Annotated in this window: 51 protein-coding genes; 32 read left to right on the top strand and 19 right to left on the bottom strand. The window is 37.9% G+C overall.

Annotated features, from left to right (window positions below; genetic code table 11):
* The 3 genes from R3333_RS00255 to purD all read right to left on the bottom strand — a co-directional run.
* Positions 1-1372, bottom strand: a 1372-nt coding sequence (locus R3333_RS00255) for a peptidylprolyl isomerase (protein WP_318956564.1), incomplete at its 3' end; no start/stop codon positions are given.
* 534 nt (positions 1373-1906) lie between these two features.
* Positions 1907-3163, bottom strand: coding sequence for a hemolysin family protein (locus R3333_RS00250; RefSeq protein WP_318956563.1), 1257 nt, complete (start codon positions 3161-3163; stop codon positions 1907-1909).
* A 156-nt stretch (positions 3164-3319) separates the two neighbouring features.
* The gene (purD, locus tag R3333_RS00245; RefSeq protein WP_318956562.1) at positions 3320-4594 is read right to left on the bottom strand and encodes a phosphoribosylamine--glycine ligase; all 1275 of its coding nucleotides are present in this window, start codon (positions 4592-4594) and stop codon (positions 3320-3322) included.
* Positions 4595-4860: 266 nt separating this feature from the next.
* Here purD and R3333_RS00240 point away from each other — a divergent pair, with 266 nt between their 5' ends.
* From R3333_RS00240 to R3333_RS00225, 4 genes are all read left to right on the top strand, one after another.
* On the top strand, positions 4861-6147 hold the full coding sequence (locus R3333_RS00240) for a M23 family metallopeptidase (protein ID WP_318956561.1): 1287 nt from the start codon (positions 4861-4863) through the stop codon (positions 6145-6147).
* 220 nt (positions 6148-6367) lie between these two features.
* Complete coding sequence (kynU, locus tag R3333_RS00235) at positions 6368-7642, top strand: kynureninase (RefSeq protein ID WP_318956560.1); 1275 nt, start codon at positions 6368-6370, stop codon at positions 7640-7642.
* 1 nt (position 7643) lies between these two features.
* Positions 7644-7853, top strand: coding sequence for a hypothetical protein (locus R3333_RS00230; RefSeq protein WP_318956559.1), 210 nt, complete (start codon positions 7644-7646; stop codon positions 7851-7853).
* 38 nt (positions 7854-7891) lie between these two features.
* On the top strand, positions 7892-9226 hold the full coding sequence (locus R3333_RS00225) for an NAD(P)/FAD-dependent oxidoreductase (RefSeq protein WP_318956558.1): 1335 nt from the start codon (positions 7892-7894) through the stop codon (positions 9224-9226).
* A gap of 67 nt (positions 9227-9293) precedes the next feature.
* Here the strand turns inward: R3333_RS00225 and R3333_RS00220 are convergent, their stop codons facing one another.
* On the bottom strand, positions 9294-9797 hold the full coding sequence (locus R3333_RS00220) for a hypothetical protein (protein WP_318956557.1): 504 nt from the start codon (positions 9795-9797) through the stop codon (positions 9294-9296).
* Between the two features lie 348 nt (positions 9798-10145).
* On the opposite strand from R3333_RS00220, the gene R3333_RS00215 reads away from it, so the two are divergent.
* Complete coding sequence (locus R3333_RS00215; protein WP_318956556.1) at positions 10146-11015, top strand: hypothetical protein; 870 nt, start codon at positions 10146-10148, stop codon at positions 11013-11015.
* Between the two features lie 174 nt (positions 11016-11189).
* Here R3333_RS00215 and R3333_RS00210 read toward each other — a convergent pair whose 3' ends face one another.
* Entirely contained in the window at positions 11190-11654 is a 465-nt protein-coding gene (locus tag R3333_RS00210; RefSeq protein ID WP_318956555.1) for a gliding motility lipoprotein GldH, read from the bottom strand.
* Complete coding sequence (gene ricT, locus R3333_RS00205; RefSeq protein WP_318956554.1) at positions 11644-13146, bottom strand: regulatory iron-sulfur-containing complex subunit RicT; 1503 nt, start codon at positions 13144-13146, stop codon at positions 11644-11646. The genes R3333_RS00210 and ricT overlap by 11 nt, the downstream gene beginning before the upstream one ends.
* Positions 13147-13347: 201 nt before the next feature.
* On the opposite strand from ricT, the gene R3333_RS00200 reads away from it, so the two are divergent.
* From R3333_RS00200 to R3333_RS00190, 3 genes are read left to right on the top strand one after another with little or no spacing between them, the layout of a single operon-like run.
* Entirely contained in the window at positions 13348-13821 is a 474-nt protein-coding gene (locus R3333_RS00200; protein ID WP_318956553.1) for a DUF6495 family protein, read from the top strand.
* Positions 13822-13823: 2 nt separating this feature from the next.
* Positions 13824-14435: a suppressor of fused domain protein gene (locus R3333_RS00195; protein WP_318956552.1), complete on the top strand. Its 612-nt coding sequence runs from the start codon at positions 13824-13826 to the stop codon at positions 14433-14435.
* 4 nt (positions 14436-14439) lie between these two features.
* Positions 14440-15420, top strand: a complete 981-nt coding sequence (locus R3333_RS00190; protein WP_318956551.1) for a glycosyltransferase family 9 protein — start codon at positions 14440-14442, stop codon at positions 15418-15420.
* Positions 15421-15517: 97 nt separating this feature from the next.
* Here R3333_RS00190 and R3333_RS00185 read toward each other — a convergent pair whose 3' ends face one another.
* The 3 genes from R3333_RS00185 to R3333_RS00175 all read right to left on the bottom strand — a co-directional run bounded on the left by R3333_RS00185 (position 15518) and on the right by R3333_RS00175 (position 22236).
* Entirely contained in the window at positions 15518-18313 is a 2796-nt protein-coding gene (locus tag R3333_RS00185; RefSeq protein ID WP_318956550.1) for an alpha/beta hydrolase family protein, read from the bottom strand.
* Between the two features lie 551 nt (positions 18314-18864).
* Positions 18865-21225, bottom strand: coding sequence for a ribonucleoside-diphosphate reductase subunit alpha (locus R3333_RS00180; protein WP_318956549.1), 2361 nt, complete (start codon positions 21223-21225; stop codon positions 18865-18867).
* 36 nt (positions 21226-21261) lie between these two features.
* A complete protein-coding gene (locus R3333_RS00175; protein WP_318956548.1) occupies positions 21262-22236 on the bottom strand; it encodes a ribonucleoside-diphosphate reductase small subunit in 975 nt (324 codons plus the stop codon).
* A gap of 673 nt (positions 22237-22909) precedes the next feature.
* Here R3333_RS00175 and R3333_RS00170 point away from each other — a divergent pair.
* From R3333_RS00170 to R3333_RS00150, 5 genes are all read left to right on the top strand, one after another.
* Positions 22910-23410: a ComF family protein gene (locus R3333_RS00170; protein ID WP_318956547.1), complete on the top strand. Its 501-nt coding sequence runs from the start codon at positions 22910-22912 to the stop codon at positions 23408-23410.
* Positions 23411-23472: 62 nt separating this feature from the next.
* Positions 23473-24531, top strand: coding sequence for an FAD-dependent oxidoreductase (locus R3333_RS00165; RefSeq protein WP_318956546.1), 1059 nt, complete (start codon positions 23473-23475; stop codon positions 24529-24531).
* An 89-nt stretch (positions 24532-24620) separates the two neighbouring features.
* On the top strand, positions 24621-25034 hold the full coding sequence (locus R3333_RS00160; protein WP_318956545.1) for a BrxA/BrxB family bacilliredoxin: 414 nt from the start codon (positions 24621-24623) through the stop codon (positions 25032-25034).
* A gap of 82 nt (positions 25035-25116) precedes the next feature.
* Positions 25117-25572 (top strand): hypothetical protein, encoded by a 456-nt coding sequence (locus tag R3333_RS00155; RefSeq protein ID WP_318956544.1) that lies wholly within the window; start codon positions 25117-25119, stop codon positions 25570-25572.
* 365 nt (positions 25573-25937) lie between these two features.
* Positions 25938-26390: a hypothetical protein gene (locus R3333_RS00150; protein ID WP_318956543.1), complete on the top strand. Its 453-nt coding sequence runs from the start codon at positions 25938-25940 to the stop codon at positions 26388-26390.
* A 7-nt stretch (positions 26391-26397) separates the two neighbouring features.
* Here the strand turns inward: R3333_RS00150 and R3333_RS00145 are convergent, their stop codons facing one another.
* The 4 genes from R3333_RS00145 to kdsB form a co-directional block, all read right to left on the bottom strand.
* Positions 26398-26694, bottom strand: a complete 297-nt coding sequence (locus R3333_RS00145) for a BlaI/MecI/CopY family transcriptional regulator (protein WP_318956542.1) — start codon at positions 26692-26694, stop codon at positions 26398-26400.
* Positions 26695-26851: 157 nt separating this feature from the next.
* On the bottom strand, positions 26852-28048 hold the full coding sequence (locus tag R3333_RS00140) for an aminopeptidase C (RefSeq protein ID WP_318956541.1): 1197 nt from the start codon (positions 28046-28048) through the stop codon (positions 26852-26854).
* A 48-nt stretch (positions 28049-28096) separates the two neighbouring features.
* Complete coding sequence (locus tag R3333_RS00135; RefSeq protein WP_318956565.1) at positions 28097-29245, bottom strand: SPOR domain-containing protein; 1149 nt, start codon at positions 29243-29245, stop codon at positions 28097-28099.
* Positions 29246-29306: 61 nt separating this feature from the next.
* Entirely contained in the window at positions 29307-30044 is a 738-nt protein-coding gene (kdsB, locus tag R3333_RS00130) for a 3-deoxy-manno-octulosonate cytidylyltransferase (protein WP_318956540.1), read from the bottom strand.
* 109 nt (positions 30045-30153) lie between these two features.
* On the opposite strand from kdsB, the gene R3333_RS00125 reads away from it, so the two are divergent.
* The 11 genes from R3333_RS00125 to R3333_RS00075 all read left to right on the top strand — a co-directional run bounded on the left by R3333_RS00125 (position 30154) and on the right by R3333_RS00075 (position 43908).
* Positions 30154-30489 carry a helix-hairpin-helix domain-containing protein gene (locus tag R3333_RS00125; protein WP_318956539.1) on the top strand — a complete coding sequence of 112 codons (336 nt, stop codon included), beginning with the start codon at positions 30154-30156 and terminating at the stop codon, positions 30487-30489.
* Entirely contained in the window at positions 30446-31255 is an 810-nt protein-coding gene (gene dprA / locus R3333_RS00120; protein ID WP_318956538.1) for a DNA-processing protein DprA, read from the top strand. The genes R3333_RS00125 and dprA overlap by 44 nt, the downstream gene beginning before the upstream one ends.
* 206 nt (positions 31256-31461) lie before the next feature.
* Complete coding sequence (locus R3333_RS00115) at positions 31462-33687, top strand: NADP-dependent isocitrate dehydrogenase (protein WP_318956537.1); 2226 nt, start codon at positions 31462-31464, stop codon at positions 33685-33687.
* A 345-nt stretch (positions 33688-34032) separates the two neighbouring features.
* A complete protein-coding gene (locus tag R3333_RS00110; RefSeq protein WP_318956536.1) occupies positions 34033-34554 on the top strand; it encodes a ferritin in 522 nt (173 codons plus the stop codon).
* Between the two features lie 136 nt (positions 34555-34690).
* Positions 34691-38578 (top strand): adenylate/guanylate cyclase domain-containing protein, encoded by a 3888-nt coding sequence (locus tag R3333_RS00105; RefSeq protein ID WP_318956535.1) that lies wholly within the window; start codon positions 34691-34693, stop codon positions 38576-38578.
* Between the two features lie 53 nt (positions 38579-38631).
* Complete coding sequence (locus R3333_RS00100) at positions 38632-38844, top strand: hypothetical protein (RefSeq protein WP_318956534.1); 213 nt, start codon at positions 38632-38634, stop codon at positions 38842-38844.
* Positions 38845-38855: 11 nt separating this feature from the next.
* Positions 38856-39449: a hypothetical protein gene (locus R3333_RS00095; RefSeq protein ID WP_318956533.1), complete on the top strand. Its 594-nt coding sequence runs from the start codon at positions 38856-38858 to the stop codon at positions 39447-39449.
* A 90-nt stretch (positions 39450-39539) separates the two neighbouring features.
* A complete protein-coding gene (locus R3333_RS00090; RefSeq protein WP_318956532.1) occupies positions 39540-40508 on the top strand; it encodes an OmpA family protein in 969 nt (322 codons plus the stop codon).
* Between the two features lie 133 nt (positions 40509-40641).
* On the top strand, positions 40642-41199 hold the full coding sequence (locus R3333_RS00085; protein WP_318956531.1) for an RNA polymerase sigma-70 factor: 558 nt from the start codon (positions 40642-40644) through the stop codon (positions 41197-41199).
* The gene (locus R3333_RS00080) at positions 41193-42200 is read left to right on the top strand and encodes a FecR family protein (protein ID WP_318956530.1); all 1008 of its coding nucleotides are present in this window, start codon (positions 41193-41195) and stop codon (positions 42198-42200) included. The genes R3333_RS00085 and R3333_RS00080 overlap by 7 nt, the downstream gene beginning before the upstream one ends.
* Positions 42172-43908 carry an STN and carboxypeptidase regulatory-like domain-containing protein gene (locus R3333_RS00075; protein ID WP_318956529.1) on the top strand — a complete coding sequence of 579 codons (1737 nt, stop codon included), beginning with the start codon at positions 42172-42174 and terminating at the stop codon, positions 43906-43908. Before R3333_RS00080 ends, R3333_RS00075 begins: the two co-directional genes overlap by 29 nt.
* Positions 43909-43944: 36 nt before the next feature.
* Here R3333_RS00075 and R3333_RS00070 read toward each other — a convergent pair whose 3' ends face one another.
* Positions 43945-44232 (bottom strand): helix-turn-helix transcriptional regulator, encoded by a 288-nt coding sequence (locus R3333_RS00070; protein ID WP_318956528.1) that lies wholly within the window; start codon positions 44230-44232, stop codon positions 43945-43947.
* Positions 44229-44570: a type II toxin-antitoxin system RelE/ParE family toxin gene (locus tag R3333_RS00065; protein WP_318956527.1), complete on the bottom strand. Its 342-nt coding sequence runs from the start codon at positions 44568-44570 to the stop codon at positions 44229-44231. Before R3333_RS00065 ends, R3333_RS00070 begins: the two co-directional genes overlap by 4 nt.
* 508 nt (positions 44571-45078) lie before the next feature.
* Between R3333_RS00065 and R3333_RS00060 the strand changes: the two genes are divergently transcribed.
* Entirely contained in the window at positions 45079-45792 is a 714-nt protein-coding gene (locus R3333_RS00060) for a head GIN domain-containing protein (RefSeq protein ID WP_318956526.1), read from the top strand.
* A 179-nt stretch (positions 45793-45971) separates the two neighbouring features.
* Here R3333_RS00060 and R3333_RS00055 read toward each other — a convergent pair whose 3' ends face one another.
* Positions 45972-46931 (bottom strand): isopenicillin N synthase family dioxygenase, encoded by a 960-nt coding sequence (locus R3333_RS00055; protein ID WP_318956525.1) that lies wholly within the window; start codon positions 46929-46931, stop codon positions 45972-45974.
* Positions 46932-47084: 153 nt separating this feature from the next.
* On the bottom strand, positions 47085-47567 hold the full coding sequence (locus R3333_RS00050; protein ID WP_318956524.1) for a GNAT family N-acetyltransferase: 483 nt from the start codon (positions 47565-47567) through the stop codon (positions 47085-47087).
* An 85-nt stretch (positions 47568-47652) separates the two neighbouring features.
* Between R3333_RS00050 and R3333_RS00045 the strand changes: the two genes are divergently transcribed.
* From R3333_RS00045 to R3333_RS00035, 3 genes are all read left to right on the top strand, one after another.
* The gene (locus R3333_RS00045) at positions 47653-47859 is read left to right on the top strand and encodes a YwbE family protein (protein ID WP_413468659.1); all 207 of its coding nucleotides are present in this window, start codon (positions 47653-47655) and stop codon (positions 47857-47859) included.
* Between the two features lie 327 nt (positions 47860-48186).
* The gene (locus tag R3333_RS00040) at positions 48187-49449 is read left to right on the top strand and encodes a DEAD/DEAH box helicase (protein WP_318956522.1); all 1263 of its coding nucleotides are present in this window, start codon (positions 48187-48189) and stop codon (positions 49447-49449) included.
* A 253-nt stretch (positions 49450-49702) separates the two neighbouring features.
* Positions 49703-51502 (top strand): helix-turn-helix domain-containing protein, encoded by a 1800-nt coding sequence (locus tag R3333_RS00035; RefSeq protein ID WP_318956521.1) that lies wholly within the window; start codon positions 49703-49705, stop codon positions 51500-51502.
* Between the two features lie 88 nt (positions 51503-51590).
* On the opposite strand, the gene R3333_RS00030 is transcribed toward R3333_RS00035, so the two are convergent.
* Positions 51591-52385 (bottom strand): hypothetical protein, encoded by a 795-nt coding sequence (locus tag R3333_RS00030; RefSeq protein WP_318956520.1) that lies wholly within the window; start codon positions 52383-52385, stop codon positions 51591-51593.
* Between the two features lie 250 nt (positions 52386-52635).
* Between R3333_RS00030 and R3333_RS00025 the strand changes: the two genes are divergently transcribed.
* The 4 genes from R3333_RS00025 (at position 52636) to R3333_RS00010 (ending at position 55344) form a co-directional block, all read left to right on the top strand.
* Positions 52636-53205, top strand: a complete 570-nt coding sequence (locus tag R3333_RS00025) for a hypothetical protein (RefSeq protein WP_318956519.1) — start codon at positions 52636-52638, stop codon at positions 53203-53205.
* 85 nt (positions 53206-53290) lie between these two features.
* Positions 53291-54229, top strand: coding sequence for an NAD(P)-dependent alcohol dehydrogenase (locus R3333_RS00020; protein ID WP_318956518.1), 939 nt, complete (start codon positions 53291-53293; stop codon positions 54227-54229).
* Positions 54230-54337: 108 nt separating this feature from the next.
* Positions 54338-54493, top strand: a complete 156-nt coding sequence (locus R3333_RS00015; protein WP_318956517.1) for a hypothetical protein — start codon at positions 54338-54340, stop codon at positions 54491-54493.
* Positions 54490-55344: an alpha/beta hydrolase gene (locus R3333_RS00010; RefSeq protein WP_318956516.1), complete on the top strand. Its 855-nt coding sequence runs from the start codon at positions 54490-54492 to the stop codon at positions 55342-55344. Before R3333_RS00015 ends, R3333_RS00010 begins: the two co-directional genes overlap by 4 nt.
* 62 nt (positions 55345-55406) lie before the next feature.
* Here the strand turns inward: R3333_RS00010 and R3333_RS00005 are convergent, their stop codons facing one another.
* Positions 55407-55778, bottom strand: a complete 372-nt coding sequence (locus R3333_RS00005; protein WP_318956515.1) for a hypothetical protein — start codon at positions 55776-55778, stop codon at positions 55407-55409.
* Between the last annotated feature and the right edge of the window lie 567 nt (positions 55779-56345).

The raw sequence follows: 56345 nt of genomic DNA, 5'->3' as shown, positions 1-56345 counted from the left end.
TTCTTCTACCTACAACCTCAACAACGTGGTAACCGTAAGAAGTTCCTACAACTCCAATAGTTCCAACTGGCTCGTTGAATGCAAAATCATTAAATTCAGGAACCATAACACCTTCTGGGAAGTTTTTGTAAACTCCGTGGTTCATTTTCCCTCCTGGATCCTCATTGAATTGAGCTTCCATTTCAACGTAGTTGTCTTGCTCCTTAATCACATTCATGATGCTATCCGCTTTCACTTTAGCAGCAGCATAAGCATCTTCGTCATTCTTGTTTGCAGAAATCAAGATGTGACGAACGTGCGCTTGTTTTTGCTCTTCAATCTCTTTTACCTTAGCAACACCAATAAAAGTTGAAGTACTAATTGGTCCAACAATATCTCCCACTGCTAAATTTGTCATCTCTGCAGGGTAAACTTGTTGCATTTGCTGTGGGTTCAAGTAAGAATCCTCAGGGTAGAATTTAATCGCTTCTACCGTTGGTGTTTGCATGTATTGTTGTACAAACAATGTATCGTTTTGTGCATTCTCAAAAGAGTTTTTTAACTGAACCATATTGTTCAATGCAGAAATCGTATCATCTTCAGAAGGAGTTAATGGAACTGTAAAGTAAGAAACTTTACGTGTACCTTGTTGCTCGTACTTCTTTTCGTTTTTGTGTTCTGCGTAGTATGCCTTTAACTCATCTTCTGAAACTTCAATTTCATTCGATGGAATTTCACTGAAACGCTTAAAGATGAAAGAAACATTCTTCACTGTTTTTCCAGCTTCATATTCTTCCTTCGCCTCCAAAGTTGTCGCCTTTACTCCGTAAGACAACATAGACATGTACTTTTCGTTCAAACGGTTAAATTTGATTTCATCAACCACCGCTTGGTATCTTGCAGGATCTTCCATTTGCAATTGATCCAAAATCTGCTGTGCTCTTGCCGAGTTAAACAAACCATTTGAATCTACTGCTACCTGACGAATGATAGGAGAAGGTTCAAACCCACTTCTTCCGTAAAGAATTCCATCCAATTCGTAAGGAGAAACCATCAATCCTAACTCTTCATATTGTTCAGTAGTAAGCATTTTACCTACTAACGCATTCCATGCTTGAGTTTCAGCATTTTTTAAATCTTGTTCGGTTAAACTAGCGTTAGGGTCTTGTTGCCTTTTACTATTGAACATGTTTTGAGCAATGTTGTTTTTGTATTGCTCATAAGCATTAGCATCAACTCTTTCTCCATTAACAGTACCAAATCCAAGGTTCTCACCACGACTCGCTGACCCGTTAAAAATTTGGTCCCAAGGTAAAATGAAGGCCAACATAGCCACACCTACCACTACTAATAATAACCACGATTTCTCGCGAATTTGTCCAATTAAAGCCATTTGTTCTTTTTCTATAAGGTTGCGAATATAATGATATGAATTTATAAATGAAAGCTACTCCCCCCAGTATTTTAGAGTTTTCAGTTTATAAGCTGCATTTGTTTACACCCTTTACGCTTAACTCCTCATATTGAGTGCCTAAGTAAGAAATAATATGTTTGCAGAAGAAGCTATCGGGGCTTGTACGGGCTATTCACTTTAGTCCTCAAAAGCAGTGTTATTTTGTGTATTCGTCAACAAGCTTCTTAGGTCGCTTGCCCCCAAATTACACACATAAAACAGTGCTTTTTGTGGGCTGCCGCTGCTATCCCTAAGCCAAAAAAATTAAAAAATAAAGGAATGTTTATGAGTATCCGCTTTATTGCCGACCTTTAAAAAACTTCGCATAGACACATCGAAAAAGAGCGTAGATTCCCTTCCAATACCGTTCTAATTACAAAAATTTATCAAGAAAATAGGAATTCGGAAGAAAGGCGGATATTCAGCAAAAACATAAAAAATTGGTCGTCGTAATAACCGATTAGCTCTTAAGAATTAATCTTTTATTTCTATTCTCACCACTTCAATTCTTCGATCAGATACCTCCTCGATGATGAACTTATAATTGTTCAATTCGACCTCATCTCCTTCTTCTGGTATAGATGCAATTCGATTCAAGATTAATCCTCCAAGTGTTTCATACTCTGCAGACTCTTCGAAGTCAAAATCATATTTCTCATTCAACCAATCGATATCTGTTCTTGCAGAAAATCTATACGTGTGTTCATCTATTTGCTCCTCCAATAACTCATCCGCATCGTGCTCATCTTCAATATCTCCAAAGATTTCTTCAATAACATCTTCTATGGTCACAACACCAGAAGTTCCACCGAACTCATCCACAACTACAGCAATATTTCCTTGTTGTTTTGTAAACAATTCTAAGAGTTCTTTACCCGGAACCGCCTCTGGAACAAAGCTGATAGGTATTAAGATGTCTTTGATGCGTTTTGGGTGTTTAAACAATTCAAAACTATGTGAGTATCCTATCACATTATCTATGTTGTCTCTATAGATTAGGATTTTCGACAAACCTGTTTCAACAAAAAGTTCACTCAAATGTTGAATATCATCCTCAACATCCACGGCTACAATTTCTGTACGCGGTATCATACAGTCTCTTGCCTTTACATTTCCAAAATTTAATGCATTCTGAAGAATTTGCATTTCATTACCCAATTCGTCTTCATCCTCCATTCGCTCATTCAAATCACGCACATAATGATCTAAATCAACCTTTGAAAACACATTGCTTCCGTTATCTGACTTTACTCTAAACAAGCGCAACAAACCATTGCTCAACAACATGGTAAACTGAGTTGGAATAAAGAGTATGTAATAGATAATCACAAGCGGTATAGCCGCAAATTTTAAAATTCTATTGGGGTTAATTTGAAATATAGCTTTGGGTAAAAACTCGGCGGTAACCAGTATGAGCAATGTTGAAACTATGGTTTGCACCAAAAGTACCCAAGCACTCTCTCCCATCATAGCTTCTAAGGGAGCTTCGATTAGTTTCGCCATTTGTATACCATATATTACAAGGGCAATATTATTACCCAATAACATGGCCGCGATAAAGTTGGCATCGTATTGTACAAAACGACCTAAAATTTTACCACTGATATTACCCTTGGTTCTATCTAGCTCAATTTTCAACTTATTGGCCGATACAAAAGCAATCTCCATACCTGAGAAAAAGGCAGAAGCGATAAGTGTTCCTATAATGAAAAATATGGTATATGATTCCATCTGTTAAAACCCGAATTTAATAAAATTAATGGCAGCTTAAACCCACCTTATAAATATTTAATCCACATCGGGGTGCGTAAAATATCCTCTTTTATAAAACAAAAAACGAATGGCAACAGTGCGCTACCATTCGTTTATTATCAATTATTAATCAATCTATTTTAAATCGAATCCTATGTCTTTTCTGTAGTACGACTTTTCAAATTCTATTTTTTGAATATTCTCGTACGACTTTTCAAGAGCAGATTCCATGTCTTTACCGTAACTTGTAACAGCTAAAACTCTTCCTCCAGCTGTCGTTACTGCCGGACCATCAGCTTTTGTTCCTGCGTGGAATACGATACTATCTTGAACAGCGTTCAATCCGTAAATCGCTTTTCCTTTTTCATAAGCCTCTGGATACCCTCCAGAAACCATCATCACAGTTGTAGCTGTTCTTGGATCTATTTCCACGTCTCTTTCAGATAAAGTCTGTGTTCCTACACCTTCAAATAAGTCTAGTAAGTCAGACTTCAAACGCGGTAAAACAACCTCTGTTTCAGGATCACCCATTCTACAGTTATACTCGATAACAAATGGCTCACCTTTTACATTGATCAAACCAATGAAAATGAATCCTCTGTACTCGATTCCATCCGCTTTTAACCCTTTAATTGTAGGAATAATAACTTGGTTCAATACTTTATCAGAAAATCCTGAAGCGGCAAATGGCACTGGAGAAACAGCTCCCATTCCACCTGTATTTAAACCTGTATCACCTTCACCAATTCTCTTGTAATCTTTTGCCTCTGGCAATACTTTAAACCCATCACCGTCACTCAATACAAATGTTGACATCTCAACACCTGTTAAGAACTCTTCAATAACTACACGAGAAGAAGCATCTCCGAATTTCGCATCACTCAACATGCTTTCCAATTCTTGCTGAGCTTCATCTAAAGTTTCCAAAATCAAAACACCCTTACCTGCAGCTAATCCATCTGCCTTTAATACATAAGGTGCCTTTAACGAGGCTAAAAATGCTTTCCCTTCTTCCAAAGTATCTTTTGTAAAGGTCTTGTACTTCGCTGTTGGTATATTATGACGCATCATAAACTCCTTGGCGAAATCTTTCGATCCCTCTAATTGAGCAGCCTCTTTGTTTGGTCCGATTACATAAACTCCTTTCAACGCATCATCTGCAGCAAAGAAATCTGAAATCCCTTGTACCAAAGGATCTTCAGGACCAACAACAACCATTTCTATTACGTTTTCAATCACAAAAGTTTTGATTGCTTCAAAATCAGTAACTGAAATATTCACGTTAGTTCCTAACTCTTTAGTTCCAGCATTTCCCGGTGCTATGTACAATTCATCTAAATGACTACTTTGTGCAATTTTCCAGGCAAATGCATGCTCTCTACCTCCAGATCCTAATATTAAAACTTTCATCTTTTTCTATGTAATTTATACGCGTGGGCAAAATTAAACAATTGGTAGAATTAGAGCACCATCTAAACTCTATTTTTAGCAAGAACTTCGTGAGTAAATTCCTGGAAAAACACAATCCTTCAACTTTATTAAAGTTACTTTTCACATTATTTACAAAGCTCATTGCTCTTTTAGAAAGTGTTTCAAGAAGAGTTCATTACATTTGCAAGCATTGCTTTTGAGGATTCTCCTTGGAGCAAAAACACAAAATAGTACAAGTACAGAGGATGAAAAAAATATTTGTTATAGGTATAACGGCTTTATTGGTAGCCTGTGGAGGAAAAGAAGAGAAAGCAAATAATTCAGCACAAAAAACAGCAATAAAAGATACTGTTGTTGAGCTTCCTAAAAACATGAAGTACGGCTTCGATTTAAACGAATTCGATGTATACCATGATACGGTAAAAATGAATTGGACCATGAGTCACATGCTTCTACCTTATGGAATTGACCAGTATAGCATTAACACCATTGCAGAAATGGCCGGTGACTCTGCCGTTGGTTTAGATTATGTGAATTATAATGATCCTTTCGTTGTTCTTGTTAGAAAAGGAGATACAAATAACCGCGCACAACATTTAATCTATGAAGCCAACATAGAAAGTTATTATGTATTCAATTTTGGAGATAGTCTGAGCGTTGAGAAACATTACCGAGATATTAAAGTAAATCGAGAGACGTTAACTGGAGAAATTGTTCAGAACTCTAACCTTACCTTGGCTATAGACGAACAAATAAACGATTTTGGAACTACAGCGGCATTAGCAGAAGCCTTCGAAAACATCTTTGCATGGAGCATTGACTTCTTTAAGCTTCAAGCCGGAGATCAGTTCAAAGTGGTCTACGAACAAAAAAGCATAGAAGGTGAAGCTTACGGAATAGGTGATATCATTGGAATTTGGTTTAAGCACAGTGGAGAAGGTATGTACTCTTTTAGATATACTACAGACTCTACCAACATGGAAACAGGCTATTACAATGAAGAAGGTAAGGAAATGAAACGTCCCTTCTTAATGTCGCCCGTGAAATTTGCACGTATGACTTCGGCATACAACCTAAGAAGATTTCACCCTATTTACAAACGTGTAAAAGCACATAAAGGGACAGATTATGCAGCACCTTATGGAACCCCTATTTTAAGTACAGCTGACGGTACGGTAACCAAAGCTTCTAGATCTGGAGGAAATGGGAATTACGTTAAAATTCGTCACAACGCCACTTATGAAACACAGTACTTACACATGCAAAAATTTGCCAAAGGAATTCGTCCGGGTGTACGCGTAAAACAAGGTGATGTTATCGGATACGTTGGTTCAACTGGAGCTGCAACGGGTCCACACGTATGCTACCGTTTTTGGAAAAATGGTAGACAAGTAGATCACAGAGCACAGAAATTCCCTCAGTCTGAACCTATGAAGAAAGAATTGATACCGGATTACTTAACCTTTATTGAACCCTTGAAATCTGAATTAGATAGTTTAACGATTGCCCCATCTCGCGTAGGTATGGAGTAATACTCAAATAGATGAAAATTTATTGAATCCCCTGGTTTCGGCTGGGGGATTTTTTTGTTAAAATGGCATCGACTATCCTTCCAATTCGTGAGTCTCTGCAATTCTACCGACTAAATTGGAGTATTAAGGATTTCACACCCCCATCATATTGACATATATCACTTGATAAAACCTTCTTTTTTGTTAAATTGCAAGCCATTCTTGAAGAACATAAAATACAATGACGAACTATACGAATAGCTTAGAATTTGCGAGAGAGAAAGACGCGAAAGACGAATTAAATAAATACAGAACCCAATTCTACATTCCAAACTTCCGTGAGGATGTGGTTTACTTTACTGGGAACTCTCTTGGGCTACAACCCAAAACAACCAAAGAATACATAGAAAGAGAACTTAACGATTGGGCTAAGTGGGGTGTTGAAGGTCACTTCTACGCTGAAAAGCCTTGGTTCGAATACCATGAGTTCTTAACAGAAAAAGCAGCTAAAGTAGTGGGTGCTCTTCCTAAAGAGGTCGTGATAACACACTCATTAACTACAAACCTTCACCTTTTGATGGTAAGTTTTTACCGTCCAGAAGGTAAGCGTAAGAAAATCATTTGTGAGGCAAAAGCTTTCCCATCTGACCAATACGCTTTGGAGTCTCAAGTTAAATTCCATGGATTAGATCCACAAACGGACTTGGTGGAGGTTGCACCTCGTGAAGGTGAACACTTGATCAGAGAAGAAGATATCTATGCAAAAATCGAAGAAGTTGGTGATGAGCTTGCTTTAGTTATGATTGGTGGTGTAAACTACTATACTGGACAGTTGTTCGACATGAAAACCATCACTGAAAAAGCGCATGCTGTTGGTGCCATCTGTGGTTTCGATTTAGCACACGCTGCAGGTAACATTCATTTAAAGTTACACGATTGGGGAGTAGATTTTGCCGCTTGGTGTACTTACAAATACTTAAACTCTTCTCCAGGTGGAGTTTCTGGAATTTTCGTGCATGAACGTCATGAGTACAAACCAGAATTGCCACGTTTCGCGGGATGGTGGGGATATGATAAAGAAACGCGTTTCCAAATGGAACCTGGTTTCAACCCTATGAAAGGTGCAGAAGGATGGCAGTTGAGTAATGCTCCTGTTTTAGGAATGGCTGCTCACCTTGCGTCTTTAGATATTTTCGACGAAGTAGGAATGGAGAAACTATGTGCGAAACGCGATGATTTAACAGCTTACTTAGAGTTTGTTATCGATGAGATTTCTGCACGTAACGAAAACGCTACTTTCGAAATTATTACACCTCGAGATAAAACAAAGAGAGGAGCTCAGCTTTCTATTTTAGCGCACGGACAAGGAAAAGCTTTGTTTGATGCCATGACAGAAAGAGGTGTAGTTGCCGATTGGAGAGAACCGAACGTAATTCGTGTTGCTCCAGCTCCTTTATACAACACTTACGAAGACGTATTCAACTTCGGAAGAATTTTAGAAGAAAGTATACAGTAAAATGAATATCCAAGAATTGATACAAACCCGGTTTTCTGGGGCAATTAACAATGAGGCTGAATACATAGAAATTATTGTACAGGCCATTGCTGTATTGATTTTTGGTATCGTAGTTTGGCGTGGAATGGCCGCTGTACACAACAGAAAAAAAGCAAAGCGTGCTGACAATATGTTTTCACGTGAACGCTACGAAACAAAGTGGAGAAAATAAACAATGGATGTTTGTAAAACATCTTTGACTATAGAACTATGAAAAAAATTGCAATAGTAGGAGCAGGTTTAGTGGGAAGCTTACAAGCCATCTTAATGGCAAAAAAAGGCTACCAAGTGGATGTGTTCGAACGTAGACCCGATTTGCGTAAGGCGGATGAGATTGGTGGAAGGTCTATCAATTTAGCTTTATCAGATAGAGGTTGGAGAGCTTTAGAATTAGCTGGCATTTCAGATGAAATTAAGAAAATGTCTTTACCGATGTACGGTAGAAAAATGCACGATGTTGAAGGGAATTTATCTGACCTTCCTTACGGATTAAACGGAGAAGCAATCTACTCTGTATCGCGTGGAGGTTTAAATCAGAAGCTCATGAATTTGGCGGATGATTACCCAAACATTACTTACCGTTTCAACAGAAAGTGTTTAGACATTGATTTAAAATCAAACACTATCTCTTTTCTAAATACAGAGGAGAACAAGAAAGAAGAATATACTTACGACCAAATTTTTGGAACAGATGGAGCATTCTCTGCAGTACGTTCGCGTTTGCAAAAAACTCCAATGTTCAACTATTCGCAAGAATACCTTTCTCACGGATACAAAGAATTGGTTATTCCGCCGAATGAGGATGGAACACACCGTATCGCTAACGATGCTTTACACATATGGCCAAGAGGTGAATTCATGATGATTGCACTTCCAAATATGGATGGGAGCTTCACATGTACGCTGTTCTTCCCAATGAAAGGAGAGCTTTCGTTTGATACGATCAAAACAGAGGAGCAAGTAATGGACTTCTTCCAGAAGACTTTCCCAGACGCTGTACCTCACATGCCAACCTTGGTAGAAGATTACTTCGAGAATCCAACTTCTACTTTAGTTACGGTAAGATGTAGTCCATGGAACTACGATGATAAAGTATTGATTTTAGGAGATGCTTCTCACGCTATTGTTCCTTTCTACGGACAGGGAATGAACTCTGGTTTCGAAGATTGTACTGTATTCCACAACATGTACAATGAGATGGAAGGAGATTGGGATAAATTATTCGAAACTTTCAGTACTACTCGTAAACCAGATGCTGATGCTATAGCAGATCTGGCTTTGTACAATTACATTGAAATGCGCGATTTATCTGGAGATCCAGATTTCTTATTGCGTAAGAAAATTGAAAAGAAGTTTGCTAAATTACATCCAGACAAATGGATGCCACTATACTCTGAGGTAACCTTTAGTCATATTCCTTACTCACAAGCCCTTAAAGGTGGTGAAGAGAAAAATAGAATCATGGAAAAAGTAATGCAGATGGATAACATCCACGAAAACTGGGACAAACCAGAGGTAATGGACAAAATGTTAGAATTACTGTAAATCTTACATCAAATAGTAAAAGGCTTCCCGCAACGGAAGCCTTTTTTATGAACATAACTATCGTAAACTATTTACACGCTTCTAATGCATCCCAAGAGGAAAACATCTTTTTCGTACGAGCAGATAGTCCTTTTAACTTCTGAATATTTTTAACAATCTTCTTTATCTGTCCTGCAGATTTCACCTCTAAACTTAAGGTCCCAAAGGAATTACAGACACGTAACTTGTGTACATTCGGTTTTCGATCTTTCTTCTTGTCTTTCTCCTCTCTAAAATAATTACTGAGTACTTCTATGTCTGATCTACAAATTCCCTGATAGTAGGCAAACGAGGAGCTAAAATCCTTTTCATAACAGCGAAAAGACTTGGCCAAGTAAGAACTTGTTAAGGCACTGTTGGAATAATATAAAACAGAATCCATCAACACCAAACCTTCCGCTCTCGGAGCAACACTATCATTTAGGGGTATAACAAGCTCTACATAGAGAGCTTTCGGAAAATGTTTCTTTGTAGAGAAACTAGTAGTAAGTAATATAATTAGCAGTAGAAATATACAGTGGTATAATTTCATACCGAAAAAATAAAAGATTCATTGCGATCCCACAAATTTATTTTATTTCTAACTCTCCTTTTCTGGGTGTAGGGTAAGGGACAGCAACGGCAACCCGCAGCGCAACACCTATATCAAAAGTACACGTGCACAAAGCGACCCAAGAAGCTTAGTGCGCGCCCTACTTTTACAGGTGTTGTGGGAGGATTATAGTGTATGGCCCGGTGGGCTGTATTGCAAAGGAAGCACATACCCCCAAAGCTTATCAAATAATAAGTGTCTATAAGTTTTTCTAGTTCACCTTCTGCTGCTCTAACATCTATCCTTACCTTTGTGTGTAACCCATTCGTTATCATGAATTATTCTAGTATGAGAGTTCTTGTTTTTGTATTAATGTCTTTGCTGGCCTTCAATGGTTCAGCCCAAATGTATAAGCAAAAGAAAAAGCGTAAACAGCATTTTGGAAATCAGCGTTTACACAAGCCGCTTTACCGTTGGGTAACTGGAGATTATCTGCGTCATGGTATACAAATCGCGGTAGGCCCTACTTATTTGTTAACCAATTTAGAGGTGCCGCAGCGAGAAACAACGCTAGGAGGACGACCTGCTTTATATCAGTTTGATCCTGCAGGAAAACTTGGTGTTTACGGAGAAATCGGGATGGTACACATTACCAAACGTCCCCGCAAATTTATACAGTATTACGATTGGTCTTTGGGCTACAAATATTTTGGTGGTAAAGAGGAATTACAAATAGATTTACTCGACAATTCTGGGGATGTTGTAACTTCAGAATTTGGATCGGGCGACTTTAACTTAGGTTATGCTTTTGCGCGTTTCGGCGTTCACAATGTTTTCCAAATTAACCCGCGCAACTTTATTGATCACGCCTTAGGGGTTAACCTAGATTTTCGCGTAAGTGGTGGAAATATGGACTATGTTGGGAGCAGTTTACCGCAAACTCAATTCTTCCAAAATGATTTGGTATCACAGTTAAACTACGAAATTGGCTACGGTTTTAAAATAAATGGTGGATTTTTCATTATTCCTGGAGTACGAATGCCCATCATGGAAATTTACGAATGGAGAACAGGAAACCCTTCATTAGAGTGGTATTCGAGTACTTATCAGCCGCTACTTATTAAATTAAAATTCGTTTGGTTATTCAAAAAAGACCCGAATCGTTGTCCGCCTGTTGAGGTAAACTCGAAAGACAGGGAATTGATGAAAAACTTGTAAATAATCTTTAGGCTGCCTACCCCAAGTAACTTGGGTACCCGCTTTCCGCTAAAGTTACCCTATCCAACATCAAGTAGCAGGATACAAAAAAAGGCACTTCCTGTGGTCGTACCTTTTCTTGTAATGCTTCTAAATGTTTGCTAGGGCAAGCTACCGCTGCAATCTGGGGCAGTTTTACTTTTCCTTCGCTATAATGCGTATTCCTACATCAACAATTTCTTTTATTTCTTGCTGATTTGTGGCTTGTTCTATTTCAAATGAATAGTTTCCTTTCAATGGAAATTGTTGGGCACTAAAACGCATAGCGCTACTTACCAACGATCCAGATTTTGTACCTATCCATTTGCCTTTGTCATCTGCAATATTCACTTTCACCGCCTGTTTAGATGTTGTACTGTCTGGTGCTGTAATATTCACCATTACCCACAAATTACTAAAAGCATAATCTGTGGTTGTACGCAATTGCACATCGAAATAATAAGGCGTTAAAGTATCTGTAACATCTACGTGGAACACTGCTTTTTCTTGCTGGTTCCAGGCTCTATTTTCAAAAGAATAACTGTTATCAAACATAGGACGCTCCCCGCAAGATGCGAGGAGAATTCCTAAGCCTAATATCATCACAATTTTATTCACCATCTTTCTTGGCTTGTGGTTTATTTCCGCCCTGCGGACGTGGTTTTCTCTTCTTGAAATTCTTCTTTGGAGCAGCTTTTGGTTGACCTTCAGCTTTAGGTCCTTTAACTGGTTTTTTCTCCGTTTTTGCCTTTTGCTCTGGCTTTGGCCCTTTCGGTTTTGGCTTATTCCCACCCTTCACCTCTTTTGGGTTCTGGGTGTTTTTTGCTGCATTCTGAGGCTTCGGCTTACGCGGCTTACCTTTCGCATTTTGCGGACGAGGTTTACGCGTTGGCTTTGGCTTATTTCCTTCAGCTTTTGCTTCTTGCTTGGCTGCTGGTTTGTTGCTTGTTTTCTGTGCTTCTGCCTTCTTAGCTGCCGGTCTTCCTCCTGGTTTTTTACGCTTTTTCTTTCTGCGCTTAAACACGTGCTCAAACCTGTCTAAATCATCTTGTCCAACCACATTAGAGTAATCTGGCTCCACCTTGATTTGTTCTTCAAAGTCTTTTAAATCTGCCGGTTTCTCTCTTTTCTTGTTGAGTTCAACGATTTCTTCAACACGCTCAGGCGATAAAGGAATTAATCCTGATCCTACACCTGCCTCACCTTCATAAGCATACCACATCAAACGTTTAAACACATCTGTTTTTACGTGTATGGCAGAACCTTTTTCGGTGTACAAACGCGTATCTGGTTTAGGAAACTTTTTAATGCTGTCTAAGTACATGTCTAACTCGTAGTTTAAACAACATTTTAGTTTACCACATTGTCCAGCCAACTTTTGCGGGTTCAATGATAATTGTTGGTAACGCGCCGCACTAGTAGATACAGATCTAAAATCTGTTAACCACGTAGAACAACACAATTCTCTACCACAAGAACCTATTCCACCTAATCGAGCTGCTTCCTGACGAGCTCCAATCTGACGCATTTCAATTCTAATTTTGAATGCCTCCGCCATATCTTTTATCAACTGTCTAAAATCGACACGTTGATCTGCTGTGTAATAAAAAGTGGCTTTTGTTAAGTCCCCTTGATATTCCACATCTGAGATTTTCATCTCTAAATTTAGGTTAATCGCCAATTCTCGGGCTTGGTGCATCACCTCTTTCTCAAGGTTTCTTGCTTCCATCCACTTGTCGATATCTTCCTGATTCGCAATGCGATAAATCTTCTTTGCTTCGTGCGCCTTCATATTTGGCGCTTTCTTTTGAACTTGTATCCTGGTAAGTTCACCCACTATCGACACCACTCCAATGTCAAAACCTGGGCTACCTTCTACAACAACTACATCGCCAACTTGTAACGATAAGTCCTTTACATTTCTATAAAAACCTTTACGGCTATTTTTGAATCTTACTTCAATTATATCATATTGGCTCTGACCAGCAGGCAATTGCATATTTGCCAACCAGTTAAAAACGCCAAGTTTATTGCATCCACCAGAACTACAAGTTCCATTGTTTTGACAGCCTCTCGGAGTACCTCCTCCGCTGCTACAACTGGAACATCCCATAGTTACTAATTATTTTGAATTCAAAAATAACAATTATTTAGGCGATTCAAACCATAAAGCGCATCGAGGCAAAGCTTATTTGTCAGATTTCAACACGAAGATGACCGAAGGAAAACAAAAACCTATTGACATTTTGCCGTATAGATGAACTATTTACGTATAAAAGCAAGGAACATCACCTGCATTTCTTAACTTCGCAGCATGAAATTTCGTTTATTAAACCAGGAAGAAAGAGCAGCTTTTGACGAGGATTTTAAGCACTTCTTGATTGCCAATGGAGTAAGCAATGAAGAGTGGCTTGAGATGAATGAAAAAAACAGTGCAAAAGCAGAAGAGTTAGTGGCCATATTTTCTGATACCGTTTTTCAGAAAGTAATGGAAAAGATGAAGTTTTTAGAAATGCGTGCTAAAGACAGCCTACTCGTGTTTAAATGCACTAAAGAAGAAATAGAATTAATTGGAATTAATCCAAAATCTCCAGAAGCTGAAGTAGACCTTTCAACTCCGGAGTCTATTCATGAAAGTTTAAGTACGAAGGCACAACAATTACAATTCTTTAAGCATAAAAAAGCCTACAGCAAAGAAAGAGAAATTGAAGTTTTCGAAATGATAGAAAACGGATGTGTTCCTTCCCATGAGGCATTTTGGATGGCTTTGGATAAATCAATACAATAAGCATGACGATTGTAGAACAAGAAATGATCAATCGCTTCGGTGAAGGAAGAGTAATTCCTTACGAAGCTAAAACTGAAGACGAAGTTTCTTTGCTCATGCTAGAGCTGGAGTTACAGACTCCCGTTACGGTAATAATGACCAATGGATTGGCGCAAAAAGATATGCCCGTTCCGGAAAAATACAAGGACAGAAAACACTGCGAACTCTACTTCTGTTTACCCAGTTACTGGGAATGGGAAGACATAGAGAACCCAAACATGAATTGGGTTTTCCCCGCCATACAACGCTTGGCCAAACATTTGAGAGATAATGACACCTACTACAACGCGGGGCATACTTTCAAAGCGAATAGAGAAGGAAATCCTATCTCTGCTACTATGAAGCAAAATCATTTCATTTTAACAGATCCTATCTTGTTAGAACAACAATTGGCTCCTATAGAAAATGAGGATATCTATTTCTTTGCCATTGTGCCTATCTTCGAAGATGAGTTTGACTGGAAAAATGCAAAAGGTCACTTTAAATTTATGAGACGATTTACAGGAAAAAACAACTCTGAAAAATTAGATGACTTTAGAGAGTCTATCCGTAAAAGTCGCTTAAAATTGTTCTAGATTCATGAAGGTACTTGTAGTTCGTTTTAGTTCTATTGGAGATATTGTTTTAACCTCTCCCATTGTTCGTTGTTTGAAAGAACAATTGGGTGAACAAAGCGAAATACACTTTTTAAGCAAAGTTCAATTTACGGACCTTTTAATAGATAGTCCCTACATTGATAAGCTTTATACAATTAAAAAAGACATCAACGAGGTGCTTCCTCATTTAAGGAGTGAAGGTTATACCCATATTGTTGACTTACATAAAAACCTCCGTTCAAAGCGGTTAATTTCCAAATTAAAAGTAAAAAGCTCGAGCTTTCCTAAGCTCAACATAGAGAAATGGTTATTGACCAATTTTAAGATCAACAAAATGCCTCAGCTCCACATCGTTGATCGTTACTTTGAGGCTGTTTTAGAACTAGGAGTTAAAAACGACCAAAAGGGCCTAGATTTTTTCATTCGACCTGAAAACGAAATTAAGATAAAAGATGCTTACGCTTTAGAAAGCTTTAAAGCCATTGCTATTGGAGCCCAATTTGCTACCAAACGATTACCTTTTGAACAGTTGAAGCAAATCATTGCGCAACTTAATGGTCCTATTGTGCTTTTAGGGGGTCCTACAGACACAAAACTAGGTGAACAACTCGTGCAAGCCCTCCCAGAGAAAGACCTTCGCAATCTATGTGGTCAATTAAACCTACAAGAAAGTGCTAGCGTTTTAAAACAAGCCAGTGTGCTTCTTACCCACGACACAGGCTTAATGCACATCGCATCTGCTTTTAACATGCCCATAGTTTCAGTTTGGGGAAATACAGTTCCCGATCTTGGGATGTATGCATACATGCCGGCAAACCCCGGTTTAGTAAGCATACATGAGGTGAAGGATTTGAACTGTAGACCTTGTTCAAAAATAGGGTATAAAGGATGTCCAAAAAAACACTTTAAATGCATGATTGAACAGGATGTAGAGGGGATAGTTGAGGATGTAAACGGGTATTAAAAAGGTCCCAAAAACTACAACTTTCGTCTGATTATCCACAAAAAAAAGGTCCCTTCTCAGAAACCCTTTTTCAGTATGTATTTTTTAGATTAAACTCTTATTCTTCTTCCAATCCTAATTTGTAATCTTCTCCTTTATCCACAGCAGGAATTCCTTCTATTAACCATTCAGGAGCCGGAGCATCCAAGAGATAATAGTCAAAGAATTGACGCATACGAATACTTAAATCTACACGGTTCGCATTGATCATAAGGTTATGTCCATCCCCGTTGTAATTCAACATCCAAACTGGTTTACCCAGTCTTTTCAGTCCAACAAACATTTCAATTCCTTGGTACCATGGAACTGCTCCATCATTATCATTATGCATAATCAACACGGGAGTTTCTACGTTTGGTAAGTGAAAGATAGGCGAGTTTTCCACATATAATTCTGGTGCTTCCCAAATCGTTTTCCCTATTCTCGATTGAGTTTTCTCGTACTGGAACTGACGGTTTAAACCACTACCCCAACGAATTCCTCCATAGGCAGAGAACATATTAGAAACCGGTGCTCCTGCCATAGCTGCAGCATATCTATTGGTCATCGTAATCAGCTGAGCTGTTTGATATCCTCCCCAACTTTGTCCTTGGAGTCCCATACGCGTAGAGTCTATATTTGGATACAACTCCAAAATTTTATCTGTTCCACTCATAATGCAGTCGTATGCACTTTGTGCTGGGTGACCTTCCTCGTACCTTACATCTGGGAAAAATACCATGTATCCTGCAGATGCATATTCTGTAGCAAAAATGATAGAAGCTGTTGGACGAGGAGCATAATGGTTGTGCAATTCATCCGAATACAATTCATAATAATACACCAATAATGGGTAGTTTTTAGTTGAATCGTAGTTCTCTGGTTTGTACAACAATCCATTCAAACTATCTCCAGCATAACTCGTCCAATTTACTTGCTCTACCGTAGCCCAGTTGTACTCATCTTGTTGTGGGTTTGCCACAGAAACTCGAGTGGTCGTTTTAAAATTATCACGCGTTACTTTAATATCTGGATAGTCTTTGATTGACATCTCTCTGTACACGATAGCATCTCCTTCTTCCGCTTTGTGTAAATAAACAATAGCGTGATCTGTAAAGTACTGTTCCTTCACCTGTGCATCTTCTTCAAAAGAATTTAGCGTGAATACTCCTTCTGCTTTACTTACTTTATCAAAAGCTTTGATGTACGAATTTTCTGGAGTTAAATAAGTACTATCTCTTTCCCATTCGTTCAAACGGTATTGAATATTATTTTCCTTTCCTTCTGTAATTCTTCTTAAATCATGGGCTGCAATATCATAGTGCCATACATCGAATTCTGAATTCAATATGATAGCTTTTTCACCCTCCGTATATCCTGTTATTCCAAGAGGTCCCGCCATTGCCGGCATTCCGTTCATATCTTGCAACCAATTTACACCAGGTGCCATGCAGGTAATACATTTTTCTGTTCCCGCCTTAACGTCCTTAATTACAATACCCGTTGTATCGAAATACAAAAAGTAATTTCCCTTAGGCGACAAACCAGATGCGTAACCAATCTTTTTCCCTAATAGTTTCGTGTTACCCGTGTTAACATCCACAGCATAATAATCCGAAGGCCACGGGTATTCCCAATTATACGTTCCAGCATAACTTTCGTTAGACATTCCCAAAGCAATGTCACTATTTCCATGGTCCATTAAACGTACATCAAGTGTATCATTACTTAATACTGTAAAAGTCTTGGCATTTACTCTGTGGTAAACTACCATAAATGTTTTTCTCTCTTCCCAAGATTTGTACAACAACTGCTGCGGTTGTAATTGCTTATCCTTATAATGCCATAAATCAAGAGTCGCTTTCTCTGATGCTAACAATGTATCCTCTGATTCTTGCTCAGGAATATCTGCAATACCAAAGTATAATTTGCTTCCATCTCTAGAATATCTCGGTGCAGAAAAATTAGAGGCAGTTTTACCCTCCAATAATACATTGTTTGTATCCAAAATTTTGGTCAAAACATCCTGTTGTAAATTCCACTCGTATAAATCGAATAGCTTGTTTTCTTCTACTGTATCTCTACTTGCTAAGAAGGCAATAAACTCACCTTCATAATCGAAGGTAAATTGACCCAAAGCTGTAAAAGGCATTGACTGTGCAAACTCCTCACCTTTGTTCAAGTCAAATACAAAAAGGTAGCTGCTGTCTTTTTCATTCTTTTTAATTGCCTTAGTGTAGACTAAGTATTTTCCATTTCTACCAAAACGGTAATCACTTACATCTCCTATAATATGCTCTTCTCCTGTAACAGGGTTGTACACATTTAATTGTTTCCCTTCGCTGGTAAACTCAGGTTCTTCTTTTATCTTTTTACCAAAAATCCAAAACCTTCTTTTCTCCTTCAATTCACGTTCTACATTTTCTGTACGCATGAAGGCCATCCAATCGTTACGCTCGTTTAATTGATACGAAGAAACATTGTCGAATTTGCGAATTGAATCTGACTCCAACCAAACCACAACCATACTATCTTTTACCCATTCTGGTCTTTTTACCTCTTCCAATTCTAAGGTTCTTAGGGTATCAAAACCTGGGTTAATTCCAGCAACTAAGTATGAGTTATTGCTATTAAATTGAGGGTTCTCTCCACGGAGTAATGAATTTTGCGTTCCACTCACAGTGTTATACCAATACAATGTACCGTCTCCTCTGTGCGGTGTTATCTGATAGGCAATCCAGTTACCATCTTTAGAAGTTTCCGTGTTTCGGACGGACTTCCAATCGTTGTATACGGAATGATCTAGTGTTTTCTTTTGTCCTACAGCACTACCAACAGCTGCAAGCAAACAGGTTACTAATAGTTTTAATCTCATTTGGTTCTGATTTTCCTCAAAAATACTAAAACAAAAGCACTATTCTCAACGAATTTATACGTTCTAAAAGCCTAAGGTTGTTTCTCTTTTAAAATATTTCATGTGGTCCATATCAAACAGTGACAGCAATGGCAGCGCCCTGAAAGTTTGCCTTAGTAAGCACAAGTAAAAAGCCACGACCAGCGGAAGTGGTTTTGCGGTTTTGTGCGACTTAGGGAAAAGGAAGGGACTAAAATGGATGGCACGGCAGTTTGCCAAAAAAAGTTTAGCGAAGGAGGAGGGAGTATAGAAGATGAATTAATGGAACAAAAAAACGCCCCAAAAATATGGGGCGTTTGCATTGCGTGGTTTATAAAAACGGCACAATTATTAACCTATACGCAGTATTGTTCAAATGACTGGGTCTCACAAGTTTGAGTTATGCCGCTCATTCTCATGATAGCGACCCTATCATTTTCCTCAGATATCATCTTAAACGCAAGTGTTCTCGACGCTAACGTATCATCCTAAACACAAGTGGCTTCGCCGAATGCGTCCTGGATGCTAACGTATCATCCTGAACACATTTCGCAGTTATCCGGATCATCTAAAGAACATGCGATTTCTGCTTGTCTTTCTTCTTCCGTTTTAGCTACTACTTTGTCAGCTGTTATTGTTTTGTCTACTGTAAACTTAATTGCATCCGTAGCTGCTTTCGTTCTCAAGTAGTACATTCCTGTTTTCAATCCTTGTTTCCATCCGAAGAAGTGCATAGAAGTTAACTTACCGAAGTTAGCGTTCTCCATAAATACATTCAACGATTGAGATTGACAGATGTAAGCTCCTCTATCTGCAGCTTGCTCGATGATCTCTTTTTGAGACAATTCCCAAGCTGTTTTGTAAAGGTCTTTCAACTCTTGTGGAATCTCAGAAATGTTTTGAACAGATCCATTAGACGCCATCAATTTCTGACGCATTTCGTTGTTCCAGATACCTTCTTTTACCAAGTCTCTTAACAAGTGCTTGTTTACGATAATAAACTCACCTGATAATACTCTTCTTGTGTAAATGTTAGAAGTATATGGCTCAAAACATTCGTTGTTTCCTAAGATTTGTGCAGTTGAAGCTGTTGGCATTGGTGCTAACAACAATGAGTTACGTACACCGTGCTCTTTTACTTCTTCTTTCAACACATCCCATTCCCATCTGTCTGATGGAGTAACACCCCACATATCGAATTGGAAAATTCCTTTTGAAACTGGAGAACCTTCGATTGTTTGGTAAGGTCCTTCTACTTTCGCCAAGTCCTTAGAAGCAGTCATTGCCGCGTAGTAAATCGTTTCAAAAATCTCCTTGTTCAATTGTTTTGCTTCTGGAGAATCGAATGGGTAACGCATTAAAATGTACGTATCTGCCAAACCTTGAACACCTAAACCAATTGGTCTGTGACGTAAGTTAGAATTCTCAGCTTCTGGTACTGGGTAGTAATTTCCGTCGATAATTCTATTTAAGTTCACTGCTGCTTGGTAAGTCACCTCGAATAATTTATCGTGGTTAAATTTCCCATCCTCAACATACTTCGGCAATGCCAAAGAAGCCAAGTTACATACAGCAACCTCATCCGGTGCAGTGTATTCTATAATTTCAGTACACAAGTTAGACGACTTAATCGTACCTAAATTCTGTTGGTTAGACTTCTTGTTCGCAGCATCTTTGTACAACATGTAAGGTGTACCTGTTTCAATTTGCGATTCTAAAATCTTAAACCAAAGATCTTGTGCTTTGATTGTTTTTCTTCCTTTTCCTTCTGATTCGTACTTTGTGTAAAGTGCTTCGAACTCATCACCGTAAGTTTCAGAAAGACCTGGACATTCGTGAGGACACATTAAGGTCCATTGTCCGTTTTCTTCTACACGTTTCATGAACAAGTCTGGAATCCAAAGTGCGTAGAATAAATCTCTTGCTCTTTGCTCTTCCTTACCGTGGTTTTTCTTCAAGTCTAAGAAGTCAAACACATCTGCGTGCCATGGTTCCAAGTACATTGCGAAAGAACCTTTACGTTTTCCTCCACCTTGGTCTACATAACGTGCAGTGTCATTAAACACACGTAACATTGGAACAATACCGTTAGAAGTACCGTTTGTTCCTTTTATATAAGAACCTTTTGCTCTAATATCGTGAATAGCCAATCCAATTCCACCAGCACTTTGAGAGATTTGCGCGCATGATTGTAAAGTGTCGTAGATACCGCTGATGCTATCTTCTTTCATTGTTAATAAGAAACAAGAAGACATTTGCGGTTTTGGAGTTCCGGCGTTAAATAATGTTGGTGTAGCATGTGTAAACCAACCTTCAGACATCAAGTTGTACGTTTTGATTGCAGCTTCGATATCGTGTTTGTGGATACCTACTGATACACGCATCAACATGTGTTGAGGACGTTCAGCAATCTCACCATTTAACTTTAATAAGTAAGATCTTTCCAAAGTTTTGAAACCGAAGTAATCGTAACGGAAATCTCTATCGTAAATGATACTTGAGTCTAATCTGTCTTTGTTTTCCATAATAACGTCGTAAACGTCATCGGCTAACAAAGCAGCGTTTTCACCTGTCTTAGGATCAATGTATCTGTACAAATCTTCCATTGCCTCAGAGAAGGTTTTCTTCGTCTTCTTGTGCAAGTTAGATACAGAAATACGTGATGCTAATAAGGCATAATCTGGGTGATCGATAGTTTTAGCTGCTGCAACTTCAGCCGCTAAGTTATCTAATTCAGTAGTGGTTACCCCGTCATAGATTCCTTCAATAACCTTCATAGCTACACCTTCTGGTGATACTAATGGGTCTAATCCATAACAAAGCTTAATAATACGGGCAGTAATTTTGTCGAATTTAATCGGCTCTTTTCTTCCGTCTCTCTTTATAACGTACATGGGCGCGTGTTTTTGGTGTTTCTCAATAATTGGTTCTTAAAAGTCTTCATCCATAGAGAATGATTGACCCTCATTTCCTGACATTACTCCTGCTTTTTGGTACTCTCCTACTCGCTTCTCGAAGAAGTTAGTTTTCCCTTGGATAGAAATCATATCCATGAAATCAAACGGATTTGATACATTAAATACTTTTTCACATCCTAATTCTGCAAGTAATCTATCAGCAACGAACTCAATATATTGCGACATCAATTCAGAGTTCATCCCGATTAATCGAACAGGAAGAGATTCAAGAATAAATTCTTTTTCAATTTCAACTGCGTCTAAGATGATACTCTTAACCGTGTCAGTTGAAAGTTTGTTATTCAAGTGGTTGTTGTATAATAAACAAGCAAAATCACAGTGTAACCCTTCATCTCTTGAGATCAACTCATTTGAGAAAGATAATCCTGGCATTAAGCCTCTTTTCTTCAACCAAAAGATAGAACAAAATGATCCTGAAAAGAATATACCCTCTACTGCTGCAAATGCGATTAAACGCTCAGCAAAATTCCCTTCGTCTATCCAACGCAAAGCCCAGTCTGCTTTCTTACGTACACAATCCATTGTTTCGATTGCGTTGAACAGTTGATTCTTTTCTTTAGAATCTTTTATGTATGTATCTATTAATAATGAATACGTTTCTGAGTGGATGTTCTCCATGGCAATTTGGAAACCATAGAAAAACTTAGCCTCTGTATATTGCACTTCAGCAACAAAGTTTTCAGCTAAATTTTCGTTAACTATCCCATCTGATGCTGCAAAGAATGCTAACACGTGTTTGATGAAGTGACGCTCGTCGTCATTCAACTTGTTTTCCCAGTCGATTAAGTCTGGAGATAAATCGATTTCCTCAGCAGTCCAAAAACTTGCTTCAGCTTTTTTGTAGAACGACCAAATGTCGTCATGTTTAATTGGGAATAGAACGAATCTGTCCTTGTTTTCCTCTAAAATTGGTTCATTTTGTGCCATTTGTTTAACCTTTTTTAGTGCAATATTTATCTATAAGCAAACAACTCTTGTTTGCCCTGTTTTATTCGTCTTAAAACTTTACTTTGTCCTCTAAATTGTGGAAAGAATTTCTCGAATCAGTCATTCATTTGAGGCGTGTACAAATGTTGCTAAATTTTTGACATCAATCAATTAAAGAAATTCACAATTTTCCAACTTTATCCACATTGAAGATTGTAAACCCTTGACTTGTGGAAGGAAACCGGATTATCAACATCAACTCAAAAGATATTCACATAAAATCAATCTGATTTCCTTGGAAATTTTTTCTGTCTTTAGAAGCCCAGTAAAACCGAATCTTGACGAACTTTTTATAAAATTAATGACTTATCAATCAAAATCTTAGGAAATTTTTAAGTATATTTTCCAACATCACCTTGTTTAAAGATTTAAACTAAAAAACCACCTTTTGTCTCAATTTAATAAGCTATATTATCAAGTTACGAAAATAGGTCAAGCTATCCTGTCAATTCCGTTTCCAAACCGTTGTTTTGTATGCGAAAAAGACCTGCCTTCTCAACAAAATTGCTTATGCATTGAATGTCATAACAACCTAAGATTTACCCACTTCGAACAGCAAGGAAAAAACGCTTATATCAATGAAATTTTTTACGGAAGAGTTTATTTAAATCTTGTGCTGTCGCTGCTCTATTTTAAAAGTCATTCGAGTACCCAAAGTATTTTACATCAAATCAAATACAATCATGGAAAAAGCTTGGCGATTTACATGGGGCAACTCATGGCACATAAATGGAAAGCTTCACCTCATTTCGAAGCATTTGACGGAATCATTCCCGTTTCCTTACACAATAAAAAGCATTTCAAAAGGGGCTACAACCAAAGTTTATTGCTTGCACAAGGGTTAAGCGAAATACTCGAGATTCCCATTTACGAAAATGTTCTCATCAAGAGAAAACACAACAGTTCTCAAACTAAAAAATCGAGGGCCGAAAGAATAGACAATGTCGCAAAGGTATTTCAGTTACAAAACGAAGAAACAATTGTCCATAAACATATCTTATTGGTAGATGATGTCCTTACCACCGGTGCTACCTTGGAAGCTTGCGCTCTCCTTCTTAAAGAAAATGTTCCCGGGATTACCCTCAGTATTTACACCTTGGCCTATGCACAATAATCAACTCAAAAACTGATGAGAGTTAAGCTCCACTTTAGGAGATTGTTTACTTTTGATCTCGTATGAAAGTATTGATTATTGGTGGTGGTGTTGCTGGACTCAGTTTAGGACATCAATTAGAACAAAAAGGTGTTGATTTCTTAATTCTAACGGAACAAGAGAATCACAGTACACGCGTTGCTGCGGGTATGATTAACCCTTTCGTATTTCGTCGCATGTTAAAAAGCTGGCAAGCCGACACATTAATTCCTTACCTCAATACATTTTACAGAGATTTAGAGGAAAAGACACAAGAAAAGTTTTTCCATCATATTCCTATTCGCCGATTATTCTCTTCTGAGGACGAAGCCAATTTATGGAAAGAAAGAAGCGAGGATGATAATTACAAACATTACGTTCAATTGGATGTTCGACCTCATCCTAGTTATGCGAAAGACACTTTTGGACAAGGATACGTGCTTAAAGGTGGCTACATTCACAGTGCTACTTTTTTACGTGCCAACCGTCAATATTTTGAAGAAAAAGGTCTCCTCAAGTATGCATCAATTTCTTACGAAGATTTAAACATTGAAACCAAAACTTACCAAGGAGAGTCTTATGACAAGATTCTTTTCGCAGAAGGTTATAAAGGAAAGGAAAACCCGTGGTTCAATTATTTGCCCTTGGGTCAAACCAAAGGAGAATTATTAGACATCAGCTCTAACGAATTAAGAGAGGATGAAATATTAAACCGTAAATGTTTTGTTTTACCCGTAGGCGACAAACATTTTAAATTGGGGGCAACCTTCGATTGGAACACTACAGATTTAACACCAACAGAAAGCAAGAAACAAGAGCTTTTAGAGAAATACGCCATCAATTCTACAGCAGAATTCACCATTAATGAACACATTACTGGAATAAGGCCGACTTCTCCCGACCGAAGACCTTTCTTGGGAGAGCACCCAAAGCACAAAGACTTATTCATTTTTAACGGTTTGGGCACAAAAGGATATATGTTAGCTCCTTATTTAAGCGAACACCTATTACAACATATTTTTGAAGGAGCAGATTTAATAGACGAGGTTAATATTCAACGTTTTCACAAAAGATTTAGAAAACAAGAAGCCGGCGAACTCTAGAACAGAGGTCTTGTATTTCACTCGACAGTTATTTCTTGCCCATATCTAAAGATGCTTACTATCTTTGTAAAAAATTAAAAACGAAAAATATGTATCCTCCAGAATTAGTTGCTCCAATGAAAGAAGATTTAACTTCAGTTGGATTTGAACAATTAACTACAGCAGAAGAGGTAGACAATAAAATAAACGGAAGCGAAGGAAGTTTATTAGTAGTTGTAAACTCTGTATGTGGATGTGCAGCTGGTAACATGAGACCAGGTGTGAAATTATCTATTGAAGGTGATAAAAAACCAGACGCATTAACAACAGTTTTTGCGGGAGTAGACGGTGAAGCTACTAACCAAGCAAGAAAATATTTCTTGCCTTACCCTCCATCATCTCCATCTATCGCATTGTTTAAAGATGGTAAGTTGGTACACTTTTTAGAAAGACACCACATCGAAGGTGGAACTGCTGAAATGATTGCTGAAAATTTAAAAGAGGCGTACAAACAATTTTGTTAATTCCTCACAAAAGCATACGAAAAGGATCAGGTAACTGGTCCTTTTTCTTTTTCCGTACTTTCTGATTGATTATCTTGCTAGTATGAAAAAGCAAAACCTGAAGACCCGTCACTTTCTAATGGCTTACCTTGCTTGTTTGGTAAGCTCTATATTTATTGCAATTCCTGTTACTGGAAGGTTAGACGGGATAGGTGCGGGTTTGTTTGTCGCCTTAATAGCCCTAATCACTTCCTCGCCATTCATAATACTATTTCTGATTCTCATACATCAGAAATTAAAGAAAGAGAACACAAAGCTAGGCTTACACATGTACACCTTCATTCTACATACTGCCGGAGCATTGTTAACACTCCTTGTCTTTTTCATTTTCCTTTCGACCTCAGGTGAATTAAAAAGTGTCTTTTTATTCATTCTGGGTTATTATACCTTAGACACTATCTTTTTCCATGGACTTATTCAAGTAAAATTCAAGCCAAATTATGATGTTGAACTAGATACTTTAGATAGCTTTGGCCAAAGCAAAGAAATAGAATTTTGAAAAGCATACGCTTCATAGTATATTCCAATATTCTGGTAAGCCTTTCGGCGGCAAGTATGAGTTATGCCTTCTGTCTACAACAAGAAATTAAAAGGGCTGGTTATTACGCTCTTTTTGTTTTTTCTGCCACACTACTTACTTATAACGTTCAACGTATAATCAAAAGGAGCCAAGACAACAAAGATTGGGACAGTGGTCGTTTACTATGGTTAAAACAAAACACGCGACTACTCTACTTTCTAAGTATTCTAAGTTGTCTCATTTGCTTTTGGACCTACTTTTTTCACCTATATAATTTTCACTCTTTTCTCTTTCTTATCCCCCTGGCATTGATTTCGATTTTCTATGCACTAAAATTGGGTAATTTGAAAAACTTGAGAGAAATACCACATGTTAAAATACACCTCATCGCCTTAGTTTGGGTGAGTTCTACTTGTATTTTCCCAGCATTGAATGAAGAATTATTAACCTGGAAAAGTTTCCTTTTTGGTGCAGCCTTTTACCTCTATATTTTAGCTATTACCGTTCCATTTGATATTAGGGATTTAAATTATGACGACCCCACAAGTAAAACTGTTCCTCAAGTCTTTGGGGTAAATATTGCTAAGAAAATAGCCTTGATTACTTTGTTGGCTTCAGGGTGTATATTTACCTTTTTGAGTGATGGAATCTTGCAGCAAGTAGTGTTAATGATAGCCCTCATTTATCAGGCTATTTTAATACAACTTACTACAAAAAATAAACCTGAGCTTTTTTACTCAGGTTTAATTGATGGCGGTATTATAATACTGGCCATCAGTTTCTGTAAATGTGTGTAACATTGCTTTAAACGATGGCTGCTTTAAACTTTTCTACATCGTTATCAAAGTAATTTGCTTTTAAGAAAGAAATCAAGTACTCACTATAATCAGATTGTGTAACACGAGGCATATAGATATATCCTCTTCCTTTCTTTTTGTGTTCAATAAATTTTTTCTTTTCGAGGATACGCACAATGGTAGAAACTGTGTTGTACGAAGGCCGTGGCTTTTCATAAAGCTCCAAGATATCCTTAACTACGGCCACCTCTAGGCGCCATAATTTAAGCATAACCTTCTCCTCTGCTGGAGTTAATCGTTGCATAATCAATACGTTTAGTTGTTATATGCAATTTACGACATTATTAGTTACACACAAAACCGAATATTGATTTAGCTTCCACAAATACAAACTATACGGGCCCTTTACGCAAAAAAGCCTCCCCGAAGGAAGGCTTTTAATAATGTTAGTTGAACGAAACTTATAAATTTAGTTTCTTTTTCATCTCCTTAGACAATGCATCTTTATGTAGGTAAACATTGATTGTTTTCCATTTAAAGTAATTGGCAGACACATATAAATAACCTTCTGGATAATTCCCTGTTCCCCAGCTATTTTTCACCAAGAAATAAGGAGTTCCGTTCGCTTCTTTATACAAACCAGTAATGTGCATACCGTGATCGTCTGTAGTTGTTTTATTATCGTAACCTTTTTGACGCAATTCTGCAGTAATTTCTTTTTCTTCTACAGGTGTCATGAAAGCGTTAGAAATTTTCTCTGCTCCAGCATCAGAATAATTTCTATTGTCTTTCCCTCTTACCTGAATGGTAGACTCATCTGCAGGAACAATTGCTAATCCATCTCTGAAAGAAAATCCTTTCTCAGAAACATCAGCTCCCCATGCTACAGTATACCCATTTTCTAAGGCATCTTCGGTAGCGCTTACTAAATCTTCTAAGCTAACGTTGTAAGAGCTTCCCCAAGCCCAGTTATCTTGAATTGCTAAGAAACATTTTTGATTCAATGGGTGGTTCGTAAATGAAGTTAACGATACATAATCATCCATGTTTAAACCTGTCTCATCTGCAAATGTACGTGGCGTATACTCTTTTCCATTATAGGTGAAGTTTTTAGGGTCTTCTCCTAAATAAGCATCCAATATAGCTGTAAAACCAGATTTCCAAGAACTTGTTAATCCTCTAGAACTTACAGAAGACATGATTCCCTTTACAAAACCTTCTAACCCCGCAAACATTTCACTGTGGTTGTGCATGTCTGTTCCATAGTTTAATCCTTCATAAACTTCTGCAGGAACCAAACCGTGGTTTCTAAATACCCATGGAATATCGTGAAAAGCTCCTCCTTGAGAGAAGTTGGTTTTCCCATCCATACGAATGTATTTTTCTGCTTTTCCTTCGTATGCCTTGCGCGCTACATACATCTCCGATAATTGAGGTACATCTTTCTTCCCCATTCTAATCATTTCTGATTCAAAGAAAGAAAGTGCAGAAAAGCTCCAACAGGTTCCCGTGTATCCCTGAGATTGAACGGGTGTTGCATCCAAATGTGCAACTTCTTCAAATTTGTATTCTGATTTTTCACTGTTTGTTGTGAAATTCTGACTAAATGAATTAAATGTTAGCGCCAAAGCACCGAACATTAACACAGATTTTTTCATATAAAATGTATTGAATTAAAAAATGCTCCGAAAAGGAGCATTAAATTATTATAGATGAAGTAACCAAGTAATTACACCTGATCCTTGTAATTTCTTCTTAAGTGATAAAGCTTCTTCTCTGCTGTTACTTTGTGCAGCAGTTACGCGATACAAACCTTTGTGATAATCCAACACATATGCGTTTAAACCATCAGCTTTTAACGTATTCACCAAGCTTTCTGCATTTTCCTTCTCCGTAAAACACCCAGCAATTAAATGGCGACTAAAGCTCTTCTTAACATTTTCTGTTTCAGCGGCAGGAATACTTTCAGTTTCAATCACCTCTTGCTCCGGAGTATCTTTGCGCACCGTTAAGTAGAAGTAATCATCCACAGGGAAAGTATAGGTTTGTACACCTTCAGGAAGTTCGTCCATTATTTGTTCTAATGACTTCTCTTCTTCTATAGGTTCTACTTCCAAGACCGGAGTATTCGCAGGGTCATATTGTTTTACTTCTGGCTGAATGAAAGGATTAAAATCGCCCTTCAATACAACACCTGATTGTAAAACATCCGTTTGAGTTGGAATCCAATAAGAGTAAAATGCAATAGGAATGAACGCTGCAGCTGCTGCATATTTCCAAAAGGTCTTTTTACGACGCACTGGTTCTTGCGCTTCTTGCACTGCCGCAGGTTTAATTTCTTCTGCTTTACCAATTGCAATAATTGGTGTTTTTTCCTCTGTCTCTTCTTGTGTTTGTTGTTGAGCAGTGATTACTGGGGCAGCTTTCTCTTCTTTGGCGTGTTGAACAAAGTTCACATCACTTAAACCGTAAGAAGACATCAGCAAGTTAAAACATCTATCTTGCTCAAAATTAAGGTTCTGTTCTTTGTCGAAATACAAGAAACCAACACGTTCTATTTCTACGCGTTCCCCTTGTTTTAACTGTTGTTTCCAAGTAACTACTTCCTCTTGAATAGTAGTACTTGCCTGCTCAAAACTTAACTGGTTTTTATGTGCCAAATGGTTGGCCAATAAACCATCGTTATTGATCAGGTTTGTGTTAAATGTGAGGGCTTTTTTAGGAGCCTCTATTCTTCCTTGATTTAAATCTATCTGAGCATTAAGCACATTGGCAATGAATCCACCAAAATTGGGGATGATTACACAATTGTGTCTTAATAATAGTTCTGCTATCGCCTCGTTTACCTGCTTCATTCCTAACAAAAATACTCAATTTGGAGTAGAATGTCTACGGTCTCAAAGGAAAAATGTTGCGCTATTCTTCTAAAAATTGCAATACTTTTTCCAAATCTTCGGGTGTGTCTATGTTTGGGGTCTCAATATCAGTTTCTACCACCTTTATTTTATAGCCATAATACATCCATCTGAGTTGTTCTAAAGACTCCACTTGCTCTAAAAGACTAGGTTTTAATTGTGTCAATTGCAACAGCACTTCACTTCTATAGGCATACAGTCCTATATGCTTGTAAAAAGGAAAATCCTTAAGGGCATCTTTATTAGCGTGGTGTTGATTTGGAATAGCAGATCTTGAAAAATACAACGCTTCCGCTTTGGCATTACAAACCAACTTAATGCGGTTCGGGTTTGCGATATCTTCTGTAGAAATATTTCTGCTTGCTAATGTGGCAATTTCCACCTCTTCATCTTTAAACACTGATAATAGAGCATCCAGTTGTTTAGGGTTTACCAGAGGTTCGTCCCCTTGAATATTGATCACAACATCAAAATCAGCATATTGAGCTGCTACCTCTGCGCATCGGTCTGTTCCACTGGGATGGTAGTCGGCAGTCATCATTACTTTTCCTCCAAAAGCTTCTACCTCATCTACTATGCGTTGATCATCGGTAGCTACAACTAGCTCATCCAACAAGGTAGATTGCTTCGCTCCTTCGTACACCCGTTGTATCATCGATTTCCCTTTGATGTCTAACAAAGGTTTTCCCGGAAATCTACTTGAACCATATCGAGAAGGAATTACACCCAGCACTTTCATTGTTGTTGTTTTTTGGATTGGCTTCAAAGATAAAGGAATTAGTTTTTGATGCTTGGTGAACTTTCGTTATCTTTAAAAGAAGCAGCAATGTTTTATCAACCTAATCGACATGACAAAAGAAGAATTGAAATTATTCCTCGGCTTTCAATTTATGAAGGGCGTGGGAATTAAAACCGCCAAAAACCTCATAGCTTACAGCGGGGGTATAGATCAGTTTTACAGTATGAGCAAAACCCAACTTACCCAATTAGAAGGCGTGAGCGAAAAATTAATTCAGAAAATTAACCGCAAACAAGCCTTGCATGACGCGGAAGCTTACCTCCCTTTTTTAACCCGACAAGATGTTTCCACTTTTAACTATTTGGCACCGAACTACCCGCGCAGATTAAAACATTGCGGAGATGCTCCCTTGCTCCTTTTTTGGCAAAGGAAATTTGAATTTTGATTATCCCAAAACTGTTGCAATTGTAGGGACTAGAAATGCGAGCCAATATGGCAAAATGCTTGTGGATGAGCTGATAGAAAAATTTGCTGAGCACCAAATTCAAGTTATCTCGGGCTTGGCTTATGGCATAGATATACATGCACACAAACAATGTGTCCATTATGGCGTATCCACTATTGGTGTACTGGGTCATGGACTAGATAGAATTTACCCGGCCATACATAAAAGCACAGCCCAGCAAATGCAGGCCAAAGGTGGAGTGCTTACAGAGTTTCTACCCGGAACGAAACCCGATAGAGAAAACTTTCCCACGCGAAATAGAATTGTTGCGGGTATGTGCGATGCTACCATTGTTGTAGAAAGTGGTGAAAAGGGAGGGTCGCTAATCACAGCATACTTAGCCAACGATTACAACAGAGATGTTTTTGCTTTTCCGGGAGATGTGAACAAGACGTACTCCAAGGGCTGTAATAAACTTATACGCTTACAAAAAGCTCATCTTATAAGCTCCTCAGACGATTTGTTTTATCTTATGAATTGGAAAAAGGAGTCGGGAAAAACAGTTCAAATTCCTCTCTTTCTAGAACTCAATGATGAAGAGCAAAACATCGTTGACTTACTGCGAGAAAACAATGAACAAAGCATCGATGAATTAGCTTATCACCTACAACAACCTGTAAGTAAAGTAAGTACTACACTACTCAATTTAGAGTTTCAAGGATGCGTAAAAAGTTTACCCGGCAAACGGTATTTACTAGCGGTGTAAAATTGCGTCACATAGTCATTTATTGGAGAGATGCGAAGAAGGAAGTTCATTTCTGGTTAGAACTTAAATAACAGCGATTCTTCATTTGAAGCCATTTGACATTCTGCTTTTCTAAATACCAGACCGCTATCCTGCTTTTAAGGACTGTATTCCTATTTTAAAACAAGAAGATTTTATTAGCTTTGTGGCACTACAAAATTTTAATTATGTCATCAGAGAAAGCAAAAATTATTTACACAAAAACAGACGAGGCGCCGTTTTTAGCAACACATTCATTACTTCCTATCGTTGAAGCGTTTACAGCTCAGGCAGATGTGAACATGGAAACGAGAGACATTTCGTTGGCTGGAAGGATTTTAGCTAATTTCTCAGACTACTTAAAGGATGATCAAAAAGTAAATGATGCTTTGGCAGAATTAGGTGCTTTGGCAAAAACACCTGAGGCGAACATCATTAAGCTTCCAAATATTTCTGCTTCAATTCCACAGTTAACTGCGGCAATTGCAGAATTACAAGCACAAGGATTTGCATTACCAAACTACCCTGAAAACCCTCAAAATGAAGAGGAGAAAAAGATTCAAGGTTTATACAACAAAGTTAAAGGTAGTGCGGTAAACCCTGTTTTGAGAGAAGGTAACTCAGACAGACGTGCACCACAGGCGGTTAAAAATTACGCCAAAAACAATCCACACTCTATGGGAGCTTGGGCAAAAGATTCTAAGTCGCACGTAGCAAGTATGGAAGGTGGAGATTTCTACGGTTCAGAAAAATCTTACACAACTTCAAAAGCAGAAACGGTAAACATCGTTTTCAAAGGAGCTAATGGAGAGAAAGTATTGAAAGAAGGATTAAACCTTTTAGAAGGTGAAATTATCGATGCTTCTGTAATGAACATGAGCCAATTGAAAGCTTTCTACAAAAAACAAATTGTTGACGCAAAAGAAAAAGATGTATTATTCTCTGTACACCTTAAAGCAACAATGATGAAAGTGAGTGATCCGATTTTATTTGGATCATTGGTAGAGGTTTTCTTCGAAGACTTGTACACTTCTCACGCTCCATTAATGGAAAAATTAGGTTTCGATGCGAACAATGGTTTGGGTGATTTATACACACAGATGGAAAAACTTTCTGCTGATGAAAAAGCAGAATTATTGAGCGCTATTGAAGCAATCTACGCGAAGCAACCAGCATTAGCAATGGTTGATTCTGATAACGGAATTACTAACCTTCACGTTCCTTCTGATATTATTATCGATGCATCTATGCCAGCGATGATTAGAAACTCAGGACAAATGTGGGGACCAGATGGAAACCCTAAGGACACGAAAGCAGTTATTCCAGACAGATCTTACGCAGGTATTTACCAAGCAACTATCGATTTCTGTAAAGAAAACGGAGCATTTGATCCAACAACAATGGGAACTGTTCCTAACGTAGGGTTGATGGCACAAAAAGCAGAAGAGTACGGTTCTCACGACAAAACTTTCCAAATGTCAGAAAGCGGAAAAGTTTGTATCGTTGATGCTGCAGGAAACACATTGTTAGAGCACGATGTTGAAGCTGGAGATATCTGGAGAGCTTGTCAGGTGAAAGATGCACCTATCCAAGACTGGGTTAAATTAGCCGTTACGCGTTCAAGAGCTACAGGATGGCCAGCAATTTTCTGGTTAGATGAAAACAGAGCGCACGATGCTGAGTTAATCAAGAAAGTAAACACATACTTAAAAGATCACGATACTTCTGGATTGGAGATCATGATTAAAAACCCATACGATGCTACTATCTACACTTTAGATAGAGTTAAAGCTGGAGAGAATACAATTTCTGTTACAGGTAACGTATTGAGAGATTACTTAACAGATTTATTCCCAATTTTAGAATTAGGTACATCTGCAAAAATGTTATCTATCGTTCCATTAATGAACGGAGGAGGATTGTTCGAAACTGGAGCTGGTGGATCTGCACCGAAGCACGTACAACAGTTTGTTAAAGAAGGTCACTTAAGATGGGATTCTTTAGGTGAATTCTTAGCCCTGGCTGTTTCTTTAGAGCACTTAGGAGAGAAGTACAACAACAACAGAGCTATCGTATTGGCTACTGCTTTAGATAAAGCAACTGAGAAATTCTTATTGAATGACAAATCACCAAAACGTAAGGTGAATGAGTTAGACAACAGGGGATCTCACTTCTACTTAGCAATGTACTGGGCTGAAGCTTTAGCTGCACAAGAAGAAGATGCTGAAATGAAAGCAACATTTGCTAAAGTTCATGCTTCAATGGCTGAGAACGAAGCAAAAATCATTGATGAATTGAACGCTGCACAAGGTGAAGCACAAGAAATCAAGGGGTACTACTACCCATCTGTTGATTTAGTGAACAAGGCAATGCGTCCAAGTGCAACTTTAAATGCAATTATCGAAGCTATCTAAAGATAGGTTTTGAAAAATATAGAAGGGTGGTACTTAGGTATCGCCCTTTTTTTATGCCGAAGTTTATGTAAAACGGCTTAGGGATAGCAGCGGTAGCTCCTGAAGGTGTTCTTGCTTTTGAGCTTAAGCTTGGGGAAGCGACCTTGGAAGCTTAAACGAGCGTTTAGCGCAATGAAAGGACAACAAAGGATTAAAGCGAATAGCCCGCAAAAGCTCCGCTTCACTTTTTCCTCCTTGTATAGGATTCCTCCAATGCCTTTTTCTAAAATCAATCTAAACAATGAGTACCCCCTAGATGTTTAGTAGATAAATGTTAAATTTGATACAAATAAACATACCCACAATATGAACGCAAGAGTAGAACAAAAATTAAACGAGCAAATAGTTAAAGAATCTTCTTCATCTCAATTTTATTTAGCGATGGCTTCTTGGGCCGAGGCGAATGGATTGAATGGAACAGCTAAATTCATGTACACACACTCAGACGAAGAGCGCTTCCACATGTTGAAATTGGTGAAGTTTGTGAACGAGCGTGGAGGAAAAGCAATTATTCCTTCTGTTGAGCAACCCCCACAAGATTTTGACACCTTAGAACGTGTTTTTGAGTTGTTGTTGGAGCATGAAATTATGGTAACTGAAAGTATTAACGATGTAGTTGATATTTGTTTACAAGAAAAAGATTACTCTACACACAACTTTATGCAATGGTATGTAACAGAGCAATTAGAGGAAGAAGCATTGGCCAGAACAATTTTAGACAAATTAAAATTAATTGGTACAGACAAAGGTGGACTTTACTTGTTCGATAGAGATCTTGAAAATGCAGCGATAACTCCAGAAGTTGCCGCACAAGGAGCAGGAAATTAATGACTCGTTTTTATGATATTGAAGCCGTATTCGAAAGGATACGGCTTTTCTTTTTCCCTTTCATTTTCTTTCCCCTTCTTTTTTTCATCAAACAACCTATCTTTGTGTAAGAAACACTTCAATCTATTTCGTGTAAATGAAACAATTATTGGTTTTCCTCACCGTTCTCTTACATCTGTCTTTTGCGATAGGTCAGGAAAACATACAGTTCAATAATTACACGATTAAAGATGGTTTATCTCAAAGTGTAAGTACCGCCATGATTCAAGATGATTTTGGTGCATTGTGGATAGGTACTCAAGACGGGTTAAATCGTTTCAATGGTAGTAAATTTGATGTATTTACATCGGGTGAGACAGAAGGAATAGAAAATGAATTTATCCTTTGTGCGGCCAAAGACAAGCGAGGTTTTCTCTACTTTGGAACTTACAAAGGCATCATTATTTACAACCCGCTCCTCCAATCTTTCGAAACTGTTTATACAGAGTCCGGTACGCGGAAAGAAATTAATACACTTGCCTACATTAATGATAAAATTTGGGCAGGTACGGAAGACGGAAAGCTCCTTGAATTGACCCAAGAAAAGGATAGAAAATTCTTACAGACTAAAAAGCCAGTATTTCTAAGAAGTGGAATAAACACGATAGAAGAAGGAAAGAAGAACCACCTGATCTTAGCAACGCAATTCGGGAGGATTTATCAATACGATTTGGGCAATGAAGATCTTGTTGAGCTCCAAACACAACTGGCTCCAAATTCTAGAATTAATAAAATAAAAAAGTACAGTAAAGACAGCCTCTTTATTTGTACCACCAAAGGTTTATACTCCTATAACTTAAAGAAGGAAACACTTCAGCTTTTTTCTCATCAACTCGAAAACTTTGATATACAAGACATACATCTTCAGGATGAGAGTATATATCTGGCCTCAGCGAAAAATGGTTTTATTCGAGTAAACAAAAATGAGAAAGACCAAATTCCTGAAATATTCATAGCAGATTTCTTTCAGAAAAACGCCATCGCCGATAACCACATCAACTTTATTTACGAAGATTTGCGCGGTGTTATATGGGTTGGGTCTAACCGCGGTATATCTAGCTATAACCCCATGCAAAGAGAATTTGTTTCTGTGGGGATTTCAACGAATCCTCAGAAAGGACTGAATACGCTATCGGTGTGGAGCTTAACCAAGAATGAAAAAAATAAAAACTTATACGTTGCTACAGATAAAGGGGTAAGCCTTTACCACGCTCAGCAACGAAGGTTTTACCATTACGTTCGTTCATCTACTCCTGGAGAACAAGCCGCGAGTCACCCCTCCTTTTCTTTGTTCGAAGAGCATAACGGAAAGCTTTTGGTGGGGAATGATGACGGTCTTTTTCAATTGGAAATAGACACGAATGATTTCAACAACTACAGCTTCAAACGCTTAGAGATGCCCGCAAACAGACCTCCTGGTTTTAATTTGATTTATGACATAGAGGCATTTGATACTACCACTTATCTATTCGGTACAAAGGGTGGTGTTGCTGTTTGGTTTAAAGACACGGATACCTGGAAATTTCTGGTACACAAAATCAATGATGGTGAAACGATAGGCCCAGGAAGTTGTCGTTTAATCTTCAAAGGCAAAGACGGTAAGTTTTATGCTGCTCCGAGTTCGGGATCTTTGTATGAATTACGCTACAACAAGGAAGGGAAGTTTATCGCTGAACAACCCAATTTTTACAGAAAGATAAAGCTCACTATACAAGACTACATTACAACAGCATATCAACCCAACCCAGATGAATATTGGTTTGGAACATTAGGTGGTGGACTGCACTACTTTAACCAAAAAACAGAAGAGATAAAGAGCTTTACCAAGGCGCAAGGTTTACCCAATGAAGTAATCTACAGTATTAAATCTACGGATGGTAAAGACCTCTATTTATCTTCTAATCGCGGTATTATTAAGTATTCTATTCCCAAAAATAAATTCACCGCTTACACAGAAGAAGATGGTTTATTGAGTGATGAGTTCAACATGAATGCGGCCTACCAAGACGATGAAGGATATATCTATTTTGGTGGAATAATGGGGTACAATTATTTTCATCCCTCAAAATTAAATCAGTCGTACAAACGCATGAATGTTTACTTCTCGAGTCTTTGGCTGGAGAATGAAAAAATAATTCCAGGAAATACAGATTACCTCTCTCGAAATTTAGCCCTTACAAAAACAATCACTGTTCCTTATAACCACAGGACTTTAAGTTTAAGTTTCTATGCCGATGATTTCTCTAATCCGCAACAAATCAATTACAAGTACAAGCTAAAGGGAGACGACGAAGTAGAAGAATACTTGGGCGATGAAAACCAAATTCGTTTTACGAGTATTTCTCCGGGAATTTATACCCTTCACGTTTATGCTCGTCGTGGAAATGGAGAATGGACAAGTTTACCTGCGAGTATTACCATTGTGGTAGAAAAGGCGTTTTGGATGACGTGGTGGTTTAGAATCACTGTAGCCCTTTTATTTGCCCTCTTTATTTTCATTTACATCAGAAAACGTATAGATACGGCCCGCAGGGAACAAGTTATTCTTGAGTTGCGCATTAAGGAACGTACACACGAATTAGAGGAGAAGAATAGAGAAATTGAGAAGCAGAAAAAGAAAATTGAGGAACAAAAAGCAAAAATAGAAAAGCAGAAAGACAAGGTTGAGCAACAAAAGAATCAATCGGACAGTATTTTGCGTAACGTATTACCCTCTGATACTTTAACACAGTTGAAAAGAGAAGGGAAAGCCAATGCCCGTGGTTACGAGGCAGTATCTGTAATGTTTACCGACTTTGTAGGATTTACAACTATTTCTGACAACCTCGAGCCACAAGAATTAGTATCTATTTTAGATAGATATTTTAGAAAGTTCGACGATATCATTGGTCAGCATGATTTGGAAAAAATTAAAACCATCGGGGATGCTTACATGTGTGCGGGTGGGGTTCCAATCCGCAACAAGACCAATCCAATTGATACTGTTTTAGCTGCCTTAAAAATCAGAGAGTTCGTAAAAGAAGAACAAGAAAGAGCCAAAGAAACGGGCGATATTCAGTGGAAGGTAAGAATTGGTATTAATACAGGTCCAGTTTCAGCGGGTATTATCGGTACCAAACGTTTTGCTTACGATGTTTGGGGGAAAACAGTAAACCACGCTCAGCGTATGGAACGACTTTCTCAACCCGGAAGAATTGCCATTACAGGATCTACTTTTGAGTACATCGAAGCTTATTTCGAATGTTCTTTTGCCGGTATAGCAGAATCAAAGAGTAAGGGTAAAATTGACATGTACTTTGTAGATAGCATAAAGCCAGAGCTTTCTATTAATGGAAAAGGAATATTGCCCAACGAGGCGTTCTATAAATTGGTGAACCTCCACCATTTTTCTTCTATTAACTACATGAATGCAGAGCGTAAGATAATGCGCATGTTGAAAAAACGCCTTTCTCCTAATTTACATTACCATAGTGTAGAACATACTATAGATGTAACGCGACAAGCGGAGCGTATTGCCATTGGAGAAGGTATTACGGATAAAGACTTGTTCTTGTTAAAATCTGCCGCTTCTTATCACGACGCTGGGTTTATTGAACAATACGAGAAAAATGAACCTATCGGTGCGCGGATGGCCGAGGAGGTATTGCCAGAATATGGTTATACAGAAGATGACATTGATCGCATCAAAGAATTGATCTACTCAACGGCAATTCCACACAATCCAAAAAACCACTTGGAGGAAATTATTTGTGATGCCGATCTCGATTACTTAGGTCGTGATGACTTCCATGAAATTGCCGATAAATTGAAGCAAGAATTAATGGAACACGGTAAGATTGCCAGCGATAAAGAATGGGACATAATGCAGGTTGCCTTCCTGAAGATGCACAGGTACTTTACCAAGACATCTATAGAAACACGTCGTCCTAAAAAGATGGAGAACCTCAAAGAAATCGAAGAAAGATTGGCTAAAGACGAATATTAATTCCGTTCCATCATTTCTAAAAAAATCGTAACTTCCCTACAAAACTTGATTTTATGAAAAAAGTATTGATCTTTTGCGGGATGGCATTATTCATGTTCTCCTGCACATCAAACACAACTTCCAACGATGCAGAATTAACTCCTGAAGAGAGTGCTAAAATTGAAAAAAACGAAGAAGTGATTCAGGAGCTTTCTACGGCTACAGATGAATTGAAGAAATACAATGACGATGCCTCTGAAGCATTGCATGAATTGGACAGTTTATAAAAATTTAAACGATGAAAAAGTTAATAAAAGTATTGTTTGCCCTCTTTCTATTGATGGGTATGAATCAGATAAGTTTTGCTCAAGGTCCGCAAGGAAAGGGCAAAGAGAAAAAGGCTGAAAAAACAGAACAGAAAGGAAAAGAGAAGAAAGAAAAAGAAGCGGACGACGATGATGACGACGACGCAGACAAAGACAAAGACAAGGACAAGGACAAGGACAAGGATAAAGGACAAGGGAATGCTGCTGATAAGGCCAAAGGGAAAGACAAAGAGCACCCAGGAAAGGGAAATGCTTACGGTAAGAACAAAGGCGATTTAAGCGGAAGAGAATTCGGTCAAAAGAGGGCTGAAGACGCTAAAAAAGCAAAAACTGAACTTGAAAAAGAAATTGAAGAAAGTGAAGTTACTGTTGCCACCGGAGAAGAACGTGTACGTGAGGCACTCGAAAAAATTCGTGTTGCCTTAGAAAACAAAGAAATTTCTCAGGAAGAGCACGACCAGAAAAAAGAAAAAATTACAGCAGCGCAAGATAAGTTGGATAAACTTAAAGCGGAATTAGAAAAGAAAAAGAAGATTCTAAGTGAATTAGAAATAGAGCAACCCTAAGCTCCTATTCATATTCAACTGTTTATAACATTAATTTTTTAGATGCGAAGGACGAATAATCCTTCGCATCTTTGTTTAAAATAATTAGTTATGAAGTCTATTGTTAGCATATTAGGTATAGGATTAATTGTTGCCTCTTGTGTAACTCCTCAGAAATACCAGGATTTATTAAGTAAGGAACAAGCGTGTAGCCAAGAGCTTGAGAAGTACAAGACCATGGCCATAGATAACGAAGCGAAAGCCAAAAATCTTACAGAAGAAAGAGACGTTTTACGTGCCGAAGTATCGCAATTGAAAAAAGACACCTTAGAAATGGGTGTTGACTACCGCGTACTACAAACACAGTACGATAAAATGGTGGAGTTAAATACGACTTTAGAAAAAGAATTTACACTCTCTAGATCGAGAGATGCTATAGAAACTGCAAAACTACAGGCCAATTTAGAAGCGAGCATTTTAGAAGCGCAACGCAAGGAAGATGCTCTTTTAAAATTAGAAGATGAGCTGGGTAGAAAGCAAAAGTTATTGGTAGATAGAGAGCAACGTGTAAAAGAATTAGAAGAGATTATTGCACGACAAGATGCTGCAGTTTCTGCTTTGAAAAACAAAGTTGCTGAAGCTTTACACGGATTCAACGATAAAGGTTTAACCGTAGAACAAAAAGATGGTAAAATCTACGTAAGCTTAGAAGCAAAATTATTATTTGCCTCTGGTTCTACGAACGTTGAAGCAGAAGGACAAAAAGCAATCATCGAATTAGCGCGAGCAATTCAAGGTGATGACGATTTAGAAATTATCGTTGAAGGTCATACTGATGCTGACGCGTTAAACAGTGCGAAGCACCCAAAAAACAACTGGGAATTGTCTGTTTTAAGAGCAACAGCAGTTGTAGAAATTATGTTGGCAAATTCTGACATCAACCCAGCTATCTTAAGTGCTTCAGGTAGATCTCAATTCCACCCAGTAAGCGAAACAGATAAAGCTAAAAACCGAAGAATCGAAGTTATTATTTCTCCAAACTTAAACGCGTTGTTTGAGATTATTGGAAACGAACAATAAGCACTTCTCAACATAAAAGATTAAAGAGGAAACACTGTTTTCCTCTTTTTTTTGCTTTAATTTTAAAAAAGTTGAAAGGAGCATAGGGGTATGTTCTATTTCTACTGTCTACTACACAAAGCGATAAGAAAGAATGGAGCTAGTTGAAGCGATTACTTCCCAAACTTTGGAGTCTTGGTTTAACCAATACTACGAATCCTTAGCGCGCTATGCCTATACGATGGTAAAGCGTCAGGAAGTGGCTGAGGATATTGTACAAAAGCTATTTATAAAGCTTTGGGAAAAAAGAAAAGAACTGGAAATTAAAGGTCAAACCAAATCTTACCTGTACAGCGCTGTACACAATGCCAGTCTCAATCATTTAAACTCAGCAAAGCGCAAAAATTCTCATCGCGAAGTAGAAGAAGACTATAGCTTGTCGGGCTCTGAACGAACAGACAGTGGTATAGAAAGTAAGGAATTAGAACAAACCATAGAATTAGCTATGCAAACATTACCCCCCAAGTGTAGAGAAGTTTTTCAGCTTTCCAGACAGGAACAACTCTCCTATAAAGAGATTGCTGATCAACTCAACATTTCAACAAAGACGGTAGAAAATCAAATGGGCAAAGCCCTAAAGCTGATGCGTTCAGCCTTGCACGAATATCTACCGGCTTTTATCATTCACATTTTAATCTTAAGAGGATGGTAGAAGAAAACACATACATGGAAGATTTAATACAGCTTTACCTCAAAGGTGAAGCCCTTCCCCACCAAGCTGAAGAAATCAGCAAATGGATGGAAGCATCAACAGCGAACAAAGAACTCTTTTTAGAATACGAAAAAGCTTTTGCGCTTTCACATCAACAAGAGGTGTTTAAAGCAGTGAATACAAAAGAGGCTTGGAAAAAAGTAGAAGGACAAATTCAGAACAAAGGAAAAAACAACCTGCGCCTACTTTACAGTGCTTTGGCAGTGGCCGCAAGTATTGCCTTGGTATTTACGGTCTTTACGTGGAACAATGAGGTAGAGCCTGTTGAAATCACTGAACAACCCGTGATCAATGACAGTATTCAAAACACCTTTAGTTTAGAAAGTTACACGGCTAGCACAGAAGCAACCTCTTTTGCCTTGAAGGATAATTCTAAAGTAAAATTAGAACCGCACAGTAAGATTATGCTCAACGAAGGTTTTGACAAAAGCAATAGAAGTTTAACCTTGGAAGGAAGTGCAGAATTTGCGGTAGAACATAAAGACGACTTGCCGTTTACTGTTCACGTAAAAGAACTCAAAGTGGTGGATGTAGGTACAGTCTTCAACATTCATGACAAAGGAGATACCGTGAAAGTTGTAGTCACCGAAGGAATCGTTGAATTGAAATTGGGTGATGAAGATATACGCCTAATTGAGGGAGATAGTGCTTTCTACGTTGCCAAAGAAGCGCTTGTTAAGAAGTACGAAAAAACAGAGTCGAGAAAAGATAAAGTTTTTGAATTTGACGGCACTAAACTGAAAGAAGTTACAGAAATTCTATCTGCATTTTACCAAAAAGAGATCATCATTAAAAATGAAGCTATTGCAGATTGTGAATTGAGTGTGACCTTTAAAAATGAATCTTTGGCTACGATTTTAAACATCATTAAAGAGTTGATGGATTTAGAAGTGAAGTATAACAATAACCAATATGAAATTTACGGAGATGAATGTATTTAGATTAATAATATTGGGTTGTTTTTTACAGGTAGCAATGGCCTTTGGCCAAACTACTCCCCTTCCCCCATTAGAACGAAAAGTGAGCTTGCAACTTCAGTCTACCACACTGAAAGTAGTGTTAGATGAAATGGAAAAAATTGGTAATTATACCTTCGCCTATAGAACGGATGCAATTGATGAAAATCAGCGCTTATCACGTAGTTATCAAAACCAAACTACGCGTGAAGTTTTGGACGATATTTTCCAAGGAAAGATTACGTACAAAGTGAAAGGAAATTACATCCTCTTGCGCAAAACTACCGTTCCAAAACCCGGAGAGGTACACCTACAAGGATATGTAGTTGATGCGCAAACACAAACGAAAATTCCTTATGTTACCTTATACGATACATTAACCTTGAGTTCTGCTGTTTCTGACCAATATGGATACTACGATTTACAGGTTTCAAGTTCAGAAAAAGTCTACATCAATGTGAAGAAGCAAGGATACAAAGACACCTTGATATTATGGCCTATGGAAGGTTATGCTGTACTCAATGTTGCCCTTGAACCAGAAAACACAATTGCCGATACCACTACAGGAAGTCAGCTTTTAGATAAGGTCAGAGCTTTCAAATGGTTTAAGTTATCCGATGAAAACAAAGCCAACATCTCTAATTTCTCCAATAAACTAGAAGGAAAAAGTCAATTCTCTATAGTACCAGGAGTAGGTACTGCCGGAAGATTGAGCAGTGCCAGTTCCTATGATTTTTCTTTCAATCTTTTGGGAGGAATTACCGGAGGAGTAAATAAAATGGAAGTCGCCAGTCTATTCAATTTAAATGTGGATAGCGTTCGTTATTTCCAAGCAGCCGGACTATTTAACGCTGTGGGTGGAAACCAGCGCGGATTGCAAATGTCGGGCATAACTAACTTAAATGGGGCCAATTTTAATGGTGGTCAATTTACAGGTTTGGTAAATTATACCAAAGGAAGTTTTACCGGCGGACAGTTTTCTGGATTTTCTAACATTGCCTTAGGCGAAGTAAAAGGAGTACAAGGTGCTGGTTTTATGAACTACGCCAACAACAATGTAAAAGGAGCACAGTTAGCCGGATTCATGAACATTGCTCGCGGAGAAGTTCGCGGTTTACAAGCAGCAGGGTTTTTGAATATCGCCACACATGTAAAAGGTGCGCAAATTGGGTTTATTAATATTAGTGATAGTATTTCTGGACCAACAATAGGTTTCTTTTCTTATTCGAAACACGGTTACCATAACTTAGAGTTATCGGCCAATGAAATAACAGAGGCCAATATTGCTTTGCGTTCTGGATCGCACAGTTTTTACAACACCTTTAGAGCAGGTGCGAGTTTTCAAAGAAGTGAACCAGTGTATACTTTTGGATATGGTATAGGATCCTCTGTAGGTTTAAGTAAACGATTGCGTTTGTTCTTCGATTTAGAAGCCAGTACACTGCAAACGGAATACTATTTAAATCCTAATGTTCTGGGTAAAATAAACATGAGTTTCCATTGGCAAATGTTTAAGAAAGTGGCCTTGGCTTTTGGACCGAGTTTGAACGTACATACCATATCTGATTACAGCTCACCTACCGGCCAATTTTTGGATAATTTAATGCCCTGGGAAGGCTACAGTTACACCCATGATTCTTACGTAAAATCAAATGCCTGGATAGGTGCCCATGTGGCCTTGAGATTTTTCTAATTTTAAAAAGATAGTCCCCATGTTATTTGGGGACTATTACATTTTCAATGTCATATTCAACTTCGCACCTAATGCATTGAAGATTCGCATAAGGGTTTCTAGCGTCACATTACCCGTACTATTTTCCAACCGTGAAATCTGCGCCTTTTTAACCCCCACTAATTCTCCCAGTTGTTCCTGAGTTAACTGTCGTTTATTACGTGCAGTCTTAATCATATCCCCAATGAGTTCTAGTTTTAACTCAAATTCATACTCTTCTCTTTCTTGGTTTCCCTTCTTACCAATTAAAAGATCTTCCGTCTTATCTAATGAATAACTTTTCATTGTTTTTTATTTTTTAGATACTTCAACCTAATCTTTTCAGCTTTGTCTATTTCTTTTGGGTCAACCTTACTCGTTTTCTTTACAAAGCCATGTGTTGCGAATACCAATGTTTCTTTTTTGTTTTCCTTATCCCAAAATGCCAGCAATCTATATTGATTCCCATTATATTTGATTCTAAATTCCCAAATTTCATGATTCAGTTTTTTAAAGAATTTAGGATCCGTAAAAATTTCTGCCCGTCTTATATTCTGTAATATCTTCTTCCTAACTTTCATATCTTGTTGCTGAACAAAATCAAAAGCTTCTTCCAATATCTTGGTTTCAAATCGTTTTAGCATGTGGTTATAGTTGATAGGACAAAGATATTAAAAGTTTCTTTATTTGTAAACTTTTATTTTCTCAACACACTAAAAAAGAATACATTAGTTAATTTCAGCACCTAGGTAACTTTGCAGTTTTTCTAACCCACCCCTGATAGCAGCGTCAGCCCCAAAATAAAATTGGGGACTTTGCGTATAGCCGGAATAGGGGGCAAGCTTTAATTCATAAAGATGCACATACCGGTAGTTGAAAATTTTAAAATTGGAAGTTTCTCAAAACTCCTTACTCACACTCCAACCTGTTCTTGGCAAACGGCCGTGCCATCCATTATAGTCCCTTCAGTTTTTCCTAAGTCGCGCATAAGGGCAAGGTTACTTCCGGTGGTCGTACCCTTTTCCTTGCGCTTACTAAGGCCAAACTTCAAGGCGCTGCCATTGCTGTCACTGTTTGAGAAAAAAATGAAAAAAATTTAAAGAGACATAGGGGTAAACACTTTTTGCCTTGTCTACCTTAAAAATAGAAATTATGAAAAGGTATTTATTCTTGATAACATTGGTTGGATTGGTAGTTAGCTCATGCTCGAAATTTAAAATCAACCCATCGTCTACGGTAACCACAGAAGATAAAGGAATTACAGGATTCACAAAATTAAAATTGAGAGACAACATCAACGCCTATGTTACTTTCTCTAGTGAAAACGAAGGTGTAATCATAGAAGCCAACGAAAACATACACGATAGAATTGTCGTTTCTATGGTTTCTGGAGAATTGGAAATTGACATAAAACCCAACACGCGTTTTAGAAATGGTGCTGTTATTAATACTTACATCACTGTACCTTATTTATCTCGCGTTAGTGCGCATGATGCAAGTAGTTTAACTTTTGAAAACAGGCTAGAAACAGATCATTTGGAAGCCATAGTTACAGACGCGAGTCATTTTTACGGAGAATTGAACGTAGATGATGCCTTTATGAAAGTAAGAGATGCTTCTCACATCGATTTAGCAGGAACGTGTAATACCCTAGAATTGATTTGCGAAGATGCTTCAAGTTTTGAAGATTATAGTTTCGAAGTAGAACATTTGGACGTTTTCTTGAGAGATGCCAGCAACGCAAAAATAACAGTAAACCAAACTTTACGCGTAACTGCAAAAGATGCAAGTAGTTTGAAATACAAAGGAAATCCGACTGTGGATCACATTGATATTTCTGATGCTTCTTCGGTAACGAAAATGTAGGTTAGATTTCTAGAGCGCTAGATTTCTAGATGCCTAGACGAAAGGATTTTTAGACAGTTAGATTTTTAGTCTCTCGACTTCGCTCGAGAACCTAAAATAATCAGGCTTTAAAACAAACAGGGAACCACTGTGGTTCCCTGTTTTTATTTCTTTAAATGCTTAAATCATTAAATACCCAACTATTTCACCAACCCTATCTCTCTCAACCTTTCCATCAAATAATCTCCCGCCGTAATATCCGTATAAACTTGTGGGTGTTCTTCATCTATGCACGACGCCAAACAGTTTAAGGGCATGGTTGGTTTTGGGTGTAAGAAGAAGGGAACTGAATACCTGCTCTTGCCCATTTCTGCTGCAGGTGGGTTAACTACACGGTGAGTTGTAGATTTTAGTCTGTTGTTGGTCAAACGTTGTAGCATGTCTCCAACATTCACTACGATATGATCTTGAATTTCAGTTACCGCAACCCACTCGTTGTTTTTGTTCAACACTTCCAATCCGTCGGCAGAAGCTCCTACCAAAAGTGTAATTAAATTGATGTCCTCATGCGCACCCGCTCTTACCGCTCCTGGTTCTACTTCACCTTGAATCGGTGGGTAATGTAAGGGACGCAAGATGCTGTTCCCGTTGTGCACAAATTCATGAAAGTAGTTTTCTTCCAGTCCTAAGAATAAGGCAATGGCTTTCAATAATTCTTGACCACTGTTTTCAAAACTCTTGTAAGCATCTCTACCTATTTTTAAAAAATTGGGTAACTCCTCCACCGCTACATTATCTATGTACTCAGCTTTGATCGGGTCACCATCTTCAACGAACTGACCAAAATGCCAGAACTCTTTCAAGTCACCCGCTTTCATTCCCTTGGCGTGTTCTTTTCCAAAAGAAGTATACCCACGTTGGCCAGCAATACCCTCAATTTCATACTTTGCTTTTACCTCCGTTGGCAACGCAAAAAAGGCTTTCATTTCTGCATACAAAGCATCTATCAATTCTTGTGGAATTCCATGGTTTCTCACCGCTACAAAACCTATAGTTTCGTAAGCGTTACCAAGATCTTGCACAAACTGCTCACGCTGTTGGGGTGTTCCTTTTACGAAATCTGCTAAATCTACAGAAGGTATTCCTTTGGGTGTACTCATATTGTTCTTTTTTGGAAACTCTAAAATAGGAAAGTCTTGGAGACTTTTATACGGTTAGACACTTAGATTTTTAGAGAGTATGTCGTTTGAGAGTTTGAAATTACTCAATGTCATACTTACCCCATATACTTCATACTGAAAGGTGGACTGAGGCTACTCGAAGCCCAACTTCTTTTCCATCCATAAGTCACATGAAAAATGACCAGAATCTCCCAGGGGTGCGTCTAACTTTTTAAAACCTACTTTTTCGTACAAATGCACGGCTTCATTTAAGGCTGGAATAGACTCCAAATACAAATATGTATAGCCCATAGCTTGTGCGGCATCCATACTTTTTTGCATGAGTTCTTTTCCGTAACCCTTTCCTCTAAGGTTTGAATTGAGATAAAGTTTTACCAATTCTGCGTAGCCTGTTGGGAGACCTTTGGTCGGGTAAATACCACAACCGCCCACAACTTTACCTTCCAATTCCAAAATGAAATAAATAGAACCCTCCGTTTTAAAAAGTTCAAACAAATGATCGGTTGTAGGATCAGTATACACCGTTCCTTCTTTGGCCTGACCATATTCTTCCAAAGCGCTGCGTATTACACCCGCAATGGCTTTATTGTCTTTCGCTTGTATTTCTCTAATCATGGGTTATAATAAGACCTTAAAGATAGAAGAACTTGCGCTTTCCAAAGCTGAGAGAAACGCTATCTTTGTTACAAAATCAGAATTCATGAGTGAGGGAACTTTCCGTAAAGACATCAAAGTAGGGTACATTGTAGAAATCGTGCAAAAACACCACCAACGTACAGGTGAACTTACAGAAGGTGAAGTAAAACGTTTGTTAACCAAAAGTCCGCAGCACCCCCACGGCATAAAAGTGCAGTTAACAACTGGAGAGGTTGGGCGCGTACAGCACATTTTGGATACAGACATTTAGTTAGAGTTCTAGATGGCTACATACCTAGATTTCTAGTCTTTTAGACCGTTAGACGCTTAGATGACTAGTTTGATGGTTTGTCTCTCGACTCCGCTCGAGAACCTTGTTCGAGTGTTGGTTTAAAATTAAAATACTTAAATCTTAACAAGAATAAAGATAACCGGTTCCAGAGTGGATATGGTTTTGAACCATTAAAACAGAACTTATTCAGTAGGTTTTCGAACGGAGTCGAGAAACCGTAATTAGAAGTTTATATCTTTTTCATCCCACTACAATATTCTTTACGAATTCAGCACAAGTCCAATTATCTCCTTATCTTTAAACCCAATGAAATTCACAGAATTAAACTTAAACGAAGAGCTTGTAAATGCGTTAGATTACATGGGCTTCGAAACTGCAACGCCCATCCAAGAGCAAGCCATTCCACTGATCTTAGACAACAAAGATGTTTTGGCCTGTGCGCAAACTGGAACAGGGAAAACTGCAGCATTTGTATTGCCTATATTGAACAAGTTGGTGGGGAAACAAGACACCAATATCGACACCCTTATCATTGTTCCAACACGTGAGCTTGCCGTTCAAATTGAACAACAAATTCAAGGTTTATCTTACTTTATTTCTGTGGGGTCTAAAGCCATTTACGGTGGTGGTGACGGTGCAGATTGGTCGGAGCAAAAAGAAGCTTTGTCTAAAGGAACAGACATCATCGTTGCTACACCGGGTAAGTTATTGTCTCACTTAAAAATGGGTCACGTTAATTTTAAACATGTAAAACATTTGGTATTGGACGAAGCCGACAGAATGTTAGACATGGGATTCATTGATGATTTAAAATCCATCATTTCTTACTTACCTAAAAAGCACCAAACCCTGATGTTTAGTGCAACCATGGCCAAAAGCTTGATGGGATTAGCTACGCGAATTCTTCTTGATCATACAGAGATTCGTTTAGGAATTGCCAAGCCTGCTGAGGGAGTAGATCATAAAATTTACTTGGTACACGACAACCAGAAGTTAGACATCCTCAAGCATATATTTGCAGATAGAACAGACTACGATTCCATCATCATATTTACCTCATCGAAGAGTAAAGTGAGTGAAATTGTGAAGTCGCTCAATAAAAACGGTTTCAAAGCCAAAGGAATTTCTTCGAATTTAGAACAAGACAAACGAGAAGAAGTATTGCGTGGATTTAGATCTAAGCGTATACGTATTTTGGTAGCTACTGATGTAATGAGTAGAGGTATAGACATCAAGGAAATTAACATGGTCATCAACTATGATGTGCCCCATGATGCTGCCGATTACGTACACAGAGTAGGTAGAACTGCCCGTGCAAATACAAAGGGAGAAGCCTTTACTTTGGTGAACGAAAAGGACATGTTCCGCGTGCGCAACATAGAAAAGTTGATAGAATCTTCTATTCCAAAACTAGCATTGCCAGAAGGTATGGAACCGGGTCCCGTTTGGAAAGATGCTCCGGCAAGGTCTAAAAACAAAAAGTTCTCAGGGAAAAAGAAATTCTACAAGAAACCAGGGAAAAAAGGAGGAGGAAAACCTAAAGCAGAAAGCCCAAAGAAAGAAGGGTAAGTCAGTTTGGAGTGTGAGTAGGGAGTTGAAATTTCGTCGCAAAAATCTCCACACATAGAAAAAAGGACTGTTTATTTTAAATAAGTGGTAGTAGTAACATATTTCCTCCATTTAGTAAATACTGCTTATCTTTTAATATAAACACCTTGAATTGGTTTAGAATAAAATTAAAAAGCTATCAATAGCTTTTGACCTTCTTGGCATATACTATCTGTTGTATTACATTTGAGAATCCATTATCCGCAGATTAGAAGTGAACGTTCATAGCAACATAAATGATAAAACAATTGCCGTTCTTCCTTTCGTGAACATGAGTGCGAATGAGCAGAATGAATACTTTAGTGATGGTATCACGGAAGAGATTATCAATGCTTTAGCGAAGATTGATGGATTGAAAGTTACATCTAGAACCTCTGCCTTTCATTTCAAAGGGAAAAACATTCCCATTCGCAATATTGGAAAAGATTTAGGGGTTTCTACCTTGCTCGAAGGTAGCGTCCGATTATTCGGTGATTCCGTACGCATAACTGCTCAGTTAATAGACGCAGTAGAGGATTTTCACTTTTGGTCAGAATCTTGGGATAGAAAACTTGAAAATATTTTCGAAGTTCAGGATGAAATTAGTTTGTTGATTGCAGATCGATTGAGGGAGCATTTCGGTCACCTTGAAATCAACGAACACTTGGTTGAAAAACAAACTGAGAGTATTGATGCATACGAATATTCGCTAAAAGCCTCGTTTTACAAAAACAAGTGGAATCCAGAGGATGTTCAAATCGCTATTACTTTCTATGAAGAAGCGCTGGAGAAAGATCCGAATCATGCAAAATCACTGGTAGGACTTGGCGATGCTTATAGTTTTCTGGCAACTTGTGGATATATTTCTTTTGAGGAGGGCTGGGGGAAAGCTGCTGCACTAGCAAACCAAGCAGTGCAACTGAACGACCAATTACCAAATGCATATTGCCTCCTTGCTAATATTGCTTTCTTTACCGAGGGTAATTATCGAAGGGCATTTGAACTTAATTCAAAGTCCATTGAGCTAAATCCTAATTATGTAGAAGCACAGCAATTCATGGCTTTACTCTATGTTTTGGCTGGACAAAAAGAAAAAGCCAAAAAGCATTTGGATATCGCGCTCACTCTGGACCCATTGTCTCATGAAACCCAATTCTTTAGTGGTTACTTGGATTATATGTTAGAGGATTATAACAAATCCTTAAAGAAATTGGATAGATGTTTAGAGTTCAGTCCAAAGAACATACCTGTGCTATCAGTCAAAGCTACTTGTCTTCTTATGATGGGACGAAGCCATGAGGTAATTCCTTTTTTCAATGCAATGCCTCCCGAAATTCTTATTAAGGAAGAAAAAACCGGTGCCATTGCCTTATCTTACGCAATTAACAAGGACATAGAAAGCACAGAAAAATACCGAAATGCTTTGGTGGAGCAAGCAAAGGTTTCAGATGGATTTACAGCTAGTTCCTACCTTTTCCTTTTGTATTGCGCTCTAGGAGAAACTGAGAATGCTTTCGATTGGGTTTCACAAGCAATGGAAACCAAATCTCCAATGCTTTTGCTCCGATACACAGATCCATTGGTCAACCCAATTAAAGGTGATCCCAGATATTCAGAGTTTCATAAAAAACTCTTTCCTGAAGAACTTTTTGAATTGTATACAGAAGTAACTACAAAAAAAGGTCTCCTTGATGAGGAAGCTACAGTTAAATTCAAAGCTAAACTTCAGCAACGTATAGAAATCGAAAAATCCTATCTGAACCCAAACCTTTCCTTACGCACATTAGCGGATGAATTGGGTATGCATGCCAACCAACTTTCCTGGTTACTGAACGATATAATAGGCAAGAATTTCAATGAGTTCATCAATCATTACCGTATAGAGGAGTTTAAATATTTAGCCAAACTTCCTGAGAATGCACATCTCACGATTATGTCCATTGCCTACGACTGTGGTTTTAACTCAAAAACTGTTTTCAACACTTATTTTAAAAAAGAAACAGGTCTTACGCCAAAACAGTTTCTGAAAGACTAATACTTTGCCTAAGACAAAAAACCCCACCACAGTAGGAGGGGATTTTAATTAACTCTTTATTACAAAATAAGGGACCTCAGTTAATGATTTAGAAGTTGAACACTATTCCCATGCGTACCTGATGTTCTACTTGTTTTATATCTGCTCCAAAAGAACTATTAATTTGTTTATAGTCATAGTTAAGGTTCAATTCCAAGAAATTAGTCACCTTATAACCTATCATCAACCTCGCTTCTGGAACTTTGTAGTTTTTAGGTGTAGCTCTTTTTCCATTTTCAAAAAGTGGAGAGAATTCGCCATTGACTATCGTTATCGTGGGGTCAGTAGATCTGTAGACATGTGCCATTATTGGCATGTTCAAGCCCAATGTAGTGCGCCATCTATCCTTTTTATATTCGAACTGCATAGCGACATTCAAGTGATGCGCCGTAAGTGAACTGAAGTTGCCATCAGTCAGGTTACGTTTTTCCCAATTAGCAAAGCGAGTACTAAAAGCATAGCTAGCTCCCAAGTGCATGTTGAAACCACCCTTAGTCTTCACCACTGGCGCCAAAAAACCTAGGCTCGATTCAAACGCAACATAAGGCGCATCAAGTCCCTCACTTTTCTGTTTAAGCTTGGTAGCATCGTTGGACAGATAAAACTGAAAACGGAAATCATTTTTCAAGTGATGTTCGTATCCCAATTGAGCACTAACTGAACTGTACTTTATCCTGTCAATAGACAATTGCTTATCTTCGATTTTACCAGACCCTGTACCTAATTCAAACTGAATGTGGTTACGTTTCATCTCGAATTTTGGTTTACTATCACCTGTAAGTTGTGCTATAGATGCGGTTGACAATAAAAGAAATGATACTACTAATAAATTGCTGTTTTTCATTTTTTCTTGATTAAAAGTTTAAACTATTATTTGATTCTGTTTTTAATTGATATTATCATTTATGACAATACGAGTTAAATGACTGATTTTCACAATCAAGAACAAATATGAGGAGGTTCAGCTGCAGAGAAGTTCCGAATTATAGGTCTTGGTTCGGATATGTAATTGCGAACATACACTTGAGATTACGAACCTTTATAGAGCCTTGAACATCGACCTTTGTCCTCGTAATCTTTAAAAGTCATTTATTATGAAAAAAACTTTATTAATTATAATACTAACAGGACTAACGCTAGTCTCAAAAGCTCAAAACATAAGTGTTGAAAGATCTACATTTGGAATACAAACTGGCGTTTTAGGGGGCTGGGTATATAATGAAGTCAAATTAGTTAACAGCATAGCACTAAGAACCGAAATTGGTTTTGATTTTGGTATTTGGGAAACTACTTATTATGATGATTATGATTCTCCTTTCCTACTTACACCTGTTATAGTTATTGAACCAAGATATTACTATAACCTCAAAAGACGCTCACAAAATTCAAAAAGAATTGATGGAAACAGTGGTGATTTTATCGCTTTAAAAACAAGCTTTCACCCTGACTGGTTTGTACTGTTCAACCCTGACAATGCTCCTGTTGTAAGTGATTTCTCCATTATTCCAACATGGGGTATTAGAAGAAATTTAGGAAAACATTTTAATTACGAAGCAGGTCTTGGTGTGGGTCTTAGTCACACCTTTGCCGAACGTGCAGGGTATCCAAAGGATAAAACTGAATTAGAATTAAACATGCACTTACGTATAGGGTATAGGTTTTAGTAAAAACAATAATCATTTCCCCTGCTTTTAAACCTATGCACCCAACATTATTGAAGTTATTAAAGTCAATTAAACAAGATTAATTATGAAAGCGATTAAATGCCTTAAATACGGAGGGTCTGAACACCTGGTAATGGGTGATGTTGAGAAACCAACACCCAAGGCAAATGAAGTACTAATAAGTATAAAAGCGACTTCAGTAACCGCAAGTGATGTCCTTATTCGTAAGTTGAACGAACCTCCTGTTTCCAAATTTATACTTCAACTGATCTTTGGTTTCGGAAAACCCAGAAATCCTGTTTTAGGAATGGTAACATCTGGTGTAGTTGTGGATAAAGGTTTTAAAGTTAATTCATTTAATATTGGAGATGAAGTTTTCGCATACGGTTCTATTTCTCCTATGAAAAATAGGTTTGGATCTTATGCAGAATTTATTTGTTTGCCACAGGATTGGAACATCGCTACCAAGCCAGAAAATGTAAGTTTTGAAGAGGCTGCTGCTATTCCTTATGGTGGATTATTGGCTTCTCACCTAATAAACCAAACTAAAATTAAAAAAGGTGATAAAGTACTTATCTACGGAGCATCTGGAAGCATTGGAACCGCGGCATTACAGCTTGCCAAAAACGAGGGAGCACTAATAACAAGCGTTTGTAGTAAAAGAAATTTTGAACTCGTTAACTCATTGGGATCAGACATGGTAATTGACTACACCGCAGAAAATGCAGAGCATGAATTGGACACCTATAAATACGTAATCGACGCAGTTGGAAACAGTAAGTCATCAACCTTAAAAGAAAAAAGCAAACTGGCGCTAACCACTGGAGGAAAATACATATCCATTGACAAAGGTGTTCCCAAAACTCCAAAAAAGGCATTTTTAAAACTTAAAGAATTGGTAGAAAAGGGTAAACTTAAACCGGTTATTGATAAAGTTTTTCCCCTTGATAAAATTACTGAGGCCCATAATTATGTGGAATTAGGACATAAACGAGGAAATATCATTATAACCCTTTCTCATTGAATAACATTTTACACACAAGAAGGATTAGTTTTAAAACTTATCTAAAATCAAGAAAGGCGAATAAAGTGAGTGTTGTAGTAGCATGAGCAAATCAATAAACATGAGAGAATGAAACAAACAAATTATGTAGCTGCAGGTATCGCTATAGGAACAGGTATTGGCGCAGCCATAGGAATGATATTGGACAGCCTTGCCATAGGAATTTCAGTTGGTATTTCTATCGGAGCCTTAATTGGATACATTAAACAAAAAAATCATAAATGAAATCATTATTTAAATCAGAAAAAGGAAAAAAGGAAATCTTTAAACTTTATGATAGAAAGCTAAAGAGCCTGAACATTGATTTCGAATTCCAAACAATAAAAACCAGTTTTGGAAACACCAATATCATAGTCACTGGAAACCCTTTGAATCCACCAATAATCATTGTGCATGGTTCAAACGGATGCGCCCCAGTAGCATTGGAAACTTATCCTAACCTGCATCAAAAATTCAGAGTTTACGCTGTAGATGTTATTGCTCAGCCGAATAAAAGTGCAGAAACAAGGCCCAGTATGAAAGACGAATCTTATGGACAATGGATGAATGAGATTATTACAGAACTCGATATCACAAACGTAACAATGGCAGGTTTCTCCTTTGGAGGTTTGGTAATTTTAAAAACTTTGGAGCATGATGAAAGTAAGATCAAGGAAGTGTTTTTATCTGCACCTGCTTACATTGTAAACGGTAATCCATTAAAAGCATTATTCAAAGTGTTTATACCTATGAAAAGATTCATGAAATCAAATAAAATGGCGCATTTAGAGAAATTCTTATCCAACCTTTTCACCGACCGGGATAAGTTTGCTTTAGCATTTCTTCAGAAAGTGATTCCTGAATTTGAAATGGATTTTACACCAGTACCAATTATAGATTCTAAGAAAGCAAAGAATATAACAACTCCGATTACCATTTTCGCTGCAAAAGAAGATATTCTTTTCCCCGGTAAAAAAATGCTTATTCGCGCTTCAAAAATATTCCCCTCTTTGAAGAATAGTAAATTGTTCGAAGATTCAAAACATGTTCAAAATAAAAAACAGAATAGAATTATTGAAGAAGTAATTATGCATTAAAAATTTCGCAATATAATAAGTAGACTTGTTCGGATAGGAAGATAAATAAAAGGTGTTTATACTCAAAACTGACTCACCACTCTCTCCTCCACCATTTGCGTAATTCGTTTATCCAAATCCCTTTTGTTTTCCCTATAAAACTCAAATTCTTCCGTAGTAAAAAGTGCGCAGGTCATACCTATACTTTCGTATTTAAAGGCATTGTTCTTTTTTATGAAATTGCGCAATTGAAGTTCTTTTTCTTTAGAGGGTAAACTCTTTTTGAGTAGCAGTTGAAAATGGGTATCCGCCTTAATTAGCGTCCATAATTTATCGTTCAAATGTTTTAGAACAGGACGTAAAACGCGGTGCTGAAATTCTTCTACCTCAGATTTATTGTCTTTGATCTCTGCCTCGAAAGTACGAAGGGCTAATAAATGTTCGTCGTTTGTCATGTGATATGAACGTTTGAGGAAGGGCGTTGGTTCTGTGGAATTGATATAAAGGTGTATCGGCCCCTCGACACTTCGACAAATGCTCAGTGCATCGCTCCGCTCGGGAACCTATTATTAAAAACTCATAACTCTACACTCATAACTTTATTCCATACTCCCTACCCACTCTCCAAACTGATTTGGCTTAGGGATAGCAGCGGCAGCGCCTGAAGGTGCTTATGTATTGGAGCTTGGCCTATAAAAAGCGACTTTAGAAGCTTGGTTTAGGCTAAAGCGCAAAACAAAAGCAACAAAGGACTATAGCGGAGAGCCCGTTATAAGCCCCGTAATAAATTGGAAATTCGAAATTAATAGTCGTCCTCTAGCGTTCGACCTATCTTGCTTAGGTAGTTCGGCCCCTCGACTCCGCTCGGGAACCTAGTTTAAACCTATTAATTAAAGCACAAAAAAGGCCCTTTCGGGCCCTTCAGTAATTCTATATTTCAAAACTTTTACAAATTCTTCAAGTTCTCTTCTACCATTTCTAAAGGCACATAACCTCTGGCGATGGCGTAGAGTTTTCCTTCT

The organism is Lishizhenia sp., assembly GCF_033720595.1.
Taxonomy (GTDB): Bacteria; Bacteroidota; Bacteroidia; order Flavobacteriales_D; family Crocinitomicaceae; genus Lishizhenia.
This window is presented reverse-complemented; position numbering and strand designations above follow the sequence as displayed.

What these genes read in the sequence shown, in the direction of transcription:
- R3333_RS00250 (WP_318956563.1), bottom strand. Translation starts at nt 3,163, where the DNA reads ATGGAATCATATACCATATTTTTCATTATAGGAACACTTATCGCTTCT.
- purD (WP_318956562.1), bottom strand. Translation starts at nt 4,594, where the DNA reads ATGAAAGTTTTAATATTAGGATCTGGAGGTAGAGAGCATGCATTTGCC.
- R3333_RS00240 (WP_318956561.1), top strand. Translation starts at nt 4,861, where the DNA reads ATGAAAAAAATATTTGTTATAGGTATAACGGCTTTATTGGTAGCCTGT.
- kynU (WP_318956560.1), top strand. Translation starts at nt 6,368, where the DNA reads ATGACGAACTATACGAATAGCTTAGAATTTGCGAGAGAGAAAGACGCG.
- R3333_RS00230 (WP_318956559.1), top strand. Translation starts at nt 7,644, where the DNA reads ATGAATATCCAAGAATTGATACAAACCCGGTTTTCTGGGGCAATTAAC.
- R3333_RS00225 (WP_318956558.1), top strand. Translation starts at nt 7,892, where the DNA reads ATGAAAAAAATTGCAATAGTAGGAGCAGGTTTAGTGGGAAGCTTACAA.
- R3333_RS00220 (WP_318956557.1), bottom strand. Translation starts at nt 9,797, where the DNA reads ATGAAATTATACCACTGTATATTTCTACTGCTAATTATATTACTTACT.
- R3333_RS00215 (WP_318956556.1), top strand. Translation starts at nt 10,146, where the DNA reads ATGAGAGTTCTTGTTTTTGTATTAATGTCTTTGCTGGCCTTCAATGGT.
- R3333_RS00210 (WP_318956555.1), bottom strand. Translation starts at nt 11,654, where the DNA reads ATGGTGAATAAAATTGTGATGATATTAGGCTTAGGAATTCTCCTCGCA.
- ricT (WP_318956554.1), bottom strand. Translation starts at nt 13,146, where the DNA reads ATGGGATGTTCCAGTTGTAGCAGCGGAGGAGGTACTCCGAGAGGCTGT.
- R3333_RS00200 (WP_318956553.1), top strand. Translation starts at nt 13,348, where the DNA reads ATGAAATTTCGTTTATTAAACCAGGAAGAAAGAGCAGCTTTTGACGAG.
- R3333_RS00195 (WP_318956552.1), top strand. Translation starts at nt 13,824, where the DNA reads ATGACGATTGTAGAACAAGAAATGATCAATCGCTTCGGTGAAGGAAGA.
- R3333_RS00190 (WP_318956551.1), top strand. Translation starts at nt 14,440, where the DNA reads ATGAAGGTACTTGTAGTTCGTTTTAGTTCTATTGGAGATATTGTTTTA.
- R3333_RS00185 (WP_318956550.1), bottom strand. Translation starts at nt 18,313, where the DNA reads ATGAGATTAAAACTATTAGTAACCTGTTTGCTTGCAGCTGTTGGTAGT.
- R3333_RS00180 (WP_318956549.1), bottom strand. Translation starts at nt 21,225, where the DNA reads ATGTACGTTATAAAGAGAGACGGAAGAAAAGAGCCGATTAAATTCGAC.
- R3333_RS00175 (WP_318956548.1), bottom strand. Translation starts at nt 22,236, where the DNA reads ATGGCACAAAATGAACCAATTTTAGAGGAAAACAAGGACAGATTCGTT.
- R3333_RS00165 (WP_318956546.1), top strand. Translation starts at nt 23,473, where the DNA reads ATGAAAGTATTGATTATTGGTGGTGGTGTTGCTGGACTCAGTTTAGGA.
- R3333_RS00160 (WP_318956545.1), top strand. Translation starts at nt 24,621, where the DNA reads ATGTATCCTCCAGAATTAGTTGCTCCAATGAAAGAAGATTTAACTTCA.
- R3333_RS00155 (WP_318956544.1), top strand. Translation starts at nt 25,117, where the DNA reads ATGAAAAAGCAAAACCTGAAGACCCGTCACTTTCTAATGGCTTACCTT.
- R3333_RS00145 (WP_318956542.1), bottom strand. Translation starts at nt 26,694, where the DNA reads ATGCAACGATTAACTCCAGCAGAGGAGAAGGTTATGCTTAAATTATGG.
- R3333_RS00140 (WP_318956541.1), bottom strand. Translation starts at nt 28,048, where the DNA reads ATGAAAAAATCTGTGTTAATGTTCGGTGCTTTGGCGCTAACATTTAAT.
- R3333_RS00135 (WP_318956565.1), bottom strand. Translation starts at nt 29,245, where the DNA reads ATGAAGCAGGTAAACGAGGCGATAGCAGAACTATTATTAAGACACAAT.
- kdsB (WP_318956540.1), bottom strand. Translation starts at nt 30,044, where the DNA reads ATGAAAGTGCTGGGTGTAATTCCTTCTCGATATGGTTCAAGTAGATTT.
- R3333_RS00125 (WP_318956539.1), top strand. Translation starts at nt 30,154, where the DNA reads ATGACAAAAGAAGAATTGAAATTATTCCTCGGCTTTCAATTTATGAAG.
- dprA (WP_318956538.1), top strand. Translation starts at nt 30,446, where the DNA reads ATGCTCCCTTGCTCCTTTTTTGGCAAAGGAAATTTGAATTTTGATTAT.
- R3333_RS00115 (WP_318956537.1), top strand. Translation starts at nt 31,462, where the DNA reads ATGTCATCAGAGAAAGCAAAAATTATTTACACAAAAACAGACGAGGCG.
- R3333_RS00110 (WP_318956536.1), top strand. Translation starts at nt 34,033, where the DNA reads ATGAACGCAAGAGTAGAACAAAAATTAAACGAGCAAATAGTTAAAGAA.
- R3333_RS00105 (WP_318956535.1), top strand. Translation starts at nt 34,691, where the DNA reads ATGAAACAATTATTGGTTTTCCTCACCGTTCTCTTACATCTGTCTTTT.
- R3333_RS00100 (WP_318956534.1), top strand. Translation starts at nt 38,632, where the DNA reads ATGAAAAAAGTATTGATCTTTTGCGGGATGGCATTATTCATGTTCTCC.
- R3333_RS00095 (WP_318956533.1), top strand. Translation starts at nt 38,856, where the DNA reads ATGAAAAAGTTAATAAAAGTATTGTTTGCCCTCTTTCTATTGATGGGT.
- R3333_RS00090 (WP_318956532.1), top strand. Translation starts at nt 39,540, where the DNA reads ATGAAGTCTATTGTTAGCATATTAGGTATAGGATTAATTGTTGCCTCT.
- R3333_RS00085 (WP_318956531.1), top strand. Translation starts at nt 40,642, where the DNA reads ATGGAGCTAGTTGAAGCGATTACTTCCCAAACTTTGGAGTCTTGGTTT.
- R3333_RS00080 (WP_318956530.1), top strand. Translation starts at nt 41,193, where the DNA reads ATGGTAGAAGAAAACACATACATGGAAGATTTAATACAGCTTTACCTC.
- R3333_RS00075 (WP_318956529.1), top strand. Translation starts at nt 42,172, where the DNA reads ATGAAATTTACGGAGATGAATGTATTTAGATTAATAATATTGGGTTGT.
- R3333_RS00070 (WP_318956528.1), bottom strand. Translation starts at nt 44,232, where the DNA reads ATGAAAAGTTATTCATTAGATAAGACGGAAGATCTTTTAATTGGTAAG.
- R3333_RS00065 (WP_318956527.1), bottom strand. Translation starts at nt 44,570, where the DNA reads ATGCTAAAACGATTTGAAACCAAGATATTGGAAGAAGCTTTTGATTTT.
- R3333_RS00060 (WP_318956526.1), top strand. Translation starts at nt 45,079, where the DNA reads ATGAAAAGGTATTTATTCTTGATAACATTGGTTGGATTGGTAGTTAGC.
- R3333_RS00055 (WP_318956525.1), bottom strand. Translation starts at nt 46,931, where the DNA reads ATGAGTACACCCAAAGGAATACCTTCTGTAGATTTAGCAGATTTCGTA.
- R3333_RS00050 (WP_318956524.1), bottom strand. Translation starts at nt 47,567, where the DNA reads ATGATTAGAGAAATACAAGCGAAAGACAATAAAGCCATTGCGGGTGTA.
- R3333_RS00045 (WP_413468659.1), top strand. Translation starts at nt 47,653, where the DNA reads ATGAGTGAGGGAACTTTCCGTAAAGACATCAAAGTAGGGTACATTGTA.
- R3333_RS00040 (WP_318956522.1), top strand. Translation starts at nt 48,187, where the DNA reads ATGAAATTCACAGAATTAAACTTAAACGAAGAGCTTGTAAATGCGTTA.
- R3333_RS00030 (WP_318956520.1), bottom strand. Translation starts at nt 52,385, where the DNA reads ATGAAAAACAGCAATTTATTAGTAGTATCATTTCTTTTATTGTCAACC.
- R3333_RS00025 (WP_318956519.1), top strand. Translation starts at nt 52,636, where the DNA reads ATGAAAAAAACTTTATTAATTATAATACTAACAGGACTAACGCTAGTC.
- R3333_RS00020 (WP_318956518.1), top strand. Translation starts at nt 53,291, where the DNA reads ATGAAAGCGATTAAATGCCTTAAATACGGAGGGTCTGAACACCTGGTA.
- R3333_RS00015 (WP_318956517.1), top strand. Translation starts at nt 54,338, where the DNA reads ATGAAACAAACAAATTATGTAGCTGCAGGTATCGCTATAGGAACAGGT.
- R3333_RS00010 (WP_318956516.1), top strand. Translation starts at nt 54,490, where the DNA reads ATGAAATCATTATTTAAATCAGAAAAAGGAAAAAAGGAAATCTTTAAA.
- R3333_RS00005 (WP_318956515.1), bottom strand. Translation starts at nt 55,778, where the DNA reads ATGACAAACGACGAACATTTATTAGCCCTTCGTACTTTCGAGGCAGAG.